The 55,662-nt window shown below is 59.2% G+C and carries 59 protein-coding genes (1 of these 59 only partly in view); 40 read left to right on the top strand and 19 right to left on the bottom strand.

Annotation, left to right across the window (positions count from 1 at the left end):
- Window positions 1-60, top strand: partial view of a F0F1 ATP synthase subunit B gene (locus ABFT80_RS21585; protein ID WP_347974017.1) — the 3' portion only. 420 nt of this gene lie to the left of the window's left edge; the window shows 60 of its 480 coding nt (coding positions 421-480); the start codon falls outside the window, past its left edge; its stop codon occupies window positions 58-60.
- A 329-nt stretch (window positions 61-389) separates the two neighbouring features.
- Here the strand turns inward: ABFT80_RS21585 and ABFT80_RS21580 are convergent, their stop codons facing one another.
- Window positions 390-1,091, bottom strand: coding sequence for a ribonuclease HII (locus ABFT80_RS21580; RefSeq protein ID WP_347974016.1), 702 nt, complete (start codon window positions 1,089-1,091; stop codon window positions 390-392).
- 128 nt (window positions 1,092-1,219) lie between these two features.
- Window positions 1,220-2,374 carry a PA0069 family radical SAM protein gene (locus tag ABFT80_RS21575; RefSeq protein ID WP_347974015.1) on the bottom strand — a complete coding sequence of 385 codons (1,155 nt, stop codon included), beginning with the start codon at window positions 2,372-2,374 and terminating at the stop codon, window positions 1,220-1,222.
- 146 nt (window positions 2,375-2,520) lie between these two features.
- On the opposite strand from ABFT80_RS21575, the gene ABFT80_RS21570 reads away from it, so the two are divergent.
- A complete protein-coding gene (locus ABFT80_RS21570; protein ID WP_347974014.1) occupies window positions 2,521-3,027 on the top strand; it encodes a glycosyltransferase in 507 nt (168 codons plus the stop codon).
- Window positions 3,028-3,817: 790 nt separating this feature from the next.
- Here the strand turns inward: ABFT80_RS21570 and moaB are convergent.
- From moaB to ABFT80_RS21540, 6 genes are all read right to left on the bottom strand, one after another.
- Window positions 3,818-4,369, bottom strand: coding sequence for a molybdenum cofactor biosynthesis protein B (gene moaB, locus ABFT80_RS21565; RefSeq protein WP_347974013.1), 552 nt, complete (start codon window positions 4,367-4,369; stop codon window positions 3,818-3,820).
- Entirely contained in the window at window positions 4,366-5,235 is an 870-nt protein-coding gene (locus ABFT80_RS21560; protein ID WP_347974012.1) for a 4-(cytidine 5'-diphospho)-2-C-methyl-D-erythritol kinase, read from the bottom strand. Before ABFT80_RS21560 ends, moaB begins: the two co-directional genes overlap by 4 nt.
- A 10-nt stretch (window positions 5,236-5,245) precedes the next feature.
- The gene (locus ABFT80_RS21555; protein WP_347974011.1) at window positions 5,246-5,431 is read right to left on the bottom strand and encodes a hypothetical protein; all 186 of its coding nucleotides are present in this window, start codon (window positions 5,429-5,431) and stop codon (window positions 5,246-5,248) included.
- Window positions 5,432-5,506: 75 nt separating this feature from the next.
- Window positions 5,507-6,376, bottom strand: coding sequence for a S49 family peptidase (locus ABFT80_RS21550; RefSeq protein WP_347974067.1), 870 nt, complete (start codon window positions 6,374-6,376; stop codon window positions 5,507-5,509).
- Window positions 6,377-6,462: 86 nt separating this feature from the next.
- Window positions 6,463-7,245: a tRNA1(Val) (adenine(37)-N6)-methyltransferase gene (locus ABFT80_RS21545; protein WP_455189982.1), complete on the bottom strand. Its 783-nt coding sequence runs from the start codon at window positions 7,243-7,245 to the stop codon at window positions 6,463-6,465.
- A gap of 13 nt (window positions 7,246-7,258) precedes the next feature.
- Window positions 7,259-7,483, bottom strand: a complete 225-nt coding sequence (locus ABFT80_RS21540; RefSeq protein WP_347974009.1) for a putative signal transducing protein — start codon at window positions 7,481-7,483, stop codon at window positions 7,259-7,261.
- A gap of 170 nt (window positions 7,484-7,653) precedes the next feature.
- Here ABFT80_RS21540 and ABFT80_RS21535 point away from each other — a divergent pair, with 170 nt between their 5' ends.
- The 4 genes from ABFT80_RS21535 (at window position 7,654) to glyS (ending at window position 14,558) form a co-directional block, all read left to right on the top strand.
- Window positions 7,654-8,670: a polyprenyl synthetase family protein gene (locus ABFT80_RS21535; RefSeq protein WP_347974008.1), complete on the top strand. Its 1,017-nt coding sequence runs from the start codon at window positions 7,654-7,656 to the stop codon at window positions 8,668-8,670.
- Between the two features lie 130 nt (window positions 8,671-8,800).
- Window positions 8,801-10,819: a tetratricopeptide repeat protein gene (locus tag ABFT80_RS21530; RefSeq protein WP_347974007.1), complete on the top strand. Its 2,019-nt coding sequence runs from the start codon at window positions 8,801-8,803 to the stop codon at window positions 10,817-10,819.
- Window positions 10,820-10,947: 128 nt separating this feature from the next.
- A complete protein-coding gene (locus ABFT80_RS21525) occupies window positions 10,948-11,901 on the top strand; it encodes a glycine--tRNA ligase subunit alpha (protein WP_347974006.1) in 954 nt (317 codons plus the stop codon).
- A gap of 2 nt (window positions 11,902-11,903) precedes the next feature.
- Window positions 11,904-14,558 (top strand): glycine--tRNA ligase subunit beta, encoded by a 2,655-nt coding sequence (gene glyS / locus ABFT80_RS21520; RefSeq protein ID WP_347974005.1) that lies wholly within the window; start codon window positions 11,904-11,906, stop codon window positions 14,556-14,558.
- A gap of 214 nt (window positions 14,559-14,772) precedes the next feature.
- Here glyS and ABFT80_RS21515 read toward each other — a convergent pair whose 3' ends face one another.
- Window positions 14,773-15,105, bottom strand: coding sequence for a hypothetical protein (locus ABFT80_RS21515; protein WP_347974004.1), 333 nt, complete (start codon window positions 15,103-15,105; stop codon window positions 14,773-14,775).
- A gap of 191 nt (window positions 15,106-15,296) precedes the next feature.
- Between ABFT80_RS21515 and ABFT80_RS21510 the strand changes: the two genes are divergently transcribed.
- The 3 genes from ABFT80_RS21510 to ABFT80_RS21500 all read left to right on the top strand — a co-directional run bounded on the left by ABFT80_RS21510 (window position 15,297) and on the right by ABFT80_RS21500 (window position 18,721).
- The gene (locus ABFT80_RS21510) at window positions 15,297-16,226 is read left to right on the top strand and encodes an L-threonylcarbamoyladenylate synthase (protein ID WP_455189981.1); all 930 of its coding nucleotides are present in this window, start codon (window positions 15,297-15,299) and stop codon (window positions 16,224-16,226) included.
- 13 nt (window positions 16,227-16,239) lie between these two features.
- The gene (locus tag ABFT80_RS21505) at window positions 16,240-17,655 is read left to right on the top strand and encodes an FAD-binding oxidoreductase (protein WP_347974002.1); all 1,416 of its coding nucleotides are present in this window, start codon (window positions 16,240-16,242) and stop codon (window positions 17,653-17,655) included.
- A 499-nt stretch (window positions 17,656-18,154) separates the two neighbouring features.
- Complete coding sequence (locus ABFT80_RS21500) at window positions 18,155-18,721, top strand: DUF6101 family protein (RefSeq protein WP_347974001.1); 567 nt, start codon at window positions 18,155-18,157, stop codon at window positions 18,719-18,721.
- Between the two features lie 88 nt (window positions 18,722-18,809).
- Here the strand turns inward: ABFT80_RS21500 and ubiA are convergent, their stop codons facing one another.
- Both ubiA and ABFT80_RS21490 read right to left on the bottom strand, forming a co-directional pair.
- On the bottom strand, window positions 18,810-19,793 hold the full coding sequence (gene ubiA, locus ABFT80_RS21495) for a 4-hydroxybenzoate octaprenyltransferase (protein WP_347974000.1): 984 nt from the start codon (window positions 19,791-19,793) through the stop codon (window positions 18,810-18,812).
- A gap of 51 nt (window positions 19,794-19,844) precedes the next feature.
- Complete coding sequence (locus tag ABFT80_RS21490; protein WP_347973999.1) at window positions 19,845-20,384, bottom strand: GNAT family N-acetyltransferase; 540 nt, start codon at window positions 20,382-20,384, stop codon at window positions 19,845-19,847.
- Between the two features lie 160 nt (window positions 20,385-20,544).
- On the opposite strand from ABFT80_RS21490, the gene purD reads away from it, so the two are divergent.
- The 4 genes from purD to ABFT80_RS21470 all read left to right on the top strand — a co-directional run bounded on the left by purD (window position 20,545) and on the right by ABFT80_RS21470 (window position 25,177).
- Complete coding sequence (gene purD, locus ABFT80_RS21485) at window positions 20,545-21,822, top strand: phosphoribosylamine--glycine ligase (RefSeq protein ID WP_347973998.1); 1,278 nt, start codon at window positions 20,545-20,547, stop codon at window positions 21,820-21,822.
- Entirely contained in the window at window positions 21,819-22,223 is a 405-nt protein-coding gene (gene arsC / locus ABFT80_RS21480) for an arsenate reductase (glutaredoxin) (RefSeq protein ID WP_347973997.1), read from the top strand. Before purD ends, arsC begins: the two co-directional genes overlap by 4 nt.
- A gap of 418 nt (window positions 22,224-22,641) precedes the next feature.
- On the top strand, window positions 22,642-24,420 hold the full coding sequence (locus ABFT80_RS21475) for an acyl-CoA dehydrogenase (protein ID WP_347973996.1): 1,779 nt from the start codon (window positions 22,642-22,644) through the stop codon (window positions 24,418-24,420).
- Between the two features lie 4 nt (window positions 24,421-24,424).
- Window positions 24,425-25,177 (top strand): crotonase/enoyl-CoA hydratase family protein, encoded by a 753-nt coding sequence (locus tag ABFT80_RS21470; protein ID WP_347973995.1) that lies wholly within the window; start codon window positions 24,425-24,427, stop codon window positions 25,175-25,177.
- A gap of 239 nt (window positions 25,178-25,416) precedes the next feature.
- Here ABFT80_RS21470 and pdxH read toward each other — a convergent pair whose 3' ends face one another.
- Entirely contained in the window at window positions 25,417-26,034 is a 618-nt protein-coding gene (gene pdxH, locus ABFT80_RS21465; protein ID WP_347973994.1) for a pyridoxamine 5'-phosphate oxidase, read from the bottom strand.
- A 40-nt stretch (window positions 26,035-26,074) separates the two neighbouring features.
- Here pdxH and ABFT80_RS21460 point away from each other — a divergent pair, with 40 nt between their 5' ends.
- From ABFT80_RS21460 to ABFT80_RS21445, 4 genes are all read left to right on the top strand, one after another.
- A complete protein-coding gene (locus tag ABFT80_RS21460; protein ID WP_347973993.1) occupies window positions 26,075-26,518 on the top strand; it encodes an RT0821/Lpp0805 family surface protein in 444 nt (147 codons plus the stop codon).
- A 98-nt stretch (window positions 26,519-26,616) separates the two neighbouring features.
- A complete protein-coding gene (locus ABFT80_RS21455; RefSeq protein WP_347973992.1) occupies window positions 26,617-27,558 on the top strand; it encodes a DnaJ C-terminal domain-containing protein in 942 nt (313 codons plus the stop codon).
- A 101-nt stretch (window positions 27,559-27,659) separates the two neighbouring features.
- Window positions 27,660-28,478 carry an enoyl-ACP reductase FabI gene (gene fabI / locus ABFT80_RS21450; protein WP_347973991.1) on the top strand — a complete coding sequence of 273 codons (819 nt, stop codon included), beginning with the start codon at window positions 27,660-27,662 and terminating at the stop codon, window positions 28,476-28,478.
- A gap of 2 nt (window positions 28,479-28,480) precedes the next feature.
- Window positions 28,481-29,080, top strand: coding sequence for a histidine phosphatase family protein (locus ABFT80_RS21445; RefSeq protein ID WP_347973990.1), 600 nt, complete (start codon window positions 28,481-28,483; stop codon window positions 29,078-29,080).
- 294 nt (window positions 29,081-29,374) lie between these two features.
- Here the strand turns inward: ABFT80_RS21445 and ABFT80_RS21440 are convergent, their stop codons facing one another.
- A complete protein-coding gene (locus ABFT80_RS21440; protein WP_347973989.1) occupies window positions 29,375-29,623 on the bottom strand; it encodes a DUF1344 domain-containing protein in 249 nt (82 codons plus the stop codon).
- 297 nt (window positions 29,624-29,920) lie between these two features.
- Here ABFT80_RS21440 and ABFT80_RS21435 point away from each other — a divergent pair, with 297 nt between their 5' ends.
- Window positions 29,921-30,298 carry an RcnB family protein gene (locus ABFT80_RS21435; RefSeq protein ID WP_347973988.1) on the top strand — a complete coding sequence of 126 codons (378 nt, stop codon included), beginning with the start codon at window positions 29,921-29,923 and terminating at the stop codon, window positions 30,296-30,298.
- Window positions 30,299-30,641: 343 nt separating this feature from the next.
- Here ABFT80_RS21435 and ABFT80_RS21430 read toward each other — a convergent pair whose 3' ends face one another.
- Window positions 30,642-30,941, bottom strand: a complete 300-nt coding sequence (locus ABFT80_RS21430; protein ID WP_347973987.1) for a helix-turn-helix domain-containing protein — start codon at window positions 30,939-30,941, stop codon at window positions 30,642-30,644.
- A gap of 134 nt (window positions 30,942-31,075) precedes the next feature.
- Between ABFT80_RS21430 and aroC the strand changes: the two genes are divergently transcribed.
- Both aroC and ribB read left to right on the top strand, forming a co-directional pair.
- Window positions 31,076-32,176: a chorismate synthase gene (gene aroC, locus ABFT80_RS21425; RefSeq protein WP_347973986.1), complete on the top strand. Its 1,101-nt coding sequence runs from the start codon at window positions 31,076-31,078 to the stop codon at window positions 32,174-32,176.
- Between the two features lie 10 nt (window positions 32,177-32,186).
- Window positions 32,187-33,284: a 3,4-dihydroxy-2-butanone-4-phosphate synthase gene (ribB, locus tag ABFT80_RS21420; RefSeq protein ID WP_347973985.1), complete on the top strand. Its 1,098-nt coding sequence runs from the start codon at window positions 32,187-32,189 to the stop codon at window positions 33,282-33,284.
- 25 nt (window positions 33,285-33,309) lie between these two features.
- Here the strand turns inward: ribB and ABFT80_RS21415 are convergent, their stop codons facing one another.
- Window positions 33,310-33,852: a GNAT family N-acetyltransferase gene (locus ABFT80_RS21415; RefSeq protein WP_347973984.1), complete on the bottom strand. Its 543-nt coding sequence runs from the start codon at window positions 33,850-33,852 to the stop codon at window positions 33,310-33,312.
- 165 nt (window positions 33,853-34,017) lie between these two features.
- Window positions 34,018-35,232, bottom strand: coding sequence for an MFS transporter (locus tag ABFT80_RS21410; protein ID WP_347973983.1), 1,215 nt, complete (start codon window positions 35,230-35,232; stop codon window positions 34,018-34,020).
- Window positions 35,233-35,348: 116 nt separating this feature from the next.
- Here ABFT80_RS21410 and ABFT80_RS21405 point away from each other — a divergent pair, with 116 nt between their 5' ends.
- The 12 genes from ABFT80_RS21405 (at window position 35,349) to ABFT80_RS21350 (ending at window position 45,690) form a co-directional block, all read left to right on the top strand.
- Entirely contained in the window at window positions 35,349-35,945 is a 597-nt protein-coding gene (locus ABFT80_RS21405) for a TetR/AcrR family transcriptional regulator (RefSeq protein ID WP_347973982.1), read from the top strand.
- Between the two features lie 88 nt (window positions 35,946-36,033).
- Window positions 36,034-36,867 (top strand): 3-methyl-2-oxobutanoate hydroxymethyltransferase, encoded by an 834-nt coding sequence (gene panB / locus ABFT80_RS21400; RefSeq protein WP_347973981.1) that lies wholly within the window; start codon window positions 36,034-36,036, stop codon window positions 36,865-36,867.
- Entirely contained in the window at window positions 36,864-37,715 is an 852-nt protein-coding gene (gene panC, locus ABFT80_RS21395) for a pantoate--beta-alanine ligase (protein ID WP_347973980.1), read from the top strand. The genes panB and panC overlap by 4 nt, the downstream gene beginning before the upstream one ends.
- A 78-nt stretch (window positions 37,716-37,793) precedes the next feature.
- A complete protein-coding gene (locus ABFT80_RS21390; RefSeq protein ID WP_347973979.1) occupies window positions 37,794-38,720 on the top strand; it encodes a histone deacetylase family protein in 927 nt (308 codons plus the stop codon).
- Window positions 38,721-38,723: 3 nt separating this feature from the next.
- Complete coding sequence (locus ABFT80_RS21385; RefSeq protein ID WP_347973978.1) at window positions 38,724-38,978, top strand: exodeoxyribonuclease VII small subunit; 255 nt, start codon at window positions 38,724-38,726, stop codon at window positions 38,976-38,978.
- Window positions 38,979-39,087: 109 nt separating this feature from the next.
- Window positions 39,088-40,005 (top strand): pirin family protein, encoded by a 918-nt coding sequence (locus ABFT80_RS21380; protein ID WP_347973977.1) that lies wholly within the window; start codon window positions 39,088-39,090, stop codon window positions 40,003-40,005.
- Between the two features lie 292 nt (window positions 40,006-40,297).
- Window positions 40,298-42,211 (top strand): 1-deoxy-D-xylulose-5-phosphate synthase, encoded by a 1,914-nt coding sequence (gene dxs / locus ABFT80_RS21375; protein ID WP_347973976.1) that lies wholly within the window; start codon window positions 40,298-40,300, stop codon window positions 42,209-42,211.
- A 9-nt stretch (window positions 42,212-42,220) separates the two neighbouring features.
- On the top strand, window positions 42,221-42,718 hold the full coding sequence (locus tag ABFT80_RS21370) for a GNAT family N-acetyltransferase (protein ID WP_347973975.1): 498 nt from the start codon (window positions 42,221-42,223) through the stop codon (window positions 42,716-42,718).
- A 100-nt stretch (window positions 42,719-42,818) separates the two neighbouring features.
- Window positions 42,819-43,109 carry a hypothetical protein gene (locus ABFT80_RS21365; protein WP_347973974.1) on the top strand — a complete coding sequence of 97 codons (291 nt, stop codon included), beginning with the start codon at window positions 42,819-42,821 and terminating at the stop codon, window positions 43,107-43,109.
- A gap of 53 nt (window positions 43,110-43,162) precedes the next feature.
- Window positions 43,163-43,921, top strand: a complete 759-nt coding sequence (locus ABFT80_RS21360) for a TlyA family RNA methyltransferase (protein ID WP_347973973.1) — start codon at window positions 43,163-43,165, stop codon at window positions 43,919-43,921.
- Complete coding sequence (locus ABFT80_RS21355) at window positions 43,918-45,159, top strand: class I SAM-dependent RNA methyltransferase (RefSeq protein WP_347973972.1); 1,242 nt, start codon at window positions 43,918-43,920, stop codon at window positions 45,157-45,159. Before ABFT80_RS21360 ends, ABFT80_RS21355 begins: the two co-directional genes overlap by 4 nt.
- Before the next feature lie 174 nt (window positions 45,160-45,333).
- Window positions 45,334-45,690: an iron chaperone gene (locus tag ABFT80_RS21350; protein WP_347973971.1), complete on the top strand. Its 357-nt coding sequence runs from the start codon at window positions 45,334-45,336 to the stop codon at window positions 45,688-45,690.
- 164 nt (window positions 45,691-45,854) lie between these two features.
- Here the strand turns inward: ABFT80_RS21350 and ABFT80_RS21345 are convergent, their stop codons facing one another.
- The 3 genes from ABFT80_RS21345 to ABFT80_RS21335 form a co-directional block, all read right to left on the bottom strand.
- Window positions 45,855-46,559 (bottom strand): NAD-dependent deacylase, encoded by a 705-nt coding sequence (locus tag ABFT80_RS21345; RefSeq protein ID WP_347973970.1) that lies wholly within the window; start codon window positions 46,557-46,559, stop codon window positions 45,855-45,857.
- Between the two features lie 4 nt (window positions 46,560-46,563).
- Entirely contained in the window at window positions 46,564-47,976 is a 1,413-nt protein-coding gene (tldD, locus tag ABFT80_RS21340; RefSeq protein WP_347973969.1) for a metalloprotease TldD, read from the bottom strand.
- Window positions 47,977-48,092: 116 nt separating this feature from the next.
- Complete coding sequence (locus ABFT80_RS21335) at window positions 48,093-48,680, bottom strand: invasion associated locus B family protein (RefSeq protein ID WP_347973968.1); 588 nt, start codon at window positions 48,678-48,680, stop codon at window positions 48,093-48,095.
- A 378-nt stretch (window positions 48,681-49,058) separates the two neighbouring features.
- Between ABFT80_RS21335 and coxB the strand changes: the two genes are divergently transcribed.
- The 8 genes from coxB to ABFT80_RS21295 all read left to right on the top strand — a co-directional run bounded on the left by coxB (window position 49,059) and on the right by ABFT80_RS21295 (window position 55,628).
- Window positions 49,059-49,925, top strand: a complete 867-nt coding sequence (coxB, locus tag ABFT80_RS21330) for a cytochrome c oxidase subunit II (RefSeq protein ID WP_347973967.1) — start codon at window positions 49,059-49,061, stop codon at window positions 49,923-49,925.
- Between the two features lie 41 nt (window positions 49,926-49,966).
- Entirely contained in the window at window positions 49,967-51,616 is a 1,650-nt protein-coding gene (gene ctaD / locus ABFT80_RS21325) for a cytochrome c oxidase subunit I (RefSeq protein ID WP_347973966.1), read from the top strand.
- Between the two features lie 75 nt (window positions 51,617-51,691).
- Entirely contained in the window at window positions 51,692-52,633 is a 942-nt protein-coding gene (locus ABFT80_RS21320) for a heme o synthase (RefSeq protein ID WP_347973965.1), read from the top strand.
- Between the two features lie 4 nt (window positions 52,634-52,637).
- Window positions 52,638-52,796 carry a hypothetical protein gene (locus ABFT80_RS21315; protein WP_347973964.1) on the top strand — a complete coding sequence of 53 codons (159 nt, stop codon included), beginning with the start codon at window positions 52,638-52,640 and terminating at the stop codon, window positions 52,794-52,796.
- Window positions 52,797-52,802: 6 nt separating this feature from the next.
- Window positions 52,803-53,438: a cytochrome c oxidase assembly protein gene (locus ABFT80_RS21310; protein WP_347973963.1), complete on the top strand. Its 636-nt coding sequence runs from the start codon at window positions 52,803-52,805 to the stop codon at window positions 53,436-53,438.
- 2 nt (window positions 53,439-53,440) lie between these two features.
- Entirely contained in the window at window positions 53,441-54,325 is an 885-nt protein-coding gene (locus tag ABFT80_RS21305; RefSeq protein ID WP_347973962.1) for a cytochrome c oxidase subunit 3, read from the top strand.
- A gap of 119 nt (window positions 54,326-54,444) precedes the next feature.
- Complete coding sequence (locus tag ABFT80_RS21300; RefSeq protein WP_455189980.1) at window positions 54,445-54,867, top strand: DUF983 domain-containing protein; 423 nt, start codon at window positions 54,445-54,447, stop codon at window positions 54,865-54,867.
- The gene (locus tag ABFT80_RS21295; protein ID WP_347974065.1) at window positions 54,867-55,628 is read left to right on the top strand and encodes an SURF1 family protein; all 762 of its coding nucleotides are present in this window, start codon (window positions 54,867-54,869) and stop codon (window positions 55,626-55,628) included. The genes ABFT80_RS21300 and ABFT80_RS21295 overlap by 1 nt, the downstream gene beginning before the upstream one ends.
- Window positions 55,629-55,662: the final 34 nt, after the last annotated feature.

The following is a 55,662-nucleotide window of genomic DNA, read 5'->3' as shown; positions in this document are numbered from 1 at the left end:
AAGTCCGGCGCTGAGCTTTTCAAGTCGGGCGTTCAGGAAGTGAAAGCCAAGCTCAACTGAGCAAGGTTTTTTCAGACATTGAAAAAGCCGCTGGCATCGTCAGCGGCTTTTTTGTTTGTTGGGGCACGTCAGCGGTTGAGCGAAATCATAGTGAAGCGCCTAGAGCCGTTCATTTTTTGATTGAAGCGCTGGTGGGACAGCGCCCCTCTGTCCTGCCGGACATCTCCCCACGAGTGGGGAGATTACTCTATCATTCAAGCATGGCACCAATTGCTGACGTTGCAGAGTGAAGAGGCGGAGAGTTATGTCAGCTAATCTCCCACCTGTGGGGGAGATGTCCGGCAGGACAGAGGGGGGCGCCTCGCGATTCCATCAAAACAGGAACTGCTCTACTCGTCCTCAAACACCACTTCGCGCTGAGCAACCTCCACCGATACTTCCCGCAACCTGAATGGCGCAAATGATACGCGGTGGAGCCGTTTGACCGGTCCGCATTCGCCGATGGCCGTGCGGTGGCGCACTGTGGCGTAGCCCATATGCACTTCAAAACCGTAGCGCGGATCGGATTGCCCGCAGCCATGCATGATGCGGTCGCGCATGACCTTGGCCACGACAGATGCGGCAGCGATCGATTGCGAGCGTTGGTCGCCTTTCACCATCGCGCGGCATTCACAGCCGAGCCCCGGCGGCACGTCGCGGCCGTCAGCCAATGCGAGCTTGGGAACGACCGGCAGACCTTTCAGTGACCGCCGCATAGCCTCGAGGCTGGCGCGCAGAATATTGATTTCGTCGATTTTCTCGGCGGAAATCGAGGAAAACGATACACCGAGCGCCGTATTGAGGATTTCAGTGAAAAGCGCCTCACGTTGTTCCGCGCTCAGGCGCTTGGAATCGTCGAGGCCGTCTGGAATGCGCTCCGGGTTCAAAATGACGGCTGCCGCAACCACTGGTCCGGCAAGCGGGCCGCGCCCAGCCTCATCGAGCCCGGCTACCGGCCACAGACCCTGCGCAATGGCTTTGGTCTCGACCGAAAAATCGGGCTTTTCGAGGATTTCGAAGAGAGGGGGAGAATCAGAGCGCGTACGAGCCATAGTGCGGCGATGCTCGCATCGGCTCCGATTCTCCGCAAGGCCTTCCCCTTCATTGGGGACGAAAAGGGAAGGCTCCGTCGCGCGACTTAGAGGGAAGCCGGGACGAAACTTGCTTGATTATGGATTGATCAAAGCAGAACGAGCTGCTCGTGCTCCTTCTGTGCCGCAACGAACAGATCTGTTCGCAGCGGGCGCTTTTCGACATTCAGTCCGAGCTTCTTTGCGGTGATCTCGAAGCGGCGGCCGATCTGCCAGGCGTAAGGGCCGGAACCCTTCATCCGCTTGCCCCACTCCGAATCGTAATCCTTGCCTTCCCGCATCGAGCGGATGAGTGAGAGGACATGGCGATACCGGTCAGGGAAATGGCGCAGCAGCCATTCCTTGAAGATCGGGCTTACTTCCAGCGGCAGACGCAGGATGATGTAGCCGGCCTCTCTGGCGCCTGCTGCGCGTGCCGAATCGAGGATGCGTTCCAGTTCCTGATCGGTCAGGCCGGGAATAACTGGCGCGACCATCACTGATACCGGAATACCCGCATCGCTCAATTGGCGGAGTGTCTCCAGCCTCTTGGTCGGCGTTGCGGCGCGCGGCTCCATGGTCCGCGCGATCTTGCGATCCATTGTCGTGATCGACATTGCTACCTTCGCCAGACCCTTCTCGGCCATGCGCGACAGAATATCGATGTCGCGCGTTACCAGCGCGGATTTCGTGACGATACCGACCGGATGATTGCGCGCCTCAAGCACTTCAAGGATTTCGCGCATGATACGCCACTGCTTTTCGATCGGCTGGTAAGGGTCCGTATTCGTGCCGATTGCGATGGTGCGCGGCTGGTAGCCTTCCTTCGAAAGCTCCCGGTCGAGCAGCTTTGCCGCATCGGGCTTCGAGAACAGCTTGGATTCGAAGTCCAGACCGGCAGAAAGACCCATGAAGCTGTGCGTCGGCCTTGCAAAGCAATAGACACAGCCATGCTCGCAACCGCGATACGGATTGATCGAGCGGTCGAAGGAGATATCGGGCGAGGTGTTGCGGGTGATGATATTGCGCGGCTTCTCGACCTGCACTTCCGTCTTGAAAGGCGGCAGCTCCTCGACCGAATTCCAGCCATCATCGAAGACATGGCGCGAGATCGGCTCGAAACGCCCCGACGGGTTTATGCCCGCTGCACGGCCTCTCCTGCGTTCATGATTAACGCGGATGCCGCTTTCCTCGATGATTGCATTGGCCATTCCGGAACCTCCGCTCCTGAAAGCTGCAACATCTGCACGTGAAATCGGTTCCATTTTCCTGTGCCTCCGGCGAATCGCCTTCGTCTTGTTTGATGAACATATTCCTATTTCGAGAATGAGAACAAAGCAAGAACTTTGTTCTACCCATTGATATTTCGGATAGCTGGCGCTTTTCGCGGCTTTAGGCTATTCGGCTAAGCATGCTGTCGGTTCTGATCGAAACCAAGAACGATGAAGAGCGCCTTGCGCGCACACTTGCCACGCTGATTGGCGGGGTCGTGGAGGGTTTGATCCGCGACGTCATCGTTTGCGATAATGGCTCATCGGATCAGACGCACCGGATCGCCGACCAGACTGGCTGTAATTATGTGACGGAAGGCGGGATCGCGGCAGGTATCCGCGCCGCTAAAGGCGACTGGCTGCTGATCATAGAGCCGGGTGCGCGGCTGGCTGACGGCTGGATGAATGCGGTGATCGACCATATCGGCGCTCTGCCGGGGCCTGCGCGGTTTTCGCCCGCGCGTGCCACGCGCCAGCCTCTGCTAAGGCGGGTGTTTTCGAAAAACCGGCCGCTGGCCGATGGCCTGCTGATTACGAAACGCCAGGCGCTGGCGCTTTCGGCCAAGGCTGAGAATGCGCAGGCGATGGCGCGGGGGCTTTCCAGGCGGCGTCTGCCTGCTGAGATTTGGGTCGCCCAAAGCGCTTGAGGTTGGGCGCGCTAACGCTTCTCATGCTGAGCCTGTCGAAGCACACGACACATTTCATCATCGCCACGCCCGCTTTCGCGTCTGGCCATTGTCAAAGAACCGGGAAGCGGGGCGCTTGGCCGTGCCTTCCTAGTGTAAGTAATATTTGGCGCGACGTCCGCACCCCGCCGGTCTTTGCTATCCGGTCGGTCGGGCACAATGTCTCCTGCATTCAATAGTGCAGATGAACATCGCGGTTTCTCCGCACGCTTTGGGATGTTTCATCGGCGGGGTTTGTCAGTTCCTGCCATGAACGCATCTTCGACGCGCCGACCTTCGGTCGGACATGTCTCACCCCTCGGGTCTCACGACTACCGCAGTCGCAAGTGGGAGGTCACCGCTGTCTGAACCGATACCCGGTGCGCACCGGCTTCCCGCTCAGACAGTGGGGGAATGATAGGTGCAGGCTGAAAGGGGGTGAATAAAAAACATGAAATTGGTGGTTTTTGTTCACGCAGCCAGTGGCATTCCTGTGCGTGCTTCGACAGGCTCAGCATGAGGGAAGCTGGTCGCACCGCCTAGCGCGTTTCATTTTTAAATAGAAACGCCGGCGGGACAGCGCCCCCCTCTGTCCTGCCGGACATCTCCCCCACAGGTGGGGAGATTACTCCATCATGAACGCTCGGCACCAATTGTCTAATATTGCAGAATGAATGCAGAGGATCGTGTCAGCCAATCTCCCCACCCGTGGGGGAGATGTCCGGCAGGACAGAGGGGGGCGCCTCGCGATTCCATCAAAATTGGGACCGCTCTAAGCCGATGGCTTGCCGCCGCGCCTTAGATGTTCATCCAGCCGCGGCATGATTTCCACGAAATTGCATGGCATGTGGCGGTAGTCGAGTTGGGGCTTCAGAATGCCGTCCCATGCATCCTTGCAGGCGCCGGGGGAGCCGGGGAGCACGAAGACGAAGGTTGCGTTGACGACGCCAGCCGTTGCGCGCGACTGGACGGTCGATGTGCCGATCTTGTCGTAGGAGATGCGGTGAAAGACTTCGGAAAAGCCGTCCATGCGCTTTTCGAATATCGGCTCCAGCGCTTCCGGGGTCACGTCGCGACCGGTGAAGCCGGTGCCGCCGGTGGTGATTACCACGTCGATTTCGGGATTTTTCGACCAGTTCTCGACGGTTTCGCGGATTTTTTCCTTGTCGTCCGTCACGATTTCGCGCGCCGCGAGATGATGCCCGGCTTCCTCGATGCGTTGGGCCAGCGTCAGGCCGGATTTGTCGTCGGTCAGCGTGCGCGTATCGGAAATCGTCAGAACGGCGATGCGAACGGGGATGAACTGGCGCGCTTCGCTGCTCATGAAACTGCCTTGGTGGATGAGACGAACCAGTCTGGTTGGGCTTCGGAAATCGATGCTGCTGCCTTGGCCGCATTTTCCGCGTTTTCGAACAGCCCGAAGCATGTCGCGCCGGAGCCGGACATGCGCGCAAATGCCGAACCGTTGGTGCGAAGTGCGGAAAGTGAGTCACCGATTTCGGGAACGATCTGCGTGGCCGCATCCTGAAGATCGTTGCGCGTTGTCTCCAGCCATTCGATCAACGCGGTAAAATCGAGCGCTGATGGCAGAGCGGGCAGGGGCGCATTGTCGGTGGATTGCAAAGCCTTGAAAACGGCAGGTGTCGAAAGGGCGATGCCCGGATTTACCAGAACCAAATTGAGTTCGGGAAAGCTGTTCAGGGGCTGCATGATGTCGCCGATTCCGCTGGCCAGAAGTGGCCGCCCGGTGAGGCACATCGGAACGTCCGCCCCGAGCGAAAGCGCGATTGCGTCGATGCGATCCTGCCCCTCTAAACCCCAATGGCGCGCCAAGGCGCGCAGCGTAGCCGCCGCATCGCTGGAGCCGCCGCCGATGCCGGAAGCGACGGGCAGGTTCTTTTCGAGAGCGATGGAAACGGGTTTTCTTGCTTCAGGAAAAGCCTCGCGCAGCAGAACGCGCGCGCGCAAAACTAGATTGCCTTCATCATTCGGCACGGAAGCTGAAAACGGCCCGGTGACTGAAAAAGAATCGCGCTGTGCCGGACTGAATGTCAGGCGATCGCCATGGGCGGTGAACACGATGAGACTATCGAGAAGGTGGTAGCCGTCAGCCCGGCGACCGGTTACGTGAAGCGCAAGGTTGACCTTTGCGGGCGCATGCTCGACCGCGAACGAGACATCTGGATCCACGGAATACGGTTCAGTCTTTCGCCAGACGATATTCGCCGGTCTTGGGATCTTTTACGAGCGTTCCGTTCGCTCCATTTACCGATTGCTGCTCCTGTCGGCGTACTTTCGCGGTCACGCGCTGCGCTTCTTTTACGAAGGAGCGGTAACCGACATAAGCGACGATGCCAACGAGCGCGAAGAAAATGATCTGCGGCATTTCTGTTGCCTTTCCATTGAAACCCCGGCCAAAACCGGGAGCCAATTTACAATCTAGCGCTGTTCCGCCAGAAATTCAAAGTCCAAAACGAGACCAAAGCGCACGCTCCTGTGCCGCGTCCATCAAGCCATTGGCGGCTGAAGCTGCGATGTCAGGTGGCGAAAATGTGTCTTTTGAGCCGAAAAGCCCGAGGCGTTTTCCAAGGAAGCCGCGCGGCTGCGTCACCAGTTGCAGCTTGGTCTTGGGGCCGTAGCGATCGCGCAGCACGCCGCGCATGTCGCCCAGTGCATCGACCAGCCCAAGCTCGACACCTTTGCTGCCGGTCCAGAACAGGCCGGTAAACATTTCGGGATCGTCGACCAGCTTTGCGCCACGGCGGCTTTTGACGAGATCGATGAAGGTTGCATGCACGTCGAGCTGCAACGCTTTCAGCCGCTCGATGTCTTCCTGCTTCTCCGGCTTGAAAGGATCGAGCACGGATTTGTTGGCACCAGCCGTATAAACGCGGCGCTCGACGCCGACCTTCTTCATGAGGTCGGTGAAGCCGAAAGAGGCGGAAACGACGCCGATGGAGCCGACGATGGATGACGGGTCGGCGAAAATCTCATCGCCCGCAACCGCAATCATATAGCCGCCGGATGCGGCGACATCCTCGATGAAAACCAGAACCGTCTTGTTCTTTTCTTCGGCCAGATCGCGGATACGCTTGAAGATCAGGCGCGACTGGACCGGAGATCCGCCGGGCGAATTGATCGAGATGGCGACTGCGGGCGCCTTCTGGAATGCGAAGGCCTTTTCGATGAGGCCCGCCGTGGAAGCCAGTGAAAGCGACTGCCTGAACGCGCCGCCGCCTGTCTGGATCGTTCCGTGAAGCCTGATGACTGGAATGGTGATCGCCTCTGAGCGGAACGCTTTTGGAAGCAGGCGATTGAAAATCCGTTTCACCACAGGCAGTCATCTCCGTCATTTGTTGCGAGTTTGCTTGTTTCGGATGTAGGGATTTGCAGCCCGAACACAATGCCGCTCACGGTTCAATCACCAAAAAGCGATGCCCGTCCGTTGTTTATGTCGTCGGCGCGCTGCGAAAACTCGCGGCCTTCGCCGTGGGCGATGAGTGCGGGCTTGAGGCTGAGGCCGCCGCGCGACGCGCGCACCGCACGCAATATGATGCGGATTGCAGCCGCGTCCGTGCGCGGATGGACCGGCACGATCTCGGCATTGCCGAAGCGGCCTTCGAGCGCGCTTAGTATGGAGGCGAGCGATTGCGGACGCGCGATGATCGCCAGACCGCCGCGCGGCTTCACCATGGCGGCTGCACTGCGAACCCAATGCTCGAACAGCCCGTCTTCCATCACATGCGCTTCCTTGCGCAGCACGTCGGGCGTTGCGCGGTCACGGGGGGCGTTGAAGGGCGGGTTCATGATGACATAGTCGAGGCAATTGTCGGCAAGGCCGGCATCGCGCCGTGCCTTTCCGGCAAGCGTCAGATCTGCCTCGATCACGTCCGCACGCTCTGCCAGATGGGCGTTGTTGAGGTGCGCGAGGGTCCGGCGGGCATAGCTTGCCATCTCGCCGGATTTCTCGATGAGAACGACTTTGCAGGCAGAACAGCGCGAAGCGACCGCAAGACCGGCAGCGCCTGCACCAGCGCCGAAATCCGCAAGCTTTCCTGAGAAAGTCGATGGGACGGCTGCTGCCAGCATAAGCGCATCGGTGCCGGAGCGATGCGCACCGCGCGCGGGCTGTACCAGCCAGAAATTGCCGCGGTGAAATGCGTCGAGCGTCGTTTGTGCTTCGGTCACGGCATCGATCATATGGCGGGTGCTGTCAGGTCTTGCTGATTTCGTTGCCGATGCCGGCATCGTTGAGCAGGCGTTTCGCCTGATCGATTTCGTCGTCCGCAACGAGGATTCGCTTCGGCAATACGCCGATGGAGCCGTCCAGAACGCTCATATTCTCGTCCGCGACGAGACATTCTATGCCCGCATCGCGAAGAAGTGATTGCGCGAAAGAAATAACGACGGCGTCATTGGTTCTGATGAGTTCGATCATGTGCTGAAATTTGCAGGTTGTTGGTTCAAAGTAAATCGCATTGCTCAGAATCGTAACTTAGAACGTCCGCGCCAATTCGCCCCTTGCCGTTCATACCTTTACGGCCCTAGAATCCATGCTATGCACGGCGCGTTATTTTCGGCCATGCAAGAATTGTGGGAGTATCGATAGTGGGTGTTGTGCTCAACCTTGAAGACGGAAAGCGTGGAAGCGCGTCGATAAAGCACCTCATCGACCTGACAGCGGGCGATATGGCTCGCGTGAACAAGCTTATTCTCTCCAAGGCTGGCTCCGATGTCGAAATGATACCGGAAATCGCCAATCATCTGATCTCTTCCGGCGGCAAGCGTTTGCGACCTATGGTTACGCTCGCTGCCGCGCAGATGTTCGGCTATGAAGGCGAGGGCCATGTAAAGCTCGCGACCAGCGTAGAATTCATGCACACGGCAACGCTTCTGCATGACGATGTGGTCGATGAAAGCGGCATGCGCCGCGGCAAGAAAACCGCGCGCATGATCTGGGGCAACCAGGCCAGCGTTCTGGTCGGCGACTTCCTTCTCGGCCAGGCCTTCCGCATGATGGTGGATGTCGGTTCGCTCGAAGCGCTCGATATTCTGTCGACCGCCGCTTCGGTGATTGCCGAAGGCGAGGTCATGCAGCTTGCAGCGGCCAAGAACCTCGAAACCACCGAGGACGAGCATTTCGCAGTCATCAAGGCAAAGACCGCCGCGCTGTTTTCAGCCGCCGCCGAAGTCGGCCCGGTGATTGCTGGTGCCTCGAAGAACCACCGTTCGGCCTTGCGCTCCTACGGCATGAATCTCGGCCTGGCATTCCAGTTGATCGATGATGCGCTGGATTATGGCGGCTCGAGTGCTGATCTCGGCAAGAATGTCGGCGACGATTTCCGCGAAGGCAAAGTCACCCTGCCGGTCATTCTGGCCTACAGGCGCGGCACCGGCACGGAGCGCGAATTCTGGAAGAAGGCGATCGAGGAAAACGTCACCGATGACGCTGCACTCGACAAGGCAATGGGACTGATGGCGCGGCACGGTGCGATTGCCGACACGATCGGCAGGGCGCGCCACTTCGGCGAAATTGCCCGCGATGCGTTGGCACCTTTGGATGCGACGCCGCAGAAATCGGCACTGATCGACGTTATCGATTTCTGCATCAGCCGCGTTGCCTGATGTCGAAATATTCGCTGTCTTCATTGTGAATGATGGCGGATTGAACGACGATCCCAAAAAGGCCATGCTTTTGCACCATGCCATCGAATTGAGTCTTGCATATTTATAGCGGACTGCGGGAAGGGAAATCATGCTGCAGGAACGGATCAAATGGTTTGCGGGCGTCACCGCTCTGGCGGGCGTCATGCTCACCTTGCAGCCGGCCTTCACCAAGCAGACCGAAGAACAGGTCCAGATCAGCTCGTTTTCGGGCGCTTATCTCGCAGCGCGTGTTGCCGAGGTCGATAACGATCTCGACAGCGCCATCGCTTATTACAAGCGTGCGCTGGCCTTTGACCCGGACAACCAGTCGCTGCAACAGAGCCTGATGCTTTCGCTGATCGCGCAGGGACGTTTCGAAGAATCGCTGCCCTATGCCGAAAAGCTGAAAGCGGTTCCCGATGTCGAGCGCTTTTCCCGCGTTGCGCTGGCCGTCGATGCATTCCGCAAGAAAGAATTCCAGAGCGCACATACGCTGCTGAAGCTTTCGCTGGAATCCGATCTCGACCGTCTCATCACGCGCATCATGTCGGCATGGGCAGAGCAGGGCATGGGCGAAAACGCCGATGCCGTAGCCACGCTGCAAAAGCTCGAAGGGCCTGAGTGGTATACGCTGTTCGCCAGCTACCACCGCGCGCTGGTGGCTGATGTCGCCGGCATGAAAAAGCAGGCCGATGAAGCCTATACGGCGACCATCGACAATGTCGCCGCTGGCAGTGCTGCACCCGAAACATGGCTGCGCGCAGCTGAATCCTACGCGATTTTCCTGTCGAGGCAGGGTGAGAAAGACAAGGCTCTTGCCGTCATAAGCAAGGCTGAGGAGTTCGCATCTGGTCGCCTTCCGCTGATCGCGCTGCGCGAAAAGATCGAAAAAGGCGAAAAGATCGAGCCGCTGATTGCCAATCCATCTGATGGCGCCAGCGAAATCCTGTTGAATCTGTCTGCCGCGCTCAACCGTGGCGGCGGCGAATCCTTCGTGCGGCTCTATCTGCAATATGCGCTTGCGCTGAAGCCCGACAGCGATACCGCACTTCTGCAGCTTGCAGGCGTTGCCGAACAGCAGGAGCGCCCGGAAGAAGCGATTTCCTTCTACGAGCGCATTCCCGATACCTCGCCGCTCAAGCGCGTTTCGGAACTCCAGCTTGGTCTGAACCTTGCCGATCTCGACCGCCATGACGAGGCGATCCAGCATCTGCAGGCGCTTCTGGATGGTGACCCGGACGATATGCGCGCCTATCTGGCGCTCGGCGGCGTCTATGCGTCGAAGGAAGACTATAAGTCTGCGGCGGCACTTTACGACAAGGCGGTCGATCGTCTGAAAGAGCCGACGAATGCCGATTGGAACATCTTCTACCAGCGCGGCATCGCCTATGAGCGCCTGAAGGAATGGCCGAAGGCGGAGCCGAATTTCCACAAGGCGCTGGAACTGTTCCCCGACCAGCCGCAGGTGCTGAATTATCTCGGCTATTCATGGGTCGATATGAATATGAAGCTTGAAGAAGGCCTGGAGATGATCCGCAAGGCCGTTGAGCTTCGTCCGAGCGATGGCTATATCGTCGATTCGCTCGGCTGGGCTTATTACCGCCTTGGCCGCTTCGATGAAGCTGTGACCGAACTGGAACGTGCGGTTTCCTTGAAGCCCGACGATGCTGTGCTGAACGATCACCTTGGCGACGCTTACTGGCGCGTCGGCCGCAAGCTGGAGGCCACTTTCCAGTGGAGCCATGCGCGCGACATGAAGCCGGATGAGGCAATTCTGGCCGATGTTCAGAAGAAGCTGAAGGAAGGCTTGGGGCCAATCGAAAACAAGGCTGCGCAGGAAGTCCCGGCAAAGGCTGCGCCGCCTGCCAATGCGCCCACGCCTGAGCCGGAAAAGCGCAGCGATGCGGCTCCGGCACCCGCCGGAGTGCAGCCTGCTTCGACGGCATCGGTGAAGCCGGTTCCTGCGTCCTACCGGGTGCAGCCCGGCCAGTCGCTGTGGTCCATCGCTAATGAAAAGCTCGGCAATGGCAATCGTTATCTGGAAATCCTGAACCTCAATCCGGTTCTGCGTGGCGATCCGGGCCGCATCGTTCCCGGTCAGGAACTGGTGCTGCCTGAGGCCAACTGATTCCCTGTAACGCTTGACGCATTTTCCGGGGCGCTCTAGACCCTGACGGCGTTCGGAGAGCGGATCGTGGTTCCTGAAAACCATGATCCGGTTTGACCGGCGTTGACCGTCAACCATCGAGTTTGCCCGTGACCGCGACATTGCCCGCCCATCTGAACCCGACGCGCTCCTTTCAGGGGTTGATCCTGACCCTTCACAATTACTGGGCGGAATATGGTTGCGTCGTGCTGCAGCCGTACGACATGGAAGTCGGCGCGGGTACGTTTCATCCGGCAACGACCTTGCGCGCGCTCGGGCCTCGCCCGTGGAACGCGGCCTATGTCCAGCCGTCGCGCCGCCCCAAGGATGGCCGCTACGGCGAAAATCCGAACCGCTTGCAGCATTATTACCAGTATCAGGTGATCCTGAAGCCGAACCCTTCCAACCTTCAGGAACTCTATCTCGGGTCGCTGGCCGCGATCGGCATCGACCCGCTGGTGCATGACATCCGCTTTGTCGAGGACGATTGGGAAAGCCCGACGCTCGGCGCATGGGGCCTTGGCTGGGAGTGCTGGTGCGACGGCATGGAAGTCTCGCAGTTCACCTATTTCCAGCAGGTCTGCGGCATCGAATGCTCACCCGTTGCGGGCGAATTGACCTATGGTCTGGAACGCCTGGCGATGTATGTGCAGGGCGTCGACAATGTCTACGACCTGAACTTCAACGGCCGCGAGGGCGACGAAAAAGTCACCTATGGCGATGTGTTTCTTCAGGCCGAGCAGGAATATTCGCGCCACAATTTCGAACATGCGAATACCGCCGTCCTGCTGCGCCATTTCGAGGATGCGGAAGCCGAGTGCAAGGCGCTGCTGAAGGCAGGTGCCGACCGCGCCGAGGGCGCGCCATACCAGATGGTTTTCCCGGCCTATGACCAGTGCATCAAGGCCAGCCATGTCTTCAATCTGCTCGACGCGCGCGGCGTGATCTCCGTAACCGAGCGCCAGAGCTACATTCTGCGGGTGCGCAATCTCTCCAAGGCGTGCGGCGAAGCCTTCCTCGAAACAGACGCTGGCGGCTTCAACTTCAAGCACGAGGCTGCATAATCATGCCCGATCTTCTTCTCGAACTTCGCTCCGAGGAAATTCCGGCGCGCATGCAGCGCAAGGCTGCTGGCGATCTGAAGAAAATGATCACCGACGGTCTGGTCGAAGCCGGTCTCACCTACGAGGCCGCGCGCGAATATTGGACACCGCGCCGCCTGACGCTCGATATTCGCGGCCTGACGGCGCGTTCCAAGGACACGCATGAGGACCGCAAGGGCCCAAGCACCAAGGCGCCGGAAGCTGCCATTCAGGGCTTCCTGCGTTCCGCTGGCCTGTCTTCCATCGAGGAAGCGCATGTCCACACCGATCCAAAAAAGGGCGATTTCTACGTCGCGCATATTTCGAAGCCGGGCAGGGCGGCAGAAGACATCATCGCGGCACTCGTGCCCGATGTGATCCGCGCATTTCCGTGGCCGAAATCCATGCGCTGGGGGCCTGCCTCGGCAAAGCCGGGCAGCCTGCGCTGGGTGCGACCGCTGCAATCCATCGTCTGCACCTTCGGCCCCGAAACCGAAGAACCTGTCGTGGTCGATTTCGAAATCGATGGCATCAAGGCGGGCAACACCACCTATGGCCACCGCTTCCATTCGCCGGGCGCAATCACCGTGCGCCGCTTCGACGATTACACGTCGAAGCTCGAAGCCGCGAAGGTCATCATCGATGCTGATCGGCGCAAGGAAATCATTCTGTCGGACGCCAAGAATCTGGCATTCGCAAACGGTCTGGAACTGGTCGAGGACGACGCGCTGCTGGAAGAGGTTTCGGGCCTCGTCGAATGGCCGGTCGTGCTGCTTGGCGAGTTCGAGCAAGACTTCCTCGAAATCCCCGCCGAAGTCATCCGCCTGACCATCCGCGCCAATCAGAAATGCTTCGTCTGCGCGCCAGCCGATGGCAATGCTGCACTTTCCAACCATTTCATCCTCACCTCGAATATCGAGGCGAAGGACGGCGGCAAGGAAATCGCGCATGGCAATGGTAAAGTCGTGCGCGCGCGGCTTTCCGATGCACTCTATTTCTGGAAGACGGATCAGGGCGATCTGCCCGATCTGGCAGAGCTTGAAGCATCCGCTGAAAAGTTCGGCCTCAACCTGAAAAAGCCGCTCGACCAGCGCATGGCCCGCCTCGACCATCTGAACGTGACATTCCACGCCAAGCTTGGAACGCAGGGCGAACGCGTCCAGCGCATCAAGCGGCTGGCTGCCGAACTCGCGCCGATTGTCGGCGCTGATCCCGAATTGGCAGAACGCGCGGCTGTGCTTGCCAAGGCCGATTTGCAGACGGAAGTTGTTGGCGAGTTTCCTGAACTGCAAGGCGCGATGGGCCGTAAATACGGGCTGCTTCAGGGCGAAAATCCGTCGGTCGCGGCGGCTATCGAAGAGCATTACAAGCCGCAGGGTCCGTCTGATCGTGTCCCGACCGACCCGGTTTCGGTGGCTGTGGCGCTTGCTGATAAGCTTGATACGCTGGTGGGTTTCTGGGCTATTGACGAAAAGCCTACGGGTTCGAAAGACCCGTATGCGCTGCGACGCGCGGCGTTGGGTGTGGTTCGGATTTTGGTCGAGAATGACGCTCGTGCCTCTTTAACCAATATTTTTGGCCAACAGGCATCGGCACTGCTGTCTTCTTGTTGGGACGAAGGCAAATTGTCCAAATTGCAAGAGTGGAGGCAGAATCTTAGCGACCTTTATGATGACCCAAAGTGGCAGGAAGAGCTGTCTAGGACGGCAGAAGCATCGCCGTGGGGAGCTATAGTTCGCGGGTACATTTCTGATGGGGATTACGACAGCGCCTTGGACATGATGCTGGTCTATTCGGACAAGGCTTCCATAGATAGCTACGACTGGGGAGAAGACGGAGAGATTGATCATGAAGACGCGATCGCGACGCATCGCTATGTCAGTGCAAAAGTTGATTTAGCTTTTGCGACATTGTGTTCAGACCTTATCTCCTTCTTCCACGACCGTCTGAAAGTCTATCTCCGCGATCAGGGTGCGCGGCATGATCTGATTGATGCGGTGCTGGCGACGGGTTCGCGCCCGATCTCCCCACCTGTGGGGGAGATGTCTGCGAAGCAGACAGAGGGGGGCGCTGTCCCGCCAGCATCTCAACCCGATCAGATTGCTGAGACCACAAAAGGTGGGCGCTCTACGTTGCCCCCCTCTGCCCTGCCGGGCATCTCCCCCACAGGTGGGGAGATTGGCAAATCGCAGAGCGAAGGCGCGGTTCAGAACCAGAACGACGACCTCCTCGCAATCGTTCGGCGCGTCGAGGCACTTGGCTCTTTCCTCTCCACCGACGACGGCAAGAACCTGCTGGCGGGCACCAAGCGTGCGGCAAACATTCTTGCTGCCGAGGAAAAGAAGGGCACGCGCGTTGCGAATGCCGTCGATGCCTCGCTGTTCCGCGAGGGTGCCGAGGAAAAGCTGTTCGCAGCGGTGAACCAGGCCGAGAGCGAAGCAGCGCAAGCGATTCAGAATGAAGATTTTTCCGCTGCTATGCGCGCACTTAGCGTGTTGCGTGAGCCGGTTGATTCATTCTTCGAAGGCGTTCTCGTAAACGACGACGACGAGGCCGTGCGCGCCAATCGTCTGGCTCTGCTCGCCCGCATTCGCGCTGCTACCGATCAGGTCGCGGACTTTTCCAAAATAGCGGGTTAAAGCGATCTTGTTCTAACGGAATCGCGAGACACCCCCCTCTGCCCTGCCGGGCATCTCCCCCTCAAGGGTGGAGATTGGCTGACACAGCGCTCGGCTTTGATTCTGCAACGTTAGCGATTGGTGCCGCACTTTTATGACAGAGTAATCTCCCCCCTTGAGGGGGAGATGCCCGGCAGGGCAGAGGGGGGTGATGTCTCGTTAAAGAGCCCTTAGCTCAAAGCGGAATCTGCGCGGGGGCCGGAGGCGGTGAAGCCTTGTCGTTTCCCGGCACAGTTGCGGCCACTGCTGCTGGTGCGCGTTTGGCGGACGCTTGCGAGACCGCTGGCACATCCACCTCACCACGGAAAACCGTAGGCAGCGAACCCGGACGCCGAGCCTGCTTTTTCGCGCCATCGTGTTTTGCGGCAGATGCCGGTTCGCCAAGCGTGACGATGGAGCTGCGCTCCAATGTCGTACCAGCTTCCGATGCTCCAAGGGTAATAATGGATGACGCTTGCGCGCTGCCCCATGTTGCAGTGAGCAACACGCACATGATTCCAAATTTCATAAAAGTCCCGCCCCGCCTAGATAGTCATGGTTGGTAGCGTGACGAGGTTGATTTCGGTTTGCAGGAATAGGTCGCATTTTAACGATCTGCATTTTCGCGCCGCTTGCCGCGAAGGGCCGGGCGATATAGTCAGAAACCTCAAAAATTGGCGGCGCGGACAAGTGGCAAAAATACTGGAACCTGGACAAGCGATGGACGAGGCCTTGACCCTGCTTGGGTCGGGCGATGTGATCGCAGTTCCCACAGAAACGGTCTACGGGCTGGCGGGCGACGCGACCAATGGCGAAGCCGTTGCACGCATTTTCGAGGTCAAGGGCAGGCCGCGTTTCAACCCGATGATCGCGCATGTCTCGGACATGGCGATGGCCGAAAGGCTGGTGCATTTCGATGAGGTGTCGCGCGCTTTGGCCGAGGCTTTCTGGCCCGGCGCGCTGACGCTTGTGCTGCGGCTGAAAGACGATGCCACGGTTCATCCTCTCACGACCGCAGGCCTCCATACGCTCGCCGTGCGTATGCCGCGCGGCTTTTCGAGCGAATTGATCGCCGCTCTCGGCAGGCCGCTGGCCGCGCCCAGCGCCAATTCCTCCGGCCTCATCACTGGAACGAGTGCTGCGGCTGTGGAAGCCGACTTAGGGCCGAAGATCAAGCTGATCGTCGATGGCGGCGCGACGCCGATCGGGGTCGAATCGACCATCGTGAAAGTGGATGGCGGACAGATTTATCTTCTGCGTCCAGGCGGCGTTGCGGCGGAAGACATAGAAAAAGTCACCGGCCTGCCATTGCTGCGCGAAACCGGCGGCAAGATCGAAGCGCCCGGCATGCTGGCCTCGCATTATGCGCCCCGCGCAGCGGTGCGGCTTGGCGCGGTGGAGGTCTCCGCCAATGAGGCGCTTCTGGGATTTGGGCCAACGCGCGCGCTGGGTGCCGAAAAGGCCGCCGCCTTTCTGAACCTGTCCGAACGGGCGGATCTGCGCGAGGCCGCAGCCAATCTGTTTTCCTATATGCGCGAGCTCGATGCTTCAGGCGCTTCGGGAATTGCCGTCGAGCCGGTGCCCACGCAAGGGCTGGGCGAGGCGATAAACGACCGGCTTTCGCGCGCCGCCGCACCGCGCCATCTATAGTTTCGGAGGAAATATGAGTATGGATGCCGCACTTCTCGATCGCTTCGCAGTAATCGTCGGTGAAAATTACGCCGTGCGCGACGAGGCCGACAAGGCCCCTTTTCTGGTCGAGCAGCGCGGGCTGTTTCCGGGCGTCTCGCCGCTGGTTCTGCGGCCGGGAACCGTCGAAGAAGTCAGCGCCATCATGCGCCTTGCCACGGAAACGCGCACGCCCATCGTGCCGCAGGGCGGCAATACCGGGCTGGTCGGCGCGCAGATGCCGCATCGCGACGGCAGCGAGATCGTGCTTTCGCTGTCGCGGCTGAACCGCGTTCGCGAGATCGATGTTTTGTCGAACACGATCACGGTCGAGGCAGGCGTCATCCTCGATAATCTGCACAAGGCGGCGGACGGGGCTAACCGGCTGTTCCCGCTGTCTCTTGGTTCTCAAGGCTCCTGCCAGATCGGCGGCAACCTATCGTCCAATGCGGGCGGTACGGGGGTGCTGGCCTATGGCAATGCGCGCGAGCTTTGCCTTGGCGTCGAAGTCGTGTTGCCGACGGGCGAGGTGTTCGATGATCTGCGAAAGCTGAAGAAGGACAATACCGGCTACGACTTGAAGAACCTGTTCGTCGGCGCGGAAGGCACGCTCGGCGTTATTACCGCCGCCGTCATGAAGCTGGTGCCAAAGCCGCGCGGCCGCGAAGTGGCGTGGGTCGGGCTTGCCTCGCCGGAAGATGCGCTGAAGCTTTTCAGCCTTGCGGAAGATCGCGCAGGCAGCAACCTGACCGGCTTCGAACTGATTACCGATCTCGCGCTCGAGTTTTCCGTGAGGCACGTCCTGGGTAATATTCGCCCGTTGGCGACCCCTTCGGCGTGGAATGTGCTGATCGAGATTTCATCGGGCCGCTCGGCGGAAGATGCGCGTCAACTGATCGAGGAGATTCTTACCGAAGGGCTGGAAGCGGGCCTGATGGACGATGCCGTGATTGCGGAAAGTCTCGGTCAGGCAGCAAATTTCTGGCGTCTGCGCGAGGAGATTTCCGGCGCGCAGAAGCCCGAAGGCGCATCTATCAAGCACGACATTTCCGTGCCTGTCGCGTCCATCCCGGAGTTCATCGTGCGCGGTGAGCAGGCGGTGCGCTCGGTCAGCCCGCAGGCGCGCATCGTCTGCTTCGGCCATATGGGCGACGGCAATCTGCATTATAACATTTCGCAGCCCATAGGCGCGGACAGCCGCGGCTTTCTCGATCTCTATCGCCCGATGAACGATGCCGTGCATACCGTGGTGCGAGAACTTGGCGGTTCCTTTTCGGCCGAGCACGGCATTGGCCAGATGAAGCGCGACGAACTTCTCGCCACCGCCCCGCCTGTCGCCATCGACCTGATGCGCCGCGTGAAAACGGCCTTCGATCCGGCGGGAATTATGAATCCGGGTAAGCTTATTTAGAGGCCGTTATTTTTAAATAGAGACGCTGGCGGGACAGCGCCCCCCTCTGTCCTGCCGGACATCTCCCCCACGGGCGGGGAGATTACTCTATCATTTAAAGCACGGCATCAATCGCTGACTTTGCAGAATGAAAAGGCGGAGAGTTTTGTCAGCCAATCTCCCCACTCGTGGGGGAGATGTCCGGCAGGACAGAGGGGGGGCGCCTCGCGATTCCATCAAAACAGGAACCGTCTAGGAGCAGCGTCATCCCGTATACCTCTGCTTCGCTGCCTTGGCCCAAGACGGCGATCATTCACCCATCCTTCACACATCTTTACAACATCTTGTGGCTGGTCGGATTCCGATAACCATTTGAGAGATCAGGAAAATTTAACCGACTTTTTTAAGAGGGCCGGTAAGGTCCGCCCGCTACAGTCCTTCCTATAAAGAGGCCGGGAAAACCGGTTCAGGGAGACCGGAAAACCGGCTCTCGAAAGTATAACAGGAAGGCACAATAACGATGAACACCGGACTGAAGCCAGTCTGGGCGGGGCGCAACATGCGCCTCGACCCTTACCGTCTGCCGCAGATGGTCACTTACGCCACGCGTGACAGCTACGGAGACGTTACCTTCACGATCGATCAGCGTGGCGCGACCGTGCGCCGCCTTCTGGAAAAGAGCGGCCTGCCGGCGACCGTCGTGCTGCCGGCAAACGCCTTCCGCGGCGTTGCCGCCCGCGCATTGGAAGATGGCGACGGCAATGTCACCGTCACGCTGGAACTGCACCACCGCGACCCGATGCTCTCGGTTCCGTTGCTGGTGGCACACAATCTTGAAGACGTCGCTGCAGACTGGCGCGCATGGTCGGAAGCCTACGGTCTGGAGATGCTGCTGATCGAGGCCGATGGCGTCGCCCGTACACTGGAAGAATCGCTCAGTGCCGCCATCAAGGCCGCATCGCCTGCGCCGCGCCGCAAGGGCAGCGAAGCCGTCCGCCGCCGCCCGCGCTTTCTGGCTCGCCGTAAATCCGGCGATCTCGGCATGCGGTTGGTAGTCGGCGGCGAAGAGATCATCGCCCGCGATTAATAATTCAGGTGAGGACGGCCTGCAAATGGCCGTTCTCTGCGCTTCCGGTTCTCGATAACGGCCATTTCGGCACGTCCTGACCTGAATTCTAGATCAGCGGCTTGAGGGCGACCCACAAGCCGCCGCCGATCAGTCCCAGAAAGATCATCCAGCCAACCTGATTGTTGGATCTGAAAAGCCGGATGCACTGGTCGGGATCGTTGATGTCGAGCACGGCGATCTGGCGCGCCATATGCGCGCCGGCAGCGGCAAGTCCGGCAAGGGCGGGCATGGGCGCTTCCGCCGCCGCATAGGCAAGCGCGAAAAGTACCAGCGCGCCGCCGTAAAGCCCGACCAGCCACGCCTTTGTATTGTCTCCGAACCGTCGCGCGGTGGACCCCACGCCGACCAGCGCGTCGTCTTCCTTGTCCTGATGCGCGTAGATCGTGTCGTAACCGATCACCCACAGGATGCAGCCTGCGTAGAGCAGGAAGGCTGCGCCATCGACGTCTTCGAATTCAGCAGCCCAACCCATCAGCGCGCCCCATGAGAAGGCGAGGCCAAGCACAAGCTGCGGCCAGTTGGTAAAGCGCTTCATGAACGGATAGGCCGCGACGATAATCAGCGAGCACAGCCCCAGCGGAATGGCGAAACTGTTGAACTGCAGCAGCACCAGTAGGCCGACCAGCGCCTGCAGGACGACGAAAAGCCATGCCTGCTTCCTGGTGATCTGGCCGGATGGCAGCGGGCGTGAACGCGTCCGTTCCACCGCCGCATCGATCTTATAGTCGACAATGTCGTTATAGGCGCAGCCCGCTCCGCGCATGGCGATGGCGCCGATCAGAAACAGCACGAGATACCAGGGCGAGGGCAGGAGAGACATCAGCGCGTCTTCCGGTCGCGCGAACGCGATTGCGGCGAGTGCCACGCCCCACCAGCACGGCCAGAGCAGCAATTGCCAGCCTATCGGCCTGTCCCAGCGTGCAAGCTGCGCGTAAGGCCACAGCCAGCGCGGCAATGCCCGGTAAACCCAATGCCCGGTCGGCGCGTCTGCGACGCGTCCCTGAGCCTCTCTCGTTTGAATATCTTCCATGGCTTGACGTGCCAGCCGGGCGCTTACGCGTCAAGCCGGATCAGCGGCTTCTCAACGGCCGAAATGCAGATACCAGAAAAGCGCGATCTCATCGGTCTCCGGTGCAATTCCGCGATAGAGATAGCGGTCGATGCCGCCGAGCGAGAAACCGTAGCGCTGATAGAAACGGCAGGCCGCCATATTGTTGTTCTGGGTTTCCAGCATCAGGCCGGCCAGACCCTTTTCGCGCGCCCATTCGGCAGCCGTGTCCATCAGCGCCTTGCCGAGACCTTTCAGTCTGCTCTTGGCATCGACGGCGATGTCTTCGATCCGGGCGTAGCCGTTCCAGTTTCGGGCGATGGCAATATGCCCGGCAGGCCTGCCGTCGATTTCGCCCGTGAACAACGCGCTGTCATCCGAAAAGATGTGATCGCGAAGATCCTCGATATCGATGCCATAATCTTTCCATTGCGTCACGGCCGGCACGACGGCCCACTCATGGAGCGTTTTAGAAAATTCTGGAACAAACGCGCCTTTGATTTCAAAGCTGAAATCACAGGTCGTTATGGCGTCGAAATAGGAATCGTCTGCAAGACGTATTGCGATAGGCACTAATTTCTCCCAACCCGCATTTATGTGCAATATTTTCGTGACACTCGTCCAGCGGGAAAAATACAGTTTCTAATCGGTTCAAATCACGATGGCTTGACCCGGAGCGGCATCTTCCATAGCGGAGGGGCGGATTTTCAGCTTTTCCTCGAGGTTGCCCGGAATGAACGTACTTCTCATCGGCTCAGGCGGACGCGAACACGCACTCGCCTGGAAGATCGCCGCTTCTCCGCTGCTGGATAAACTTTACGCGGCACCCGGCAATCCCGGTGTTGCGAAAGAAGCCGAATGCGTCGCGCTCGATATTGCCGATCACGAAGCGGTGGTTGCTTTTGCGAAGGAAAAGGAAATCGGCCTGGTGGTCGTCGGGCCGGAAGGTCCGCTCGTCGCCGGTCTGGCCGATGATCTGCGCGCAGCGGGCATAAAAGTATTCGGCCCCTCGAAAGACGCCGCCCAGCTTGAAGGCTCCAAAGGCTTCACCAAGGATTTCTGCGCCAGATACGACATACCGACCGGTGCCTATGGCCGCTTCACCGATGCCGAAACCGCAAAAAACTATGTGCGAAAGTACGGCGCGCCTATCGTCGTGAAGGCCGATGGTCTTGCCGCGGGCAAGGGCGTTACCGTCGCGATGGCCGAGAGCGAGGCGCTGGAAGCGATCGATGCCTGCTTTGAAGGCGCATTTGGCGGTGCGGGCGCGGAAGTTGTGGTCGAAGAGTTTCTGAGCGGCGAGGAAGCCAGCTTTTTCTGCCTCTGCGACGGCAAGACCGCGCTGCCTTTCGGCACGGCGCAAGACCACAAGCGCGTCGGCGAGGGCGATACCGGCCCGAACACCGGCGGCATGGGCGCTTATTCGCCCGCTCCTGTCATGTCGGAGGCGGTTATCGCGCGCACCATGGCCGAGATCGTCGAGCCGACCATGCGCGGCATGGCCGAGATGGGCATGCCGTTTTCCGGCGTGCTGTTCGTCGGCCTGATGATTTCCGAAGGGGCTCCGAAACTCATCGAATACAATGTGCGTTTCGGCGATCCTGAATGTCAGGTTCTGATGATGCGACTGAAAGACGATGTGCTTGTCCTGCTCGAAGCTGCTGCCGATGGCCAGCTTGGCCATATGTCGGTTCGCTGGCGCGACGAGCCTGCTTTGACCGTGGTCATGGCCGCGAAGGGCTATCCCGCGACGCCTGAAAAAGGCTCGGTGATAAAAGGCGTTGATGAAGCAGCAGCGAATGGCGTCGAGATTTTCCATGCTGGAACGGCTCTGTCGCAAGGCGCGCTTGTCGCCAATGGCGGCCGCGTTCTCAATGTCACGGCGACGGGCAAGACGGTTGGCGAGGCGCAGCAAAACGCCTATCGCGCCGTCGATGCGATCGACTGGCCGGAAGGCTTCTGCCGCCGCGACATAGGCTGGCGCGCAATCGAGCGGGAACAGCGCGGGTGAAGGTTACGATCTACCACAACCCGGCTTGCGGCACCTCGCGCAACACGCTGGCGATGATCCGCGCATCCGGTGAGGAGCCGGAGGTTATCGAGTATCTGAAGACGCCGCCCTCGCGCGAAAAATTGATCGAACTGCTTGGCTTTCTGGGCATGACCCCGCGCGCGCTTTTGCGGCGTAAGGGCACGCCCTATGAGGAGTTGGACCTTGGCAATGAGAAATGGAGCGATGACGAGATCATCGACTTCATGATTGCGCACCCGATCCTGATCGAGCGGCCAGTCGTCGTGACCGGAAAAGGGGCAGTGCTTGCGCGGCCTTCAGAAAAGGTGCTGTCGCTCCTTGAACGTGACATCGGCTCTTTCACTAAGGAAGACGGGGACGTCGTTGGCTTGAAAAGCTGACCACGGGTTTCCTATTCCGGGTTGGGAAGTCGTATCCTTCATTTTTAATGGAACGTTGGCGGGACAGAGGGGGGGGGCTGTCCTGCCAGCGTTTTTTCAGCCTCACATCTGCTGCGTTTCGAAAAAGCCTATTTGAATTCGAACGGATCGGAAGCGGGTATGGTCGGCAATGTGCCCTCCGCCTCAGGCTTCATTTGTTTGTAGCCTGTCCAATCCAATCAATTTTTGACGTTTACGTAAAAAGTAGCTATTCACGACGCGATAAAGGCGATTAGTGTCGTCCGCTAGATCGCCGTGCGTCCTATTGGACGCACAAAGGACGATCTAGCACTTTGAGTGAGCATCGGAATAATCCGAAAACCGGTGACCACTTTTCGGTCCGATGCTCTAATTTTCGAGTTCTGGGAGGTTATCCGAAATGTACCGCGCACCCGTCCAAGAGATTGCATTCACGTTGAAGGAAGTGGCTGGCCTCAAGGCTGCCATCGAGGCGGGAAAGTTCGGCGAACTCACGGAAGATCTGGCAGATGCCATCCTCGAAGAAGCCGGGCGTTTTGCCAGCGACGAGATCGCGCCGCTCAACAAGGCAGGCGACGAGCATGGCGCGGTCCTGAAGGATGGCGTAGTCACCATGCCGCCCGGCTGGAAGGATTTGTATCATCGCTGGATCGGCGGCGGCTGGAATGCGCTGCAGGGGCCGGAGGAGTTTGGCGGACAGGCGCTTCCGGCAATGCTGGGCGTCGCGGCGCTCGAAATGTGGAATTCCGCCTCGATGGCCTTTGCACTGGGGCCGACGCTGACGATCGGCGCCGTCGATGCAATCGAAAAGCACGCCACCGATGAATTGAAAAAAACCTATCTGGAAAAGCTCGTATCGGGCGAATGGATGGGCACGATGAACCTGACCGAGCCGCAGGCTGGTTCCGATCTTGCAGCTTTGCGCAGCCGCGCCGAGCGCGCCGATGACGGCACCTACCGCATCTTCGGGCAGAAGATTTTCATCACCTATGGCGAGCAGGATTTCACCGACAATATCGTTCATCTGGTGTTGGCGCGTCTGCCTGATGCACCCGCTGGAACGCGCGGTATCTCGCTGTTTCTGGTTCCGAAATTCCTGGTCAACGAAGACGGGTCGCTCGGACGCCGCAACGATGTGTTCTGCGCAAGCCTGGAGCACAAGCTCGGTATTCACGGTTCGCCCACCTGCACCATGATCTATGGCGATGGCTTCGCGAAAGATGGCGAACCGGGCGCGATTGGCTGGCTGGTCGGTGAGGAAAACAAGGGCCTCGCCTGCATGTTCACCATGATGAACAATGCGCGTCTGGCTGTCGGCATGCAGGGCGTCGGCGTGGCAGAAAGCGCCTATCAGAAGGCGCTTGCCTACGCGCAGGACAGGAAGCAGGGCAAGGCGTCCGGCAACAAGGGCGACGGCATGGCCGCGATCGTCCATCACCCGGATGTGCAGCGCAATCTTCTGACCATGAAGACGCTGACGCAGGCTGCGCGTGCCATCACCTATTCCTGCGCCCACGCCACGGACATGGCCAAGGCCACCGAAGGCGACGAGGCAAAACACTGGCAGGAGCGTGCCAATCTTTTGACGCCGGTCGCCAAGGCGTTCCCGACCGATGTCGGCGTCGATGTTGCCTCGCTTGGTTTGCAAATTCATGGCGGCATGGGCTTCATCGAGGAAACCGGCATCGCCCAGCTTTACCGCGATGCGCGCATCGCGCCGATCTATGAAGGCACGAACGGCATTCAGGCGATCGACCTGGTCGCTCGCAAGCTGCCGCAATCCGGCGGCGAGCATGTCCTTGGCTATATAGGCGAACTGGCTGACATCGTAGAAAGCATCCGCACCTCGAACCGTGAAGGCTTCGGTCTCACGGCGCGCAATCTCGAAAGCGCGCTCGACGATTTCACGGAGGCGACGGCATTCCTGCAAAAAGCGCTCGGCGACGGCGAAAGCGATAGGGCGCTTGCCGGCGCAACGCCTTATCTGCGGCTGTTCGCACTGGCTGCTGGCGGAGCGTATCTGGCCAAGGGTGCGGTGGCCGATGCAGGCGAAAGCCGCATAGCGCTGTGCCGTTTCTTTGCCGAAAACATCGTCGGCGAGACGCGCGCTCTGAAAGAACGCGTCATCGGCGGCTCGCAGAGCCTGAACGCTGCCGCTGCAACATTATTGAACGGGTGATCCGATGAGCGAACACATTCTTATCGAGCGCCGCGGTGCCGTTCAGATCATTCGGCTCAACAGGCCGGACAAGAAGAACGCGATCACGCGCGCCATGTACTCCACGATCGCTGGCGCACTCGTTTCCGGGGATGCCGATCCTGAAATCCGGGCGCATGTTTTTCTGGGCGTGCCGGGCGCATTTTCCGCGGGCAACGATCTGGCCGACTTCATGGCCATCGCCATCGGCGGTGAGGGCGGAAATGAGGTATGGGATTTCCTGCGGGCGCTTGCCAATGCGCAAAAGCCCATGGTTTCGGGCGTTGACGGCATTGCGGTGGGCATTGGCACGACGCTTCACCTGCATTGCGACATGACTTTCGCGACGCCGCGTACCGTCTTCAAGACGCCGTTCGTCGATCTGGGTCTTGTGCCTGAAGCGGGGTCCAGCCTGCTCCTTCCCAATTTGATCGGCAACCAGCGTGCCTTCGCGATGCTGGGGCTAGGCGAAGGGCTGACCGCGGAAAAGGCACGCGATTGCGGTATGATCTATGATGTCGTGGCGGAAGATGCGCTTGAAGCCGCTGTTCTCGGCGCTGCCGAAATGATTGCTGCCAAGCCGCCGCAAGCGTTGAAGATCGCACGCGATCTGATCCGCGGACCGCGCGAGGAACTCGTCAAGCGGATCGAACTGGAAGGCGAACATTTCCGCGAACGCTTGACCTCGGAAGAGGCCCGCGCCGCCTTGACCGCCTTCATGACACGCAAAAAGTCGTGAAAGTCTAGAACGCTTCCTGTTTGACGGAAAATCGCGAGGCGCCCCCCTCTGTCCTGCCGGACATCTCCCCCACGGGTGGGGAGATTGGCTGACACAACTCTCTCCGCCTTCATTTTGCAACGATAGTGGTTGGTGCCGTGCGCTCATGATGGAGTAATCTCCCCACCTGTGGGGGAGATGTCCGGCAGGACAGAGGGGGGCGCTGTCCCGCCAGCGTTTCAACTTAAGAACGAATGGCTTCAGGGATAAAGCCGCGCCTTTTCCCAGCTTTCGTTGGCGTTTCTGGTGAAGACGACACGGTCATGAAGCCGAAATGGGCGGTCGTGCCAGAATTCGATTTCCTGCGGTACGATGCGGAACCCGGACCAGTGTGCAGGGCGGGGGATTTCACCGATGGCATAACGCGCGGTGTATTCGGCAACTGCCTTTTCCAGCGCGAAGCGGCTTTCCAGTGGGCGCGATTGCTTTGAGGCCCATGCGCCGATGCGGCTGCCGCGCGGGCGCGTCTTGTAATAATCGTCCGCTTCCTCGTCGGTGACGATCTCGACTGCGCCACGCAGTCGCACCTGCCGCCGCAGCGACTTCCAGTGGAAGCACATGGCCGCCTTCATGGTCGAGAGTATTTCGCGGCCCTTGGCGCTTTCGAAATTCGTGTAGAAGACGAAGCCGCGCTCATCGAAACCCTTGAGCAGCACCATGCGCACGTCCGGCAGGCCGTCCGTATCGACGGTGGCGAGCGCCACGCCGTTTGGATCGTTCACCTCGCTTTTGGTCGCATCCGCAAGCCATTCGGCAAACAGGCCGAAAGGTTCTTCGCGTTGCGTGAAGTCACTGCTTGTTAACGCTATCCCGGCCATAGTATCCACGCTTTAGAGTTTCTTCCCGGGAGATTGCCGATTGTCGCGCAATGCGCAAGCGCTTCAGAGGCGTCATTTTGCGAACGCCGCCTTACTGATCCTGCTGGCAATGCCTTTGTGCGCCTGCGGTGTGGGTGGTTTCAGCCTGCAAAAAGCAGAAGTCGATCGCTCGATCCTCACCGGTGATATCAAGACCGAATCGCAGACCCCCACCGATACCGAGCGTTTCTCCGACGAGATGACGATTCGCAACGCCGTCTCCTCGGTCGATGTCGAGGGCATGTCCGGCGCGCTGCCATGGGCCAACACGAACACCGGCTCGCGCGGCACGATAACCGAGCTTGTCGAGCACAAGGAACAGGGCACTGTTTGCCGCCGTTTCACCACGTCACGCGAGAGTTTTGACGGCATCAATCTCTACAAGGGCGAGGCGTGTCTGGCCGGGCAGGGTGCTTGGCGAATGATGGCTTTCCAACCATTGTAATGGCCTGAAACCCGGTTTCGCACTGGAATTTCTTCCTAGTCGGGCGCATATAGTGCTCAACGATCAACGAAATCCCGCTTTTTCGACAGGCAGACAGCATGCGCGATCCCTATGAAGTGCTGGGCGTTGCGAAAACCGCTTCGGCCAAAGAAATCAAATCGGCTTTCCGGAAGCTCGCAAAGAAATACCACCCGGACCAGAATCCCGACGATCCAAACGCGAAGGATCGCTTTTCTGCGGCCAATCAGGCTTACGAAATTCTCGGTGATGAAAAGTCGAGGACGGCGTTCGACCGCGGCGAGATAGACGCCGAAGGCAAGCCGCGCTTTCCCGGTTTCGAAAATGCCGCGGGTGGCGACCCGTTCGCAGGCTTTCGCCAGCAGCGCGGCGGCCCCGGTGCCTCACATTTCGAATTTCGCTCCGGCCCCGGCGGCGGAAGCCCGTTCGGCGACCAGAACAGCGATATTTTCAGCCAGATCTTCGGCGATGCGTTTTCGCAGCAGGCGCGTGGCGGCAGGGGTGCCGGCGCGCAGCGCGGCGCGCCCAAGGGCGAGGATTTGAACGCCACGCTCGACATCACCGTCGAGGAAGCCGCGACCGCTGCCAAGGTCAACGCGATCTTTCCGGGCGGGCGCAAGATCGCCGTCAAGCTGCCTGCCTTTGTCGAGGATGGCCAGACGATCAGGCTGAAAGGCCAGGGCGAGCCGGGCATTGGCGGTGCGGGCGACGCGCTGGTCAAGATCAGGTTCCGGAAGCATCCGCGCTACCGCGTGGAAGGGCGCGACCTGCATGTCGATCTGCCGGTCCAGCTTCACGATGCGGTTCTGGGCGAAAAGGTTGCGGTCGAAACGCCTGCGGGCCGTGTTGCGGTTGCCGTGCCTGCATGGTCGAGCTCGGACAAGGTTTTGCGGCTCAAAGGCCGTGGCCTGCCGGAAAAGGCAGGCGGGCATGGCGATGTCTATGTGCATGTGCGCCTTATGCTGCCTGAGCAGCGCGACCCCGAACTTGAAGCACTGATGGTCAAGGCGCGCGACGCCTGACGCACCCCTCTTAACAGCCTTTCAGCCATCAAAGCTTGAAGGCAGGGTGCGCCTGTGCAATAGGGCTTTCAACCGATTGTACCATTCGTGGGAGAGTTTCTATGGCGACAGGACAGGGCCTTATGGCCGGCAAGCGAGGCCTTATCCTCGGTGTTGCCAACAACAGGTCGATTGCCTGGGGCATTGCCAAGGCGTGTGCCGATCAGGGCGCGGAGATCGCGCTGACCTATCAGGGTGAAGCTTTCCGCAAGCGCGTCGAGCCTTTGGCAACCGAACTGGGCGCAGACATTGCTGGCCATTGCGATGTGACCGACCCGGCAAGCCTCGATGCCGTTTTCGACCATGTCGCGAAGAAGTGGGGCAAGATCGACTTCGTCGTTCACGCCATCGCGTTTTCCGACAAGGAAGAGCTGGACGGGCGCTACATCGAAACCTCGCACGCCAACTTCCTGCGTACGATGGATATTTCCGTGTTTTCCTTCACCAACATCGCCAAGCGCGCCGAGCCGCTTCTCAATGATGGCGGCTCGCTTCTGACGCTGACCTATTACGGCGCGGAAAAAGTCATGCCGCATTACAACGTCATGGGTGTTGCCAAGGCTGCACTTGAAGCCAGCGTCCGCTATCTCGCCGTCGATCTCGGCGCACGCGGCATCCGCGTCAACGCGATCTCGGCTGGCCCGATCAAGACGCTTGCAGCGTCCGGCATTGGCGATTTCCGCTATATTCTCAAGTGGAACGAATACAATTCGCCGCTGAAGCGCACTGTGACGCCGGAAGAAGTCGGTGATTCCGGCCTCTACTTCCTGTCCGATCTTTCGCGCGGCGTTACCGGCGAAATCCACCATGTCGATGCAGGCTATCACGTCGTCGGCATGAAGGCCGTGGACGCTCCCGACATCTCGACGGTCAAGGACTGATCGTGGCGTTTGATTTAGCGTCGCAGGTTTATTTTATCCGTCACGGCCAGACTGACTGGAACGCGGAAAACCGCCTCCAGGGTCAGGCCGATACGGATTTGAACGCGTTCGGCCGTGCGCAGGCGAGCGCCAATGGCGTGAAGCTCAAGGGCCTGATCGGGGACGCGTTGGGGTTTGATTTCGTATCGAGCCCGATGAAGCGTACGCGCGAAACCATGGAGCGCGTGCGCGAAAACATGGGCCTGCCGCGTGACGGATACCGCACCGATCCGAGGCTGGTTGAGATCAATTTCGGCGAGTGGCAGGGCTACACATTCGAAGAACTCGATCTGCGTGAGCCGGGCGCAAGTGCGGTGCGCGCCAAGGATAAGTGGAATTTCGTGCCGCCGGGCGAAGGCGCCCAGAGCTACGCGACGCTGACTGAACGTGTGCGGACATGGTTCGAAGAACTCGACCGCCCGACCGTATGCGTCTCGCATGGCGGCGTGATGCGTTCGATCATCCGTCTGGCAACCGACATGCCGGAAAACGATGTCGGCGCCCTATCGATCCCGCAGGATCGTATTCTGGTGTTCCGGGATCGCAAGGCCGTCTGGCTGTAAGAACGACCTCGAAAATTAGCCTCGGCCCTAGCTAAAAATCTTCATTTTTTAGATTGAAACGCTGGCGGGACATCACCCCCCCCTCTGCCCTGCCGGGCATCTCCCCCTCAAGGGGGGAGATTGGCTGACATAACTCTCCGCCTTCATTCTGCGACGTCAAAAAATTGGTGCTGCGCGTGCGTGACGGAGTAATCTCACCCCTTGAGGGGGAGATGTCCGGCAGGACAGAGGGGGTACTGTCCCGCCAGCGTTTCCATTTAAAAAATGAAAGGCTAGGTAATCGCTTCCAGAAACTTACTCCGGAAGCTGCATATCCGTGATCAGGTTCTCGCCACCGACTTCATCATAGGCAAGCAGGATTTCCATGCCGTTGCTGAGCGACGTCACGTCGAATTCGCCCGGCAGCTTGTAGGATTTGCCGTCATCAAGCGTGATCGTCTGGCGATCTGCATCGATGGATTTGATCTGGCCTTCCGCCTCCGCAGCAAATGCTGCGCCTGAAAGCGCGAGAAGGGTGGCGGCGGTACAAATAAGCTTACGCATGATCGTCCTCGGTCCCGTCATTTGTCCGCCTCTCGTCGGAGGCAGGATCAAGAATTCTTCTGTGGCTTGGAAGGAAGCAGAAACAGCCGAAATATGTCAAAAGAAAAGCGCGACCGTTCAAGGATTGTTTCGACCGGTCAAACCGTGGCTGCATATGATCACAACCCTTACGCTGTATGCAGCGCCTTTTCTGGTCCTGATAAATTATTGTAAACATTACAGAAACGTAATTCTACCATTCAGTTTCCGTTCATGCAGCCCGGGCTAGGGTTCAGGTGTTGAACAAGGAATGAATTCATGAAACGCATTTTTCTAGCAGCCCTCGCCGTCACCATGATCGCGGCCCCGATTGCCGCTGAAGCCCAGTCCCGCTACGTGCCGCAGCGCGAATATCAGGACAACAGCCGCAAGAGCGGCAACCAGCGTCACGTCGAGCGCAAGGACACGAAGCGTTTCGAACAGAAGCGAGACGTTCGCCGCCACGAAACCCGCCGTGATCACTGGAAGCGCGGCGGACAGGTGCCTTCATGGCAGCGCAAGAACGTCGTTCGCGATTATCATCGCCACGGCCTGCGCAAGCCCGGTCGCGGCCAGCAATGGGTGAAGGTGGATAACCAGTATCTGCTGATCGGCCTTGCTTCCGGCATCATTGCCGGTCTGGCAGCCAGCCGGTAAATTACCGCTCAAACTATAGCGGTTCCTGTTTTGATGGAATCGCGAGGCGCCCCCCTCTGTCCTGCCGGACCCTGCCCTTCGCTATGGCTCCGGGCGTTCGTCATTCGAAAAGCCAAATCGTTGGCTTTTCGTCCGCTCCGCGGACCATTCCTCACCCCCACAGGTGGGGAGATTGGCCGACACCACTCTCCGCCTTCATTCTGCAACGTCAGCAATTGGTGCCGCGCGTTGATGACGGAGTAATCTCCCCACCTGTGGGGGAGATGCCCGGCAGGGCAGAGGGGGGCGCTGTCCCGCCAGCGTCTCTATCTGAAATGAAAAGCTCTTCTGTTTGGGCGAATGATTACTGAACGTCGTCGAGGGCCGAGATGCCGCCTTCGTTTTCCAGCGTGGCGAGCCGCTTCGTTTCCGAGCGGTTGAATTTGAGCCTGACGCCCGCGCCGCCGCCATTTTCGGCGATGAACACCGCGCCGCCTGCTTCGAGTGCGCTCGTCAATGCCTGGACGATTTCTGCTTCCGGCTTGCCGAGCTTACGCTCGAAACGCTCGATTATGGCAGGGTCGACACCGGATTTTGCCGCCAGCGTTTCGCGGGTCCATTCGATGAGCGCCCTCGCGGCGCGGCATTGCGATCCGGATATCATGCTTGTCCCTCCATACTCTATGATGAGGATTGCCGAGCGGCGCATCCGGGTCAATGTTTTCTAACGATTTGACCACTGAAACAAACGCCAATAGAACGCCCTGACCGGCAGGGGCCGGACGGACCGATCTTCGCATGTCACACAATACTTTCGGGCATCTTTTCCGCGTTACGACCTGGGGCGAAAGCCACGGTGCAGCCCTTGGTTGCGTTGTCGATGGTTGCCCGCCCGGCATCCGCTTCACCCGTGCCGAAATCCAAGCCGATCTCGACAAGCGCCGTCCCGGCCAGTCGCGTTTCGTGACCCAGCGCCGCGAACCCGATGAGGTGAAAATCCTGTCCGGATTCGTGCTGGAAGAGGACGGCGAGACGATGGTGACGACCGGTACGCCGGTTTCGATGATGATCGAGAATGTCGACCAGCGCTCCAAGGATTACGGCGAGATCGCGCGGCAATACCGCCCCGGCCATGCCGATTACGCCTATGACGTAAAATACGGCCTGCGCGATTATCGCGGCGGCGGGCGTTCTTCGGCGCGCGAAACGGCAGCACGCGTTGCGGCCGGTGCTCTGGCCCGCAAGGTGGTGCCGGGCATGGTGGTGCGCGGCGCGCTGATTTCGATGGGCGAAAAGTCGATCGACCGCAGCCGCTGGAACTGGAATTTCGTGAATGACGCGGAAAATCCGTTCTTCACGCCCGACCCTGAATCCGTTGCCGTTTTCACGCAATATCTCGATGGCATCCGCAAGTCCGGCTCCTCGGTCGGCGCGGTCATCGAGATCGTCGCGGAAGGCGTTCCGGCAGGGCTGGGCGCACCGATTTATGCGAAGCTCGATCAGGAGATCGCGTCGAACCTCATGTCGATCAACGCGGTCAAGGGCGTGGAAATCGGCAATGGCTTTGAGGCTGCACGCATCACCGGCGAGCAGAATGCCGACGAGATGCGGATTGGCAATGACGGCAATCCGGTGTTCCTCTCCAACAATGCTGGCGGCATTCTGGGCGGTATCTCGACCGGTCAGGAAATCATCGCGCGTTTTGCGGTGAAGCCGACATCGTCGATCCTCACGCCGCGCAAATCGATCGACAAGGACGGCAAGGACGTCGATGTCATGACCAAGGGCAGGCACGACCCATGCGTCGGCATCCGCGCCGTGCCGATCGGCGAGGCGATGGTTGCCTGCGCCGTGGCCGACCATTATCTGCGTCATCGGGGCCAGACCGGCCGCATCTAGGATCAATCGCATGGCATATGATCAGAAGAAAATCGTCGAAGCGATCCGCGCATTCGAACGCGGCGAAATCGTCGTCGTGATGGATGATGACGGGCGCGAGAACGAAGGCGATCTGATCGTCGCGGCGGTTCACTGCACAGCCGAAAAGATGGCCTTCATCGTGCGCAACACATCCGGCATCGTCTGCACGCCGATGACCCGCGAGGACGCCAAGCGCCTGAATCTCGCGCCGATGGTTGCCGATAATGATTCGGCGCATACGACGGCCTTCACCGTCAGCGTCGATTTCAAGCATGGCACGACGACCGGCATTTCCGCCGACGATCGCACTTTGACCGTGCGCAATCTTGCCAATGGCAATGCTGGCGGCTCGGATTTCGTGCGGCCCGGCCATATCTTCCCGCTGATCGCCCGCGAGGGCGGCGTCCTGATGCGTTCCGGCCATACGGAAGCAGCCGTCGATCTCTGCAAACTGGCAGGCCTGCCGCTGGTCGGTGTCATCTCCGAACTCGTCAATGATGACGGCACGGTGATGCGCGGCCCGCAGGTTCAGGGCTTTGCCGAAAAGCATGGGCTGAAGCAGGTGTCGGTGGCCGATCTGATCGCCTATCGCCAGCGCAAGGAAACGCTGGTGCAGCGTGTCGAGACATCCGACATCGAGACGCCGGGCGGCAATGCGAAGGCTTTCACCTACACGCTGCCTTGGGAAACCATGCACCATCTGGCCGTGGTATTCGGTGATATTCGCGATGGCGAAGATGTGCCGGTGCGGCTTCACACCGAAGACGTCGTGACCGATGTTTTCGGCACGGCCCACAAGCTCGACGACATCATGAAGACGATGGGCGAGCGCAAGCGCGGCGTCATCGTCTATCTGCGCCAGGGCTCGGTCGGCGTCGGCCATGCCGCCCGCAACCGTCCGCAGGCAGATGGCGAGCATCATGAAGAAGCGGTGCGCCGCGAGAGCGAATGGCGCGAAATCGGCCTCGGCGCACAGATATTGAAGGATCTCGGCATCGGGTCAATCAATCTGATCGCCTCGCGTGAGCGCCACTATGTCGGCCTCGAAGGCTTCGGCATCCGCATTTCGAAAACCGAGATTCTCTGAGTAAAAGCCGTGTGAACCGCCAGCCCTAACTTAAATGTGAAATACTTCCTGAGCGCTTCAACTCATACCAAACTTCGCCATGCTCGCTGCCCGGAATCGGATTAGGCCAGTCGATATGGACAGTGCGATCGTAGCTCATACCAATTTTTTCCATCACACGGCGCGATGCATAGTTCACCGCCATAGTGGTCGCCACGATCTTGTCGTACCCAGCGTTTTGAAACCCCCAGTTGACTAGGGCACAGGCTCCTTCCGAGGCTAACCCCTGACCCCATTCCATACGGTGCAGGCGATATCCGAGTTCGGCCAACGTCCCACTCTCTGGCCATAAACCGAACCACCCGACGAACGCGCCACTGATTGTACGACGCGCTGTCCAAATGTGTGGCTCCGTTCCCCTCGGCATGAGGAACGTCGCATTGGTAGGGTCGACCCGCTCATGGTCAACGGCGTATCCGCCGTTCAGAAAGCGCATGACCTCCGGATCACGCTCAAGGTCAATAAAGTCAGCGCCGTCGCTGGGGCAGCAAGGAGTAAGTGTGAGATGCATCGTCTGCAAAACGGCCATTTTTCGAAGCTCCATCTATCCCCTTGGCAAAGTTCGCCGGTGGTAAATGGCGGCTTATACACTTACAAGTGTCCCGTCATAAATCGCCAAAACGGGCATTCTGCGGTCTTTGAAATACGAAGAATAGTTCACGAAGATATCTCCGGCAGGGCGAACCGCACTTCTTTATTCCGCAGGAACGGCGCTGTGCAGCGATCCTGCCCGTTTCGCAGCCAGTATACGGTAGCCTGCGGCGGCTATCACCAAGGCCAGGAAACCGGCGGCGATCGACACCAGGAAGCCATTGCGCGCACCGAACTCGTCGATGACCCAGCCGGATGCCGACGAACCCACCGCCATGCCGATGCCGATGCCGGTCATTACCCAGGTGATTCCCTCGGTCAGCTTCGACTGAGGCACGCCGCGCTCGATCAGGCCCATCGAGATGATGATGGTCGGCGATATTGCAGCACCCGCGAAGAACAGCACGATTGCCAGCACCGGAATGCCGTTGACGATCAGCAAGGGCAGGGTGGTGAGCGTTGCCAGCGCGATGGCGAGCAGGAACTGCATCGCCAGCGGCATTTTGAGCTTCAATGTGCCGAAAATCAGCCCGACGATCAGCGAGCCTGCGGCATAGCTTGCCAGAACGATGCTGGCGGCTGCCTTGAAGCCCTGCTCTTCGGAAAAGGCGATGGCTGTGACTTCGGCAGTGCCGAAGATCGCGCCGACGGCGACCAGCGTCAGTGCGACGATCTGCAGGACGGGAAGGCGGATAACGGAAGAGCCGCCGCTGGCTTCCTGTGAGTGGATCGGCGGTTCGGTCGATCTTTGCGCGGCAAAAAGCACCGTGCCGAAGGCGAGAAGTACAGTCGCTGCAAGCGGACCGGCCTCCGGAAACAGTCCGACGCTCAGGCCGATCGCGATGATCGGGCCGGTCATGAAAATGACTTCGTCGACGACTGATTCGAAGGCGAACGCCGTGTGGAGCTTGGGCGTGTTGCGGTAAATCTCGCTCCAGCGCGCACGGACCATTGCAGCGATGCTGGGCATGAAGCCGCCAAGCAACGCGAACAGGAACAGCGTCCAGACTGGCGCTTCATAACGCGTCGCGAGCATGAGGGCGATGAGACCCATCACGCTGATTGCGCTTGCCGGGAGGATGACGCGCCTCTGGCCATAGCGATCTACGACCCGCGAGATTTGCGGCGCGATGAGGGCATTGGAAAAGGCGAAAGTCGCGGAAACCGCGCCCGCCAGCCAATATTCGCCGCGCGCCTGAGACAGCATCGTGACGATGCCCAGCGTAATCATCGACAGCGGCAGGCGCGCGATGAAACCGGCGGCGGAAAAGCGGCGCGCTCCGGGCACCTTGAAGATTTCAGCATAGGGATTTGACATGACATGCACTCCTGGATTTCCCGATGGAAACCACTTACATACGTAGCGTATGTCTTTCATAATTGCATGCGACGCGTATGTCAATTAACATACGTTGCGTATGTAAAGGATTTTCGATGGCGCATAAACCACGCAAGGAAATGATTGCCGAAACCCGCGCGAAACTGATCGCCGCGGGCAGGGCGGCTTTCGGCAAGGTCGGCTATGCGGACGCATCGATGGATGATTTCACCGCCGCCGCCGGGCTGACGCGTGGTGCGCTTTACCACCATTTCGGCGACAAGAAGGGTTTGTTCGAGGCTGTCGTTGCCGAAATCGACAGCGAAATGAACGAGCGCCTGAAACTGATTTCCGAAAACGCTGCGGACTCCTGGCAAGGTTTCGTGGACGAGTGCAGGGTCTATATGGAAATGGCGCTCGAGCCCGAAATACAGCGCGTCATTCTTCGCGATGGCCCAGCGATTCTGGGCGATCCCTATCAATGGCCGAACCAGAACAGTTGCATTACGGCTATGGCCACTAGTCTGCGCCAGTTCGTGGAAGCTGGTATCATCCGGGACGTCGACCCGGAGGCTGTGGCGCGGCTGGTCAATGGCGCGACGATCCACGCCGCACAATGGATCGCCAACGCGGAAGATCCATACGCGACGTCAAAAAAAGCAGTCGCTGCCTTCAATCTGATGCTCGCCGGGTTGCTTCCAGAGCCGGCTTAATTTTCTTCGCATTTGCGATAAAATCCTTCGCATATGCACAAATTTATGCGACATGGCTTCCGCCTCGGAAATTCAGGGAGGGAGAACCGTGAGCGCTTCCACAAACGTCAAGGCTTTGACGCCGCCCGATATTGCTGCGCGTAAAGGCGGTGTTCCGCTTGTGTGCCTCACCGCCTACACCACGCCGATTGCCAAACTCGTCGATCGTCACTGCGACCTGATCCTTGTGGGCGACAGCGTGGGCATGGTTCTTCATGGGCTGCCCTCCACGGTCGGCGTGACGCTGGACATGATGATCATGCATGGCAAGGCCGCGCAGCGCGGCGTCGAGCGCGCTTTGCTCGTCGTGGACATGCCTTTCGGTTCTTATGAGGAAAGCCCCGAACAGGCGTTTCGCAATGCGGCCCGCCTGATGGGCGAGACCGGCTGCGGTGCGGTCAAGCTCGAAGGCGGCGAGACAATGGCGGCGACGATCAATTTTCTAACGCAGCGCGGAATACCGGTCATGGCGCATATCGGCCTGACCCCGCAGGCGGTGAACACTTTCGGCGGCTACAAGGTGCAGGGTCGCGGTGATGCCGCAGACCGTATCGAGCGCGATGCTCGCGCCGTGGCTGATGCCGGTGCATTCTCGGTCGTGCTGGAAAAAATTACCGAGCCGCTGGCGCGCTCCATCACCGAGAATATTTCGATTCCCACAATCGGCATCGGCGCTTCGCCTGCCTGCGACGGACAGATTCTGGTCATCGACGATGTGCTCGGTATGTTCACCGATTTCCGGCCGAAATTCGTGAAACGCTACGCCGAACTTGGCGAGCAAGCCGAAGCCGCGATTGCGGCTTATGCCGACGAAGTCCGCATCCGCGCTTTCCCGTCCGACCAGCATGTATTCGCCGATACCGCAAAAACAGGTGGTGCATGAGCGTTCCTATCGTTCGCACTGTGGCTGAACTTCGCGCGGCGGTAGCAGGCTGGCGCGCCCAGGGTTTGCTGGTCGCGGTGGTACCGACGATGGGCGCGCTGCATGAAGGGCATTTGAGCCTCGTGCGAGCTGCATTCGAGCGCGCAGACCGCGTTATCGTCACGCTGTTCGTCAATCCCAAGCAGTTCAACAATGCCGCCGATCTCGCTGCCTATCCGCGTACCGAAGAAGATGATGCCCGAAAGCTCGGCCCTCTCGGCGCGCATATGCTCTATGCGCCGGATGCTTCCGAAGTGTATCCGGCGGGTTTCGCGACCAACATTTCGGTAAGCGGCGTCAGCGCCGGTCTTTGCGGCGGCAACCGTCCCGGCCATTTCGATGGCGTTGCCACCGTCGTCACCAAGCTGTTTTTGCAGACCGGGGCCGATGTCGCGATGTTTGGAGAGAAGGATTTTCAGCAGCTCCATGTCGTGCGCCGTCTCGCGCGCGATCTCGATATTCCCATTGAGGTCGTTGGATGCCCGACCGTTCGCGAGGCGGATGGTCTGGCCCTGTCGTCGCGCAATCAGCGTCTGTTGCCAGAGGAGCGCGAAATCGCGCCAAGGCTTGCCGAGATACTTGCAGTTCTGGCAGGCGCGCTTGGCTCTGGCGGCAAGGCCGAGCCTTTGCTTGAGGCGGCAAAGGACAAGATCGTCGCCGCCGGTTTTCACAATGTCGAATATCTCGAATTGCGCGCTGAAAGTGATCTTTCGCCGCTCGATGCCGTGACTGAGCCCGCGCGCCTGCTTGTCGCGGCATGGCTTGGCGAGACGCGGCTGATCGATAATCTGCCGATTCCGGGCAAATAGAGCGCATCATCGCTCAAAACTGTTGACCGCAGGGGTTCGCGGCATGGCCAAAAAGGCCATCTGCGCCTATACGGAATTATGGTCACACGGCTTTATTCCCATCCGATCTTTGCCGAACATGAAACTCCTTCGGGTCATCCCGAGAGGGCGGATCGCATTCGCGCGGTCGAGCGCATTCTGGAAGACGAGCCCTTTATCGCGCTCGACAGGGTGACGGCCCCGAAGGGCGACGAGGCGACGGTTCTCTACGCGCACCCGGAAGAATATCTGGAAAAGATCCGCGCATCGATTCCCGAAGAGGGCATCGTCAAAATCGATTCCGACACCTATGTCAGCCCGAAGAGTTTCGAGGCCGCATTGACGGCTGTTGGAGCTGCCAATGCAGGCGTAGACGATGTGTTTTCCGGCAAGGCGGATAATGTTTTCGTCGCATCGCGCCCGCCCGGCCATCACGCCGAAAAGACAACGGCGATGGGCTTCTGTCTGTTCAACAATGCCGCGATCGCAGCCCGTTACGCCCAGAAAAAGCACGGCGCCGAGCGCGTTGCGATCATCGATTGGGACGTGCATCACGGCAACGGCACGCAGGACATCTTCTGGGAAGATCCGAGTGTGCTTTATTGCTCGACGCACCAGATGCCGCTTTATCCCGGCACGGGTGCGAAGAGCGAGGCTGGCGTCGGCAATATCGTCAATGCACCGCTTTCGCCGCAAACAGGCAGCGACATTTTCCGCGAGGCGTTTAATTCACGCGTCCTTCCGGCGATCAATGATTTCTCGCCGGACCTGATCATTATTTCCGCGGGTTTCGATGCTCATCATCTCGACCCGCTGGCCGAGATCAATCTGACCGAAGAAGATTTCGACTGGGCGACCGGCAAGCTTATGGACCGCGCGGCGCGCCATTCGGGAAACCGCCTGCTTAGCCTGCTAGAAGGCGGCTACGATTTGCAGGGGCTGTCGTTTTCCGTGGCAGCGCACGTCAAACGCCTGATGAAAGGATAAATTATGGAAGCTGAGCAGCTTAACGAAGACATCAAGGCCATGAGCTTCGAGCAGGCGTTGGACGCTCTGGAGCGTATCGTCGACGATCTGGAACGCGGCGAAGTTCCGCTCGATCAGTCGATCAAGATTTACGAGCGCGGCGAAGCGCTGAAGGCGCATTGTGACCGGCTCCTGAAGGCCGCCGAAGACAAGGTCGAGAAGATCAGGCTCAGCCGCGACGGCAAGCCCGTCGGCACCGAACCGCTGGATGCGGAGTAGACGGCGGGTACTGTGAACGCAGTGTTCTTCGATCCGGCCTTTTTATGATCTGCCTGCAGGAATAGTCTTCCGATAAAGCGGACGTTGTGTTTCGCGAAGGAGATCGGACATGAGCTTTTTCCCTGGAAACGACCCTGAGCCGGGCGATGCGCTGGCCTGCGATCAGGTCGAGTTGATGATCATCCCCAACGCCAAGGATATTGGCGGGTTCAAAGTGCGCCGCGCGCTGCCGACCGCCAAGCGCAGGCTGGTCGGGCCATTCATTTTCTTCGACCGTATGGGACCGGCAATTCTGCGCGCCGGACAAGCACTCGATGTACGCCCGCACCCTCATATCGGCCTCTCCACGGTGACGTATCTTTTCGACGGCAAGATCAGGCATCGCGATTCGCTCGGCACCGAAATGGTCATCGAGCCCGGCGACGTCAATCTCATGACCGCCGGACGCGGCATCGTGCATTCGGAGCGCACGCCGGAAGAATTGCGCGGCAGCCCGATGTCGATTTCGGGCCTTCAGACGTGGCTGGCGCTGCCCGACCACAAGGAAGAAATCGCTCCGGTTTTCGAAAATACGGCCAGCGCGCTTTTGCCGGAATTCGAGGCGGAAGGCGTCAAAGGCCGCGTGGTGATCGGCGATTTCGAAGGTCACCGCGCGCCTGTGACCACCTTCCACGATACGCTTTATGTGGACATCAGGCTTTCGCCCGGCGCGCGCATAAAGATACCGGCAACCGCCGAAGAGCGTGCCATCTACATTCTGGAGGGCAGGGTTTCGTTGATCGGCGACGGGTTCAACAATGACACGCTGCTCGTTTTCAAACCGGGCGAGGAAATCATCGTCGAAAGCGAACGCGGTGCGCATTTCATGCTTTTCGGCGGTGCATCGCTTGGCTCGCCGCGGCACATCTGGTGGAATTTCGTCTCTTCCTCGAAAGAGCGCATCGAACAGGCAAAGAATGAGTGGAAAACCGGTCGCTTCGACATCGTTCCGGGAGACGACAAGGAGTTCATTCCTCTGCCTGAATAGAGCAATTCCAGGAAAAGTGTGTAGCGGTTTTCCGTCCGGAATTGCGTTGAAACAAAGAACTGGAGCGGCCCACCGATTCTATCAAAACCGAACCGCGACAGGTTTTAGCGACAAATTGCATTATTCGGGCGCATTTACTTTATAGGTCGGAGGTCTTATCCCCGCTATACGCGAGCGGAAACGATGGTTTCCGTTCGAACCAGATCAGTTGTAAGCTGTTGAGCCGGCATACCACCCGCCCGAGCATCGCGAGTGGAATTCCTGCCGGTTTATGGACCTGCAAGAGGTTTTCATGACCACGCCGCCCAAGACGCCATTACTCGACAAGGCGCGTATTCCCGCCGACCTCCGGCGCATTTCAGAAAGCGATCTGCCGCAGCTCGCGACCGAACTGCGCGCCGAGCTTATCGATGCCGTTTCGCTGACCGGCGGACATCTGGGCGCGGGGCTGGGCGTTGTCGAACTGACGATTGCGCTTCATTACGTGTTCAACACGCCGGACGACCGCGTCATCTGGGATGTCGGCCATCAGGCCTATCCGCACAAGATTCTGACGGGCCGCCGCGACCGTATCCGCACGCTGCGGCAGGAAGACGGGCTTTCCGGCTTCACCAAGCGTAGTGAGAGCGAATACGACCCGTTTGGCGCCGCGCATTCCTCGACCTCGATTTCGGCGGGCCTCGGCATGGCCGTCGCCCGCGATCTAAAGGGCGGCAAGAACAATGTGATTTCGGTCATCGGCGATGGTGCAATGTCGGCCGGCATGGCCTTCGAGGCGCTGAACAATGCCGGTGCGCTGGATGCGCGGCTGATCGTCATTCTCAACGACAACGACATGTCGATTGCGCCGCCCACTGGTGCGATGAGCGCCTATCTTGCGCGCCTCGGTTCAGGCCGCGCCTATCAGGGCTTCCGCGAGATCGGCAAGAAACTGTCGTCTTATCTCGGCGCGCGCGTCGACCGCGCGATTACCCGCGCAGTTGAACATGCGCGCGGCTATGTGACCGGCGGGACGCTTTTCGAAGAACTCGGCTTTTTCCATATCGGCCCGATTGACGGCCACAATCTCGAACATCTCATTCCGGTTCTGAAAAACGTGCGCGACAATGGCACCGGTCCGGTGCTGATCCATGTCGTCACGCAGAAAGGCAAGGGCTATGCGCCCGCCGAAGCCGCTGCCGACAAGTATCATGGCGTCAACAAATTCGACGTTATCACCGGCGCGCAGGCCAAGGCACCGGCCAATGCGCCGAGCTACACCAAGGTTTTCGCCGAAAGCCTCGTTCAGGAAGCACGCGAAGACGACAAGATCGTCGGCATCACCGCCGCCATGCCATCCGGCACGGGCCTGGACCTTTTCAGCGATGCTTTCCCGGACCGCGTTTTCGATGTCGGCATTGCCGAGCAGCATGCCGTGACCTTTGCCGCCGGTCTGGCGACCGAAGGTATGAAGCCGTTCGCCGCGATCTATTCGACCTTTCTGCAACGCGCCTACGATCAGGTTGTCCATGACGTTGCGATCCAGAAATTGCCGGTGCGCTTCCCGATTGACCGCGCGGGCTATGTCGGTGCCGACGGCGCGACCCATGCGGGCGCGTTCGACACGACCTATCTCGCCTCGCTGCCGGGTTTTGTGGTGATGGCCGCATCCGATGAGGCCGAATTGAAGCATATGGTGCGCACTGCCGCTGCCTATGATGACGGCCCGATTGCCTTCCGCTATCCGCGCGGCAATGGCGTCGGCGTCGAAATGCCGGAGCGCGGCTCTGTACTTGAAATCGGCAAGGGCCGCATCGTGCGCGAAGGCACGAAAGTAGCACTCCTTTCCTTCGGCACGCGCTTGCAGGATTGCATTCTGGCCTCCGAAGAACTCGGCGCTGCCGGTCTTTCGACGACCGTTGCCGATGCGCGTTTCGCAAAGCCGCTGGACGAAGATCTGATCCGCCGCCTCGCGCGCTCGCACGAAGTTCTGGTCACGGTCGAGGAAGGCTCGGTTGGCGGTTTCGCCAGCCATGTGCTGCAATTCCTGGCCACCGAAGGCCTGCTCGATCACGGCCTGAAAGTGCGCCCGCTGGTGCTGCCGGATGAGTTCACCGACCACGCCAAGCCGGAAAAGATGTATGCGGATGCAGGGCTGGATTCAGCCGGCATCGTGCGCACGGTCTTTGCTGCCCTTGGCCAGTCAGTGCGATCCGCAACGGCCTGACGAGAGGCGATGCATCCGCCTTCTACTCTCCAGTTGGTCCGGGCAACAAAAGCCGACATTCCCTTCATCATGGAAACGGAGCGGCTGGAGGGATATGCCGAGTTGGTCGGGCGCTGGGATGAAGAGCGCCACGCCGAGGCATTAAACGACGGTCGGTACGCATATTTTATTGCAAGCGATTTGGACAAACCTTTGGGGTTCGCCATTGTGCGAGACTGGGCGTCGCCGGAGGGTGTCGCACTGGTCAAGAGGATAGCGATTAGCCAGCCTGGCCAAGGTAACGGCAGGGCTTTGCTTGGCGCTCTGGCTGATCTGGTTTTTGAGCAGACCAGCGCATATCGCCTTTGGCTAGGCGTTTTTCCCGAAAACCTTCGTGCCCGCAAAGCCTATGAAGCCAGCGGATTTGTGGCTGAAGGTATCGCGCGCGGTAGTGCCTATTTCGGGGGCAAATATCGTGATGAACTTGTCATGTCGCTGCTGCGCCCGGAATGGGAAGCTGCAAGATGAGCGCAGATTTCCTCTCAAGCCTGAGCATTTTTTAACCCTGTCTCTTGGACGAATTTTAGCGCTTCCCCGCTAGAACTCCTGCCGGGCAGGGAAGTGATCTATGAGATTTGTGTTGTCGGGCGCGGCTGCTCTGGCTGCGCTTGCGGCATCGGTAAAGGCCGAGCCGGAATATGATCGAAAGCTGGAGCGGGCGGTGATGGAGATCGTCGCGCGCAAAATGGGCGATATACGCGGCGGTTTCGAACATGGCCGCGCCCCGGAATTCGTGATTATTCGCAATCCGTTATCCGAGGAAGACGTGTGGCGCGGTGTGCTTCATGCGAAGCGTCCAGTCCGGGAAAACAACGAAATCGCGGAAAATAATCTGAATTTGCGCATCACCTCGTTCTGAGTGCGCTGTTGCGGGGGCTTGCCTTCGCCCGCCTCTTTCGCCAATGAAGGCCAATGAACGCAATGCACGCAACACGCAGGCTGCGCCTCGACGAGCTTCTCGTCGCGCGCGGCCTTTTCGTTTCCCGCTCACGGGCGCGCGATGCCGTGGAGCGTGGCACGGTTTTTGTCGATGGCATCGTCGCCTCCAAACCGGGACAGAATGTTGTCGAGACGGCGTCTGTGACGGTGGATGATCCCGCGCGCCATTACGTCTCGCGCGCGGCTTTGAAGCTTCTGGGCGGGCTTGATCATTTTGGTTTCGATCCGGCAGGCACCAATGCGCTGGATGTCGGCGCATCGACTGGCGGGTTCACGCAGGTTCTGCTTGAACGGCAAGCAGCGCATGTCATCGCAATCGATGTTGGCCACGGCCAGATGAATTCCGCGCTTGCCGCCGACCCGCGAGTCACCTCGATCGAAGGGCTGAACGCGCGCGAACTGGCCCGTGAGCATCTTGAAAAGACCATCGATTTCATCGTGTCTGATGTCAGCTTCATATCGCTGAAACTCGCTCTGCCGCCCGCACTTGATCTTGCAGAACCCGGCGCGAAGGCGATTCTTCTGGTAAAGCCGCAATTCGAAGCTGGCCGCGAAGCAATCGGCAAGGGTGGGCTTTTACGCAATCCCGAAACCGCGGATGCTGTGGCCGAAGATTTGCGCCTTTGGCTGGATGCCATTCCCGGCTGGCGCGCGGTTGCGCTGACGCCATCGCCCATCGAAGGTGGCGATGGAAACCGAGAATTCCTGCTTGGCGGAGTAAAAGACCGATGAGCACACAATTTCAGATCGAGCGCCTTGGTGCGCAGGGCGATGGCATTGCGCGCGCGCCGGGCGGGCAGGTTTTCATACCTTTTGCACTGCCGGGCGAAACGGTCACGGCGGCGCGCGACAAGGATCGTGCCGACCTGATCGCCGTGCTTGAAGCCTCGCCGCAGCGCATTGCGCCCGCTTGCCGCCATTTCACCGATTGCGGCGGCTGCGCCATCCAGCATCTGGAAAATTCCGAATATCTCGATTGGAAACGCGGCAAGGTGCATGACGCGCTGCGCGGCAAAGGCATCGAAGCCGAAATCGCGCCGACCGTACCCTGCGCGCCAAATTCGCGACGCCGGGCGGTGTTTTCGGTCCGTCGCACGGAAGGCGGAATGCTGCTCGGCTACAACCGGGCGCTGTCGCATCAGATCATCGACATTGAGGAATGCCCGGTGATTGTGCCGGAGATCGAGTCATCACTTGATCGCCTTCGCGGTCTGGCAGCGAAGATCTGCAACACGACCAAATCTTTCCATATGACGGTGACGCATACCGAAACAGGCCTCGATGTGGCCGCGAGCGATGCAGGAAAACTGCCCGAGGAAAAGCGCTTCGAAGTCTCGCAATTCGTGATTCGCGAGGGTTTCGCACGGCTTTCGATGGATGGCGAGATCATCGTCGAGCCCACCAAGCCTATGGTGAATTTCGGCGATGTGCCGGTGTTCATCCCGTCCGGCAGCTTTCTTCAAGCCGTCTCGACCGCAGAAGCGGTCATGGTGCAACTGGTCATGGAACATCTGGGCAAGGCCAAGCGCGTTGCCGACCTTTTCGCGGGCTCCGGCGCTTTCGCGCTGCGCCTTGCCAAAGCGTCAGAGGTTCACGCGGTGGAAGGCGATGCCGTAGCACTCGCCGCGCTCGACCGTGGCTTTCGGTTTGCGACCGGGCTGAAGCGCGTAACTGTTGAAAAGCGCGATCTTTTCCGCCGTCCAGTGACCTTCAAGGAACTCAACGCATTCAACGGCTTGGTGTTCGACCCGCCACGCGCAGGCGCCGAAGACCAGTGCAAGCAGATTGCCCGTTCCGATGTGCCGCTGGTCGCAGCCGTATCCTGCAACCCCGTCACGCTGGCGCGCGACCTGCGCATTCTCATCGATGGCGGCTACAAGTTGAAAAGCGTCACGCCGGTAGACCAGTTCATCTGGTCCCCGCATGTCGAGGCCGTCGCGTTGCTCGAAAAGCCGAAGAAGCGGCGTTGAGATCTGGGCTCAGGGCTTATTGAGCGCCAGTCCAGAAGATGACGACGGCGATGGCCGAGAAGTGTGAATCCCCTTGATGGTCCTGAGCCTGGGAGCGCCGAGACACACAGTGGCGTCAGAGCTTTAGCGCCCCATTTGTTGCCTTTGGGCATGCTAAAAGGCATATTGTCAGGGATGACGAAGAAGGATAACCATGACGCTTATATAGCCGCCGCGCCGGAGCAGTTTCGCGTCATGTTGGGTCAACTGCGTGCACAGCTATCGCGGGCACTACCAGACGCCGAAGAAGTCATTAAATACGATATGCCCGGATTTCAGATCGAAGAAACGATCATCGCGGGCTATGCCGCCTTTAGTAAACAATGTGGTCTATATGTCGACCCGGGTGCAATTGCCGCCCATTCAGACGAGATCGCTTCTTTGAAACTCAAGGCAAGCAAGACCGGAGTTACGTTCTCGGTAAGTAAGCCCATCACTGATAAGCTAGTTGAGAAATTGGCAATCAGTTCGCGTAGCAAAAAGGGGCTTTAGCGACTGCCTTCAGCAACCGAAAGCTTGGTTTGCAACCGTTTCGAACTCGGAGTGGGGTCATTTGGACTTGAAGCGTTCGGCCACGAACATTAGCCAATTACATTTCGGAAGCAGTTGGGCTTATCGCCGTCTTTCGATGCTACCCTAGTTAATAGGTCCTGACCCTAGCGGCTTTCCAGAAATCGGCTGACATAATCCGGGACGACTTTCGTCGCCGGTCCAAGATGCGTTTCCGCAAATAGATCATAGCCTTCTGACGGTTCAAGATTGAGCTCGACCGTATGCGCGCCTGCACCCTTCGCTTCTTCTATGAAGCCTGCGGCCGGATAGACGTTGCCGCTTGTGCCAATTGAAATGAAAAGGTCGCATGAGGACAGCGCCTCATCGATCCTTTCCATTTCATAAGGCATTTCACCGAACCAGACGATGTCTGGACGCATGAAGCCGATTGTGTCGCAGGATTTGCATTTCGAATCGATGGACATGTCGTCGTGCCAGGGCTGGCGCAGCCCGCACACGATGCAAAGGCCGCTGTTCAATTCGCCATGCATGTGGACAAGATTTTTTGAGCCCGCACCCTCATGGAGGTCGTCGATATTCTGCGTGACGAGCAGGAAAGAGCCGGAAAACTCATCCTCAAGACGGGCGAGGGCAGCATGCGCCGCGTTGGGTTTTACACCGCGCAAGCCCCGGCGGCGGCGATTGTAGAAATCGTAAACCTTGGCCGGATTGCGCGCGAAGCCTTCAGGCGTGGCGACTTCGCGATAATCGACTTTCGACCATATGCCATGCTTGTCACGGAACGTATCGACGCCCGATTCCGCCGAAATGCCTGCGCCGCTGAGAATGACGATGCGTTCGCAACGCAAAGCTTTAGACCCGCGTGCCGCCGACGGTCATCTGGTTCATGCGCAGATGCGGCTGGCCGACGCCGACTGGAACGCCCTGACCGGCCTTGCCGCACATGCCGATGCCCGTATCGAGCTTCATATCGTTGCCGACCATTGTCACGCGATGCATCGCGTCCGGCCCGTTGCCGATCAGCATTGCGCCCTTCACCGGCTGCGTGACCTTGCCGTCCTCGATCATGTAGGCTTCGGTGCAGCCGAACACGAATTTGCCGCTGGTGATGTCGACCTGTCCGCCGCCGAACGACACCGCATATATGCCGTTCTTCACCGAAGCGATGATTTCCTCGGGCGTCATGTCGCCGGAGGTCATGTAGGTGTTGGTCATGCGGGGCATCGGCTGGTGCGCATATGATTCGCGGCGTCCATTGCCGGTCGCCTTCATGCCCATGAGGCGGGCGTTCTGCCTGTCCTGCATGTAGCCGACGAGCTTGCCGTCATCGATCAGCACATTGTGCGCCGAAGGCGTGCCTTCATCGTCCACCGTGATTGAACCGCGGCGCTCCGGCATCGTGCCGTCATCCACGACGGTAACGCCCTTTGCCGCGACCTGAGTGCCGAGAAGTCCCGAAAATGCGGATGTTTTCTTGCGGTTGAAGTCGCCTTCGAGGCCGTGGCCGACGGCCTCATGCAGCATCACGCCCGGCCAGCCGCTGGAAAGGACGATGTCGAACGTGCCCGCAGGGGCGGGGATCGCCTGCAGATTGACCAATGCCTGACGCAAAGCCTCTCCGGCTGCAAACTTCCAGCTATCTTCGGTCAGGAATTCGTCGAAAGATTTGCGCCCGCCTGCACCGTATGATCCGGTTTCCTGCCGGTCGCCGTCACCGACGACAACGGAAATGCTCATGCGCACCAGCGGACGAATGTCGCGAACGATCTGGCCGTCTGCGCGCAGGATTTCGATATGCTTCCATGAGGCGGCAAGCGATGCCGTGACCTGGCGCACGCGCGGGTCTTCCGCGCGAAGCCATGCGTCGATTTCCTGCAAAAGCTTCGATTTCGCCTCGAAGGAAGGCGACGAGATCGGGTTTTCGTCGCCGTAAAGATGGCGATTGGTGCGCGCGGGCGCATCGGCCAGCGTGCCGGAATAGCCGCCCTTGATGGCAGATACGGCATCGGAAGCGCGCAGCAGCGCGTGCTCGGAAAGCTCGCTCGAATGGGCGTAACCGCTTGATTCGCCCGCAACCGCGCGCAGGCCAAAACCCTGATCGGTGTTGAAATTGGCAGTCTTCAGCCGGCCATTGTCAAACATCAGCGCTTCGGCTTCGCTGTATTCCAGATAAAGCTCGCCATCGTCTGTGCCGTTGATCGTGTCGGCAACGATTTGCCGGATGCGTTCCTCGGAAATGTCGAACTGGCTGAAAAGACTGGTCATGAAACGCTCACTGGTTTTCGCGGACAGGTCGATGCCCGCGTTTACGCTTATGCTCCGGTCAAACGGGAACATTCACCTGACATGTAGGAGCCGTCACCTGCTGCGCCAATGCGGTGTCAGTTCGGCAGAGCGTCGAAGCTTTCGCCGAAGCCTGCGAGATCGACGGGGATGCCGATGCCTTCTTCCGGGGTCTGGAAAACGATGAAGGTAGCCGAGGTGCCGGTTTTCAGCGTGTCGAGCAGCGGCTTTTCGAGAATGACCTCTGCATAGCAGCCATCACCGAAGCAGCGCACGAAATAGGCGCGGCCGATATCCTTGCCGTCGACATTGAGGCCGAGGCCATTCGGCAGGAGAACGCCAAGCGGTGCAAGCACACGCAGGATTTCAGCTTTATTGTCGGCAGTGCGCAGGACAACGACGGAGAGACCCATTTCGGGGCGATCTTCCGCGATGACATTTTGCATCATCACGCATTGCTCGGCGGTTGCACCGGCTGGCGTGTCACAGATCACCGACCATGCACCATGAGTCGCGCGCACCGTGCCAGGCTGCTGCTGTTGTTGCGGCTGCTGGGCTGCTGGCGGAGTCGGCGCTGCAGCAGGCGGCTGGGCCGGTTGCTCCTGCGCACCAGCCGGCATAGCCGCGAAAGATAAGGCGGCGAGAAACGCGGTCTTCGCCAATATATTCGAAAGCCTGAGTTTCATGACGACTCCATTGCGAATCACGGACAAATTCGTCCACGACAGACATACTTATAGGGCAAGATCGGAGTTGAAAAAGCCGGATGGCGGGTTTCTCCTTACTTTTCAGGGAGAATTTGCCCGAATTACGGCTTTCGGAAGGGCTCGGCCTGCAAAATACGCACTGCTCAACCGCGCGCTTGCGCGCTTCGCAGTTGCAGCCGGTGTCTGTGCGATCCGCTCCTGCGCGCAAAAATGCCGCATGGCTTCCGCCGCTCCTTTCTTGCGGTTACAAAGAGAGTATGGTTTGAACCACAAAATATGCCATCGGGATTCCGGTTCCGGTGTTTTTTCTATATTCCAGCGGCATTCTCGCATGGGAATCGGGAGATGATGAGGGCGATGAACAAATTTCTTGGAAGCGCTGCTGCACTGACCGCCTTCCTGGCCGGCGGCGTGGCTTACGCTGACCAGCCATACCCCTGGCAGATGCGGTTTCAGCCTGCTGTTACCGGGATCATGGAACAGATTACCTGGTTCGAGATCTACACGCTGTGGTTCATAGTGCCGATCACGCTTTTCGTGCTGGCACTTCTTGCCTATTGCGTGATCCGGTTCCGTGAGAGCGCCAATCCGGTGCCTTCGCGCACCAGCCACAACACGCTGATCGAGGTGATCTGGACCGTTGGTCCGGTGGTTATCCTGCTTTTCCTGGCGGTTCCGTCCTTCCAGCTTCTGACCGCGCAATATTCGCCGCAGGAAGAAGCCAAGCTGACGATCAAGGCGACCGCCAACCAGTGGAACTGGGATTACGAATACCAGATGGAGGAGCCGCTCTCCTTCAACTCCGCAATGCTTCATGAAGGCGATCGCGGCGCTGCTGGCAAGGAAGACGTCGCCCGCTATCCGCGCCTTCTGGCTGTGGACAACGAGGTCGTCGTGCCAATCAACACCATGGTTCGCGTGCTGGTCACGGCAAGCGACGTTATCCACGCTTTCGCAATGCCTGCTTTCGGCATGAAAGTGGACGCCGTTCCGGGTCGCATCAACGAGACCTGGTTCAAGGCTGAAAAGGAAGGCCTCTATTACGGCCAGTGCTCCGAGCTTTGCGGCAAGGATCACGCCTATATGCCGATTGCCGTGCGCGTCGTGAGCCAGGAACAATACGATACCTGGGAAACGGCAGCCCGGACTGACATGAATGGCGCAAACCGTGCGCTGATGGCTGAAATCGAAGGCACCGAAAAGGTGGCGGACGCCGGCAAGTAATTGCGCGTTCAAGGAAATTAGGGAACGGAACGGAGCGAAAAATGGCAACCGCTGCAGCTCACGACGACCACGATCATCGGCCTAAGGGTTGGGTGCGTTGGGTCTATTCGACCAACCACAAGGACATTGGTACGCTCTACCTGATCTTCGCGATTTTCGCGGGTATCGTCGGCGGCTTCCTGTCCGTCATGATGCGCTGGGAGCTCGCTGAGCCGGGCATCCAGATTTTCTCCGGCCTCGCCGAAATGGTTTACGGTGTCGGGGGCGATGCCTCCATCGATGCCGGTAAGTCGATGTACAACGCCTTCACCACGGCGCACGGCCTCGTCATGATCTTCTTCATGGTCATGCCCGCGCTGATCGGCGGTTTCGCGAACTGGATGATCCCGCTCATGATCGGCGCGCCTGACATGGCGTTCCCGCGCATGAACAACATCTCGTTCTGGCTTCTGCCGCCTGCGTTCCTGCTGCTCATCATCTCGGCTTTCGTTCCTTCTGCTCCGGGCGCTTACGGCGTTGGCGGCGGCTGGACGATCTATCCTCCGATGTCGACCTCGGGTCAGCCCGGTCCGGCTATGGATCTTGCGATCCTGTCGCTGCACATTGCCGGTGCCTCGTCGATCCTCGGCGCGATCAACTTCATCACCACCATCTTCAACATGCGCGCTCCGGGCATGACGCTGCACAAGATGCCGCTCTTTGCCTGGTCGGTGCTGATCACGGCTTTCCTTCTGCTTCTGTCGCTCCCGGTTCTGGCCGGCGGCATCACGATGCTTTTGACCGACCGTAACTTCGGCACCACCTTCTTCGCACCTGAAGGCGGCGGCGACCCGATCCTGTTCCAGCATCTGTTCTGGTTCTTCGGTCACCCTGAAGTGTACATTCTGATCCTGCCGGGCTTCGGCATCGTCAGCCACATCATCTCGACCTTCTCGCGCAAGCCGGTCTTTGGTTATCTTGGCATGGCCTATGCCATGGTCGCCATCGGCGCAGTCGGCTTCGTCGTGTGGGCTCACCACATGTACACGACCGGTCTTTCGCTCGACACGCAGCGCTACTTCGTCTTCGCGACGATGGTTATCGCTGTTCCGACGGGCGTTAAGATCTTCTCGTGGATCGCGACGATGTGGGGCGGTTCGATCTCGATGCGCACGCCTATGCTGTGGGCGATCGGCTTCATCTTCCTGTTCACCGTTGGTGGCGTGACGGGCGTTCAGCTCGCCAATGCAGGTCTCGACCGCTCCTTCCACGACACATACTACGTGGTTGCGCACTTCCATTACGTCCTGTCGCTGGGCGCGGTCTTCGCAATCTTCGCGGCCTGGTACTACTGGTTCCCGAAGATGACCGGCTACATGTACTCGTCGGCCATCGCGCGCACGCACTTCTGGGTCACGTTCGTCGGCGTCAACCTCGTGTTCTTCCCGCAGCATTTCCTTGGTCTTGCAGGCATGCCGCGCCGCTACATCGACTACCCGGATGCGTTCGCGGGCTGGAACCTGGTTTCGTCCTACGGCTCCTACATCTCGGCCGTTGGCGTCCTGATCTTCCTCTTCGGTGTCTTCGAAGCATTCTCGAAGAAGCGCGTTGCAGGTGCCAACCCATGGGGCGAGGGTGCGACCACGCTCGAATGGCAGCTTCCTTCGCCGCCGCCGTTCCACCAGTGGGAACAGTTGCCGAAGATCAAGTAACGGCAAGCTTTTTACCAAAATCGAAACCGCCGGTTCACCGGCGGTTTTGGCCAAACGGAACAATCGGAATTACGCATGGCCCTTGTTGAAAATCATAGTGCAGAGGACGCCCGTTTCCGCATGTCGGAAGCGACCGCTGGCGACTTCCTGGCACTCTTGAAGCCAAGGGTGATGTCGCTCGTCGTGTTCACGGCGTTTGTCGGACTGATCGCGGCACCCGCATCCATGAACCCGCTCATCGCGGCGATTGCGATTGCGGCGATTGCCGTAGGCGCAGGCGCTTCGGGTGCGCTCAACATGTGGTACGACGCAGACATCGACGCCATCATGACCAGAACCGCATCGCGCCCGGTGCCATCCGGCCGTATTCAGGCAGGCGAGGCGCTGACCTTCGGGATCATCCTGTCGGTGCTGTCCGTGCTGACGCTCGGCGTGCTGGTGAACTGGCTTTCGGGCGCATTGCTCGCCTTCACGATCTTCTTCTACGCAGTCGTCTATACGATGTGGCTGAAGCGCTGGACGCCGCAGAACATCGTCATCGGTGGCGCTGCCGGTTCCTTCCCTCCGATGATCGGCTGGGCGGCGGCGACCGGCACCATCAGCCTCGAAAGCGTTATCCTCTTCCTCATTATCTTCCTCTGGACGCCGCCGCATTTCTGGGCGCTGGCCCTGTTCAAGTCGGACGATTACCAGCGCGCGGGCATTCCGATGATGCCGAACGTCGCCGGTGCGGAATCGACCCGCAGGCAGATTTTCGTCTATTCGTTGCTGGTTGCCGTTGTTGGCGTGCTGCCTTGGTTCTTCGGCTTCTCGTCGAGCGTCTACGGCGTTGTTGCTGCTGCCCTTGGTATCGGCTTTGTCTGGTATGCCTGGAAGGTGCTAGAAGCTGGCGACACCGGCATGAAGCCCGCCAAGGCGCTGTTCGGATATTCACTTATCTATCTCTTCGCGATTTTCGCGGTCTATCTCGCAGACAGCGTCGTTATTCGTATTCTGGCCGCCGGCAATGGAGCTTGATGCGATGAAGGACGACGAAATGGTCACGCTCACAGAACGGCAGAAAAAAGCGCGCCGCAGCCGATCGCTGGCGATCGGCATTGCCTTGGCCGCGCTTGTCATCATCTTCTACATTGCCACGATCGCGAAATTCGGTCCCGCGATCCTAAGCAGACCTTTGTGAGGTAAGATGAGCGAACAGAAGACGACATCCCCAGATCCACGAAACCACCGCAGCAACCGTATCGTTGCGGGCGTCTGCGTGGCGTTTTTCGGCGGTATGATCGGCGCTTCTTACGCTGCGGTCCCGCTCTATCAGATGTTTTGCCAGATCACCGGCTACGGCGGCACGACGCAGCGCGTTGATCAGTATTCCGACACGATCCTCGACCGCGATATCACGATCCGCTTCGATGCCAACACATCCGGCGGTTTGCCGTGGGATTTCGCGCCGGAACAGCGCGAGATCAAAATCAAGATCGGTGAAACGGTTCAGGCGAATTATCACGCCGCCAACAATTTCTCCGTCCCTTCCGCAGGCCGCGCGACATTCAATGTCACGCCCGATCTGGCTGGCGCATATTTCAACAAGGTCGAATGCTTCTGCTTTACCGATACGACGCTAAAGCCCGGTGAAGACATGGAAATGCCGGTTGTTTTCTATGTCGATCCCGAGATAGTGAATGTGCCGGAAATGAAGAATATCAAGACCATCACGCTTTCCTATACGTTCTTTCCGATCGCCGGGGACAAGCCAGTCGCGAAAGCGCCTGACGCGACGACGAAAGACAAAACTCAAGACGCCGACGAAAATCTCGGGGGTTGAAAATGGCAGACGCACACGCAAAACCGCAACACGATTATCACATCATCGACCCGAGCCCGTGGCCGTTTCTGGCGTCGGTCGGCGCCTTCATCATGGCCATCGGTGGCGTCGGCTGGATGCAGTATCTCAAGAGCAGCGAATTCCACCTGCTCGGCATCAATTTTGCCAATCCTTGGCTGTTCTTCATCGGTCTTGCGATCGTTCTCTATGTGATGTTCGCCTGGTGGGCCGATACCATCCGCGAGGGCAATGAAGGCCATCACACGCGCGTCGTCTCGTTGCATCTGCGCTATGGCATGATCATGTTCATCGCGTCGGAGGTCATGTTCTTCGTCGCGTGGTTCTGGGCTTTCTTCGACGCCAGCCTGTTCCCGAACGAGGTTCATCAGGTCATGCGCGCCGAGTACACAGGCGGCATCTGGCCGCCCAAGGGCATCGAGGTGCTCGACCCGTTCCACCTGCCGCTCTACAACACGGTTATCCTGCTGCTTTCGGGCACCACCGTCACCTGGGCGCACCACGCATTGCTGCATGACGACCGCAAGGGCCTGATCAACGGTCTGGTTCTGACGGTTGCGCTCGGCGTGCTGTTCTCCTTCGTGCAGGCTTACGAGTACATCCACGCTCCGTTCGCCTTCAAGGATTCGATCTACGGCGCGACTTTCTTCATGGCGACCGGCTTCCATGGCTTCCACGTCTTCGTCGGAACCATCTTCCTGCTGGTCTGCCTGATCCGTGCCATGAAGGGCGAGTTCACCTCGAAGCAGCATTTCGGCTTCGAAGCTGCCGCCTGGTACTGGCACTTCGTCGACGTCGTCTGGATCTTCCTGTTCGCGACGATCTATGTTTGGGCTTCGATCGGCGCCGTTATCGCCGTCGGGCACTGACACCGGTTGCATGAATGCGGGAGGGGCGGCCATGGCAACGTGGCCGCCCTTTCTCTTTTTTGGGCCGCAATGATTGCTAATCTGCGAGTGGTTCAGCGCGGCAAGAAGGGTTTGAGACTTTGATACAGGACGACCGCAAACCGGATAGCGAAAGCGCTGCGCCGGTCGATCAGGCGATCTGGCCGCCCATCGAACCGATTGCCGCCGGATTGAAGGGTACATGCCCGCGCTGCGGCGAGGGAAAGCTGTTCTCCGGCTTTCTGGATATCGGCAAAAACTGCGGCGTCTGCGGACTGGATTATTCCTTCGCCGATGCGGGCGACGGCCCGGCGGTCTTTGTCATCCTGATCATAGGCTTCATCGTCGTCGGACTGGCGCTGTGGATGGAAGTGTCGGTCAACCCGCCGCTCTGGGTGCATTTCATCATGTGGATACCCCTGACCATCGTGCTCTCCCTCACCGCGCTCAGAATGATCAAGGGCGTGCTGATCACGCTTCAATATTCCAACAAGGCTTCTGAAGGCCGGATAGATCGCGTGTGATGGATACTGAACTGGAAATCGCGCAGCCAAGGCGCGGCCGCATATTCTTGCTTGTAACGTCAGTGCTGGCACTGGTGATCTTCGCGATCCTCATCATGCTCGGCACATGGCAGGTGCAGCGCATGCACTGGAAGGAAGGTCTGCTCGCCACGATCGATAATCGTGTGCATTCAGCCCCGGTGCCGCTCGAAGAGATCGAGCGTCGCTTCGCCGAGACGGGCGATATCGAATACACGCCGGTCACAGTGTCGGGCAATTTCATTCACAGTGGCGAGCGGCACTTTTTCGCGACCCATAACAGCCAGTCGGGCTTTTTCGTCTACACACCCATGCGGCTTGCCGACCAGCGCGTGGTGCTCGTCAATCGCGGCTTCGTGCCTTACGATTTGAAAGATGCGGCCAAACGCCCGGCAGGGCAGGTCGAAGGCGAAGTCACTATCACCGGACTTGCGCGCAATCCGCTGTCCGAAAAGCCGTCGTTCCTTGTGCCGGAAAACGACACGGTCAAGAATGTCTTCTATTGGAAGGACCGTGACGTGATGGCCGCGACCGCCGGCCTTGAGCCGAACGTCCAGATCGTGCCGGTTTTTGTCGATGCCGATAAGACAGCGAACCCCGGCGGCCTGCCGGTAGGCGGCGTGACGCTTATCGATCTGCCGAACAATCACATGCAATATGTGATCACCTGGTATGGCCTCGCATTGGCGCTTTTCGGCGTCTTCGCGGTTTGGGCATGGCGAGCGCTAAAAGGCCGATCCTGAAATTGTCTGTGCGCCGCGCCCTTGACAGGAGGGG

Origin of the sequence: Foliimonas ilicis (assembly GCF_039939195.1) — a bacterium.
GTDB lineage: Bacteria > Pseudomonadota > Alphaproteobacteria > Rhizobiales > Rhizobiaceae > Foliimonas > Foliimonas ilicis.
The sequence above is the reverse complement of the archived record's forward strand: the minus strand, read 5'-3'. Positions and strand labels throughout refer to the sequence as shown.

Coding starts and splice junctions, on each gene's coding strand:
- ABFT80_RS21580 (WP_347974016.1), bottom strand. CDS start 1,091: ATGGCTCGTACGCGCTCTGATTCTCCCCCTCTCTTCGAAATCCTCGAA.
- ABFT80_RS21575 (WP_347974015.1), bottom strand. CDS start 2,374: ATGGAACCGATTTCACGTGCAGATGTTGCAGCTTTCAGGAGCGGAGGT.
- ABFT80_RS21570 (WP_347974014.1), top strand. CDS start 2,521: ATGCTGTCGGTTCTGATCGAAACCAAGAACGATGAAGAGCGCCTTGCG.
- moaB (WP_347974013.1), bottom strand. CDS start 4,369: ATGAGCAGCGAAGCGCGCCAGTTCATCCCCGTTCGCATCGCCGTTCTG.
- ABFT80_RS21555 (WP_347974011.1), bottom strand. CDS start 5,431: ATGCCGCAGATCATTTTCTTCGCGCTCGTTGGCATCGTCGCTTATGTC.
- ABFT80_RS21545 (WP_455189982.1), bottom strand. CDS start 7,245: ATGATCGATGCCGTGACCGAAGCACAAACGACGCTCGACGCATTTCAC.
- ABFT80_RS21540 (WP_347974009.1), bottom strand. CDS start 7,483: ATGATCGAACTCATCAGAACCAATGACGCCGTCGTTATTTCTTTCGCG.
- ABFT80_RS21530 (WP_347974007.1), top strand. CDS start 8,801: ATGCTGCAGGAACGGATCAAATGGTTTGCGGGCGTCACCGCTCTGGCG.
- glyS (WP_347974005.1), top strand. CDS start 11,904: ATGCCCGATCTTCTTCTCGAACTTCGCTCCGAGGAAATTCCGGCGCGC.
- ABFT80_RS21515 (WP_347974004.1), bottom strand. CDS start 15,105: ATGAAATTTGGAATCATGTGCGTGTTGCTCACTGCAACATGGGGCAGC.
- ABFT80_RS21510 (WP_455189981.1), top strand. CDS start 15,297: ATGGACGAGGCCTTGACCCTGCTTGGGTCGGGCGATGTGATCGCAGTT.
- ABFT80_RS21505 (WP_347974002.1), top strand. CDS start 16,240: ATGAGTATGGATGCCGCACTTCTCGATCGCTTCGCAGTAATCGTCGGT.
- ABFT80_RS21500 (WP_347974001.1), top strand. CDS start 18,155: ATGAACACCGGACTGAAGCCAGTCTGGGCGGGGCGCAACATGCGCCTC.
- ubiA (WP_347974000.1), bottom strand. CDS start 19,793: ATGGAAGATATTCAAACGAGAGAGGCTCAGGGACGCGTCGCAGACGCG.
- purD (WP_347973998.1), top strand. CDS start 20,545: ATGAACGTACTTCTCATCGGCTCAGGCGGACGCGAACACGCACTCGCC.
- ABFT80_RS21475 (WP_347973996.1), top strand. CDS start 22,642: ATGTACCGCGCACCCGTCCAAGAGATTGCATTCACGTTGAAGGAAGTG.
- ABFT80_RS21470 (WP_347973995.1), top strand. CDS start 24,425: ATGAGCGAACACATTCTTATCGAGCGCCGCGGTGCCGTTCAGATCATT.
- pdxH (WP_347973994.1), bottom strand. CDS start 26,034: ATGGCCGGGATAGCGTTAACAAGCAGTGACTTCACGCAACGCGAAGAA.
- ABFT80_RS21455 (WP_347973992.1), top strand. CDS start 26,617: ATGCGCGATCCCTATGAAGTGCTGGGCGTTGCGAAAACCGCTTCGGCC.
- fabI (WP_347973991.1), top strand. CDS start 27,660: ATGGCGACAGGACAGGGCCTTATGGCCGGCAAGCGAGGCCTTATCCTC.
- ABFT80_RS21440 (WP_347973989.1), bottom strand. CDS start 29,623: ATGCGTAAGCTTATTTGTACCGCCGCCACCCTTCTCGCGCTTTCAGGC.
- ABFT80_RS21435 (WP_347973988.1), top strand. CDS start 29,921: ATGAAACGCATTTTTCTAGCAGCCCTCGCCGTCACCATGATCGCGGCC.
- ABFT80_RS21430 (WP_347973987.1), bottom strand. CDS start 30,941: ATGATATCCGGATCGCAATGCCGCGCCGCGAGGGCGCTCATCGAATGG.
- aroC (WP_347973986.1), top strand. CDS start 31,076: ATGTCACACAATACTTTCGGGCATCTTTTCCGCGTTACGACCTGGGGC.
- ribB (WP_347973985.1), top strand. CDS start 32,187: ATGGCATATGATCAGAAGAAAATCGTCGAAGCGATCCGCGCATTCGAA.
- ABFT80_RS21415 (WP_347973984.1), bottom strand. CDS start 33,852: ATGGCCGTTTTGCAGACGATGCATCTCACACTTACTCCTTGCTGCCCC.
- ABFT80_RS21410 (WP_347973983.1), bottom strand. CDS start 35,232: ATGTCAAATCCCTATGCTGAAATCTTCAAGGTGCCCGGAGCGCGCCGC.
- ABFT80_RS21405 (WP_347973982.1), top strand. CDS start 35,349: ATGGCGCATAAACCACGCAAGGAAATGATTGCCGAAACCCGCGCGAAA.
- panC (WP_347973980.1), top strand. CDS start 36,864: ATGAGCGTTCCTATCGTTCGCACTGTGGCTGAACTTCGCGCGGCGGTA.
- ABFT80_RS21390 (WP_347973979.1), top strand. CDS start 37,794: ATGGTCACACGGCTTTATTCCCATCCGATCTTTGCCGAACATGAAACT.
- ABFT80_RS21385 (WP_347973978.1), top strand. CDS start 38,724: ATGGAAGCTGAGCAGCTTAACGAAGACATCAAGGCCATGAGCTTCGAG.
- ABFT80_RS21380 (WP_347973977.1), top strand. CDS start 39,088: ATGAGCTTTTTCCCTGGAAACGACCCTGAGCCGGGCGATGCGCTGGCC.
- dxs (WP_347973976.1), top strand. CDS start 40,298: ATGACCACGCCGCCCAAGACGCCATTACTCGACAAGGCGCGTATTCCC.
- ABFT80_RS21370 (WP_347973975.1), top strand. CDS start 42,221: ATGCATCCGCCTTCTACTCTCCAGTTGGTCCGGGCAACAAAAGCCGAC.
- ABFT80_RS21365 (WP_347973974.1), top strand. CDS start 42,819: ATGAGATTTGTGTTGTCGGGCGCGGCTGCTCTGGCTGCGCTTGCGGCA.
- ABFT80_RS21360 (WP_347973973.1), top strand. CDS start 43,163: ATGAACGCAATGCACGCAACACGCAGGCTGCGCCTCGACGAGCTTCTC.
- ABFT80_RS21355 (WP_347973972.1), top strand. CDS start 43,918: ATGAGCACACAATTTCAGATCGAGCGCCTTGGTGCGCAGGGCGATGGC.
- ABFT80_RS21350 (WP_347973971.1), top strand. CDS start 45,334: ATGACGAAGAAGGATAACCATGACGCTTATATAGCCGCCGCGCCGGAG.
- tldD (WP_347973969.1), bottom strand. CDS start 47,976: ATGACCAGTCTTTTCAGCCAGTTCGACATTTCCGAGGAACGCATCCGG.
- ABFT80_RS21335 (WP_347973968.1), bottom strand. CDS start 48,680: ATGAAACTCAGGCTTTCGAATATATTGGCGAAGACCGCGTTTCTCGCC.
- coxB (WP_347973967.1), top strand. CDS start 49,059: ATGAACAAATTTCTTGGAAGCGCTGCTGCACTGACCGCCTTCCTGGCC.
- ctaD (WP_347973966.1), top strand. CDS start 49,967: ATGGCAACCGCTGCAGCTCACGACGACCACGATCATCGGCCTAAGGGT.
- ABFT80_RS21320 (WP_347973965.1), top strand. CDS start 51,692: ATGGCCCTTGTTGAAAATCATAGTGCAGAGGACGCCCGTTTCCGCATG.
- ABFT80_RS21315 (WP_347973964.1), top strand. CDS start 52,638: ATGAAGGACGACGAAATGGTCACGCTCACAGAACGGCAGAAAAAAGCG.
- ABFT80_RS21310 (WP_347973963.1), top strand. CDS start 52,803: ATGAGCGAACAGAAGACGACATCCCCAGATCCACGAAACCACCGCAGC.
- ABFT80_RS21305 (WP_347973962.1), top strand. CDS start 53,441: ATGGCAGACGCACACGCAAAACCGCAACACGATTATCACATCATCGAC.
- ABFT80_RS21295 (WP_347974065.1), top strand. CDS start 54,867: ATGGATACTGAACTGGAAATCGCGCAGCCAAGGCGCGGCCGCATATTC.